We start from the raw sequence: 57,478 nt of genomic DNA, 5'->3' as shown, positions 1-57,478 counted from the left end.
GGGGCTGGGGCCGCCCGCACCGGCGCCCGTGGGGGCCGGGTCAGCGGCCGACGGGGGTGAAGTCGCGCGAGGCGAGGAACTCCGGGCGCCGGGCCGGGGCGCTGAACGGCTCCACGCAGGCGTTCTCGACGCTGTTGAACACGATGAACACGTTCGAGCGCGGGAACGGCGTGATGTTGCCGCCCGAGCCGTGCATGCAGTTGGAGTCGAAGACCGTCACGCCTCCGGCCCCGCCGGTGAGCACGTCGATGCCGTGCCGTTCGGCCAGGCGGGACAGGGAGCCCTCGTCCGGGGTGCCGATGTGCTGGCTCTTCAGCGAGGCCCGGTAGTGGTCCGCAGGGGTCTCGCCCACGCACGACACGAACGTCCTGTGCGAGCCCGGCATGATCATCAGGGCGCCGTTGTGCGTGTAGTTGTCGGTCAGCGCGACGGAGAAGCTGCACGCCCGCATCCGGGGCATGCCGTCCTCGGCGTGCCAGGTCTCGAAGTCGGAGTGCCAGTAGAACGAGCCGCCGCCGAAGCCCGGCTTGTAGTTGACGCGGCTCTGGTGCACGTACACGTCCGAGCCGAGGATCTGACGCGCCCGGTCGACCAGGCGGGGGTCGTTGACCAGGTCGGAGAACACCGGGCTGACCTTGTGCACGTCGAACACCGAGCGCACCTCCTCGGAGGCGGGCTCGACGACCAGGCGCTCGTCGCCGCGCAGCGCGGGGTCGTTCGCGAGCCGGTCCAGTTCGGCCCGGTAGGTCGCGACCTCGGCGTCGGTGACGAACGCCTCGATCCGGGTGTAGCCGCGCCGGTCGTATCCCTGGAGCTCCTCCTGGGAGAAGGGGCCGTCACCGGGCCCCCAGACGACGGGGTCCCTGCGGTCGAGCAGCGCTGGTTCGGGGGCCTTGCGGGTGGGGTACTCGTCGGCGGTCGATGCCTGAAGATCCATCTGCAGAGTCATGGCCGAATCCCCTGGCGGGGTCTCATCCTCTCCGGAGTCGGTGGTTTCTCCTGCCGAAACGGGAACTTAACAAAGACCCGGACGCCCCTTATCCGCCGTTCGCGGGGCGATGTGTTTCATGTTCCGGCCGCTCGGGTAGGGCTCCCTTACTATATGGGCGGAAATTCTCCGGAGCCGGATTTCTCCCGCCCTTCTTCCCCCGTTCGTCCTGGTCGTCGTCCTGCTCACCTGCATAGAGGTACACGGGGTGCGGAAGTGGACACCGGTGGTCATCACCCCAGTTCGTCGCCCTATGGGCCCCTGTGGGAGAGGTCCTCGCATTGATGCACACTTGTGCTATGCGCTAGTTCACACGAATTTGATGCAATGCTCGGTGCAGATCACTGGTCGCCGCCCGAGTTTCGCCAGGGGCCTTTGTGGTTCGCTCGCACCCGGGCGGCGGATGGAAAATCCGGGCGTGTTCCCCCCGGTCGGTCGAAAGCGTGTCCTCGATGGCGGTTCCCGGGCTGCGCGCCTTTCACGGGACGCGACCGGTCCCCTTTCCGGCGTTCTCCGGGAAAGCGGAGCGTGCGATCCGGCGCCCGGCCAGGCCCCGCCGGGGCCCGGCCCTTTCTCCGGCACCGTCGTCGGCGGTGTCGGTGCGGTGTGGTTGGCTCGTCCCATGGGTGTGGAGATCGAACGGTTCCTGCGGTTGACGGAGGCGCTGCCCGAGTGCGAGCCGCAGCGGGGCGAGAAGTACACGACGTTCCGGGTGCGCGGGAAGCCGTTCGGCTACCTGTGGCCCCGTACCGCCACCGTGGGGCTCAAGCAGACGCTGCTGGAGCAGGCCGCGCTGGTGGCCGAGCGCCCCGAGGTGTTCGAGGTGCAGTTCACCGGAGGCGGGTTCGGCTGGGTGGTCGTCCACCTCGACGGGATCGAGCTGGACGAGCTCAGCGAACTCCTCCTGGAGGCCTGGTTCCACACCGCGCCCGAGGAGCTGCACCCCGTCCAGCCCACCCCCGAGGAGCTGGTCGGGGCCTGACCGCCGCGGCCGCGGTCGTCACCGGGGTGCGGGCACCACGCGCAGCGCGGGGCGGCCGCGGTCCCGTCCCGGGCCGCCGCCCCGGCCGGGGCGGGAGGTGAAGGAGAGCCCGAACATGAGGGAGTTGAGCTCCGAGAGCGGGATGCTCAGCTCCTCGGCCACCCTGCCCGGCGTGGTGCCCCTGCCGCGCAGCAGGGAGAAGACCTTGGGCAGGAGCTGCGAGGTCTCGCGGGCGATCCCGTCCGGTTCGGCGGTGCGGTAGCCCATCTCGGCCAGCTGCCGGCAGGTGGACCGGTACTGCCAGTCGGTGAGCAGTTCCAGGTCGTGCAGCCGGTGGGTCAGGGCCATGGCGGAGACCCGCCAGATCGACTTGGCCTTGAGGATCTGGTCGACCTGGGCGCCCGCGGGCATGCGGCCGACGACGTCGGCCCGCGGCATGAGGAAGGCGCTGGCGAACCGGTTGGCCTCGCGTTCGGCCTCCGGGCCGCTGAGCGGCCGCTCGTCCCCGTGCATCACCAGGTGGCCGAGCTCGTGGGCGCAGTCGAAGCGCCCGCGCTCGCCGCTCTTGGCGGTGTTGAGGAAGACGTAGGGCACCGAGTCGCGCCAGAACCCGAACGCGTCCACCTCGTGGTGCTCGGTGTCCAGGGAGAACACGCGGATCCCCTGCGCCTCCAGCAGGTGCACCATGTTCGGGGCCGCGGTGTCGCCCAGCTCCCACAGCGCGCGCACCGTCTCGGCGCAGTCCTCGGGGGAGGGGCGGCCGTAGGTGGGGACGTTGGGCGCGGGCAGGGCGAAGTGCGCGGTGAGCCAGTCGTTGAACTCGATCGCCAGGGCGGCCTGGGAGCGGACGGCCTTCTGCTTGCGCATCGAGGTCTTGGTCCGGGCCCGGAACGCCACCGCCTCGGAGGCCACCTCCTCGACCTCGTCGGCGGAGAAGAACCCCACCGGGAACCCCAGGGCCTCGGCGATCCGGCCCAGGGTGGGCCCGGTGGGGGCGGAGCGGGCGTTCTCGTAGTTCGACAGGCTCTGCTGCGATATCCCCGTCAGGGCCGACAATCGCGCCAGGGTGAGCGCCCTTCGCTCCCGTGCGAGTCGGATGCGTGACGGCGTGACCATGGTGTGCGCTGCCCTGTCGGTTGTGGGCCCGGCGGGGCCGCCACCGGGCGTGTTCGTCGCTAACGGAAGTCGACCGGGACGTCGATCGGCTCCATGTCCCCGCCCTCGTCGGGGAAGACCACGCTCCCGATCGTCACTTCGGGGAACAGGATGCGGTCGTACCAGGCGGTGATGTACCCCCGCTCGTCGGGCGGGCAGGGGCGGGACAGTTCACTATGCCAGACCACGAGATCGCTTTCGGGCACCTGCTTTCGGTAGGTGAGGAAGACCCACACCTCCAGGCCGTCGAGGTCGGAGGGCTCCGCCGGGGGCGGCAGGAACTCCGTCGGCAGGCCGGGCAGGGAGAGCTGCTCGAACGCGGTCTCGTCGGTGAGGAGGTGGCGCCCGTTGGGGCCGCGCGGGTGCTGGCTGTGCGGTACGGCCGTCGGGTCGGGGTTCCCGGTGTTGGCGTCGCCGCTCAGCGTCTGGATGCCGACGGTGCGCTCGGGGTTGACGGTGAGGTCGATCTGGAAGCGGCTGACGTTCTCCCAGCCGTACCGGACCTTCTGCTCGGACCGCAGCGCGGCGAGCCGTTCGTGGTAGGCGTACTGGCCGGAGGCGGTGCGGCCGTGGCTCTCGGTCACCCGGCGCAGGCCCGCCTCGCTCATGCGCAGGGCCTTCTCCATGACCGGCCAGGAGGTGCCCAGGAGGGCGAGGCGGTCGTCCCGTCGGGGGAGTTCGTGTGCGGCGATCAGCAAGAGACACCTCTCGAGGTCTGTGCACTTGAAGGAACCCTACCGCGATCGTGGTCGGATTTCTTCAAGTCGAAGGCGGGCTGGGGGTGTCGGTGCCGTCCATGGTGCCCGGTGCCTCGGACGTTCCGGGGCGCGACCGGAAGTCCATCCCGCCACCGTCACCCCGCCGTTGCCACCGCCACCGACGCCGCGACCCCGGCCGCGCGGGTGGCGCGGCCGGGGCCGGAGCGGAGCCGGGCCGGCCCGGAGCGGGTCCGCGGCGGGGGCCGGTCACAGGTCCCAGGTGGTCCCGTACCTCGCCGTCAGCTCCTTCACGTCCTCGGGCGCGAGCGCGGAGTACTCCCGGCCGTGGAGCGAGACGGCGATCCGCGAGGCCTCCTCCAGCTCGACGGCCCCCTCCAGGGCCGCGGCCGGGTCGGCGGCGGCCGCCAGCGACCCGTGGTTGGCCAGCAGCGCCGCGGCGAACCGCCCCGGCAGGGCGGACAGGTTCTCGGCCAGCCGTGTGCTCCCCGGCGCCGCGTACGGGACCAGGGGCACCCGCCCGACCCGCATCACCAGGTAGGGGGTGATCGGGGGCAGGGCGGAGGCGGGCGACCACGGCGGCAGGCACGAGGCCGCCGTGGCGTGCGGCGAGTGCAGGTGGACCACCGCTCCGGCCTCGGGGAGCCGGTCGTACATCGACCGGTGGAGCGGCAGCTCCTTGGAGGGCGGCGGACCGGAGACCGGGGTCCCGTCGGCGGCCACCACGGACAGGCCGTCGGGCTCCAGGCGGTCCAGGGGGACCCCGGTGGGGCTCATCAGGACGAGGCCGTCCACGCGCGCGGACACGTTGCCGGAGGAGCCCGGGCTCAGCCCCAGCTCCACGGCGCGGTGTCCGGCCGCGCACAGCTCCTCGGCCGCCTCGCGTGTCGCACGGTTCACGCCCCCTCCTCCCACGCGCGGACGAACAGGTCCTCGCGGCCGAAGTTGCCGGACTTGAGCATCAGGCGCAGGTCGTCCCCGTCACCGGAGCCCCCCGTCCGGGCCAGCATCCAGGCCACCCCCGGGTCGACCTCGGGTCCCACCGCGAGCGGCCCCACCCCCAGGCGCCCCACGACGGCGCCGCTGGTCTCCCCGCCCGCCACGAGCAGGGCGCGGACGCCCGCCGCGACGAGCCGTACGGCGGTCTCGGCCAGGGCCTCCTCGATGAGCGGGGCGTCGGCGGCGTCCACGACGTGCTCGGGCGCGGCCGTGGCGTAGACGACGAACGGGGCGTCGGCGGGGGCGCCCAGGGCGGCTTCGGCGGCCCGCGCCACGGTGCCGTCGAAGTCGGTGCGCAGGTCGCCGGGGGCCAGGCGGTGCCCGGAGCCGGCGGCCAGGGCGTGGCGGACCTGGCCCTGGGTAGCCCGGGAGGCACTGCCGGAGAGCACCACCCGCGGTCCCTCGGGCGGGGTGAGCGGCAGGTGGCCGACGGGGTGCGGCCCGGGCAGCCACCGGGCGAGGGCGCTGCCCCCGGTGAGCAGTCGCAGCCCCGACGCGGCGCGGGCCAGGACGTCCAGGTCGTCGTCGGACAGGGCGTCCACGACGGCGAACCGGGCACCCCCGGCGGCGGCCCGGGCGAGGGCCGCGCGCACCGCGTCCACTCCCCGCGAGACCACCGGCCAGGGCACCAGGGCGATGTCGTCCCCGCCCCGCGACACCTGCGGTTCGAGCAGCCGCACCAGGCTGGAGTCGGTCATCGGGGTGAGCGGGTGGTGGCGCATGGGGGACTCCTCCAGGAGGTCGTCCCCGACGAAGAGGTGGCCGCGGTAGACGGTGCGCCCGTTGGCGGGGAACGCCGGGGCGATCACCGTGGCCTCCTCGCCCAGCGCCTCCAGCACCGCCTCGCAGACCGGACCGATGTTGCCCTCGGGAGTGGAGTCGAAGGTCGAGCAGTACTTGACGTAGAACCGTTCGCATCCGGCGGCGCGCAGCCGGTCCAGGGCCTCCAGGGAGGCCGCGACGGCCTCCCCGACCGGGGCGGTGCGCGACTTCAGCGCCACCACGAGGGCGTCCGCGTCGGCGGCCGCGCCCCCGAGCGGGACGCCCTCCCCCAGGACGACGGCGGTCCGGTGGCCGGCGGAGGTGAGGGCGATCGCGATGTCGGTGGCGCCGGTGAGATCGTCGGCGATCACGCCGAGGGTCGCCATGGTGTCCTCCTGTGCTGGGTTCTCTCGTTCATGCGGGCCGCTCCCGCTCCCCGCGGCACGGCGGCCGGGGGAGGCGGGGCGGCCCTTCGGTCAGGGGCGGGGGATCAGATGACGCCGAGGGTGGTCATGGCGTAGAGCACCGCGAACCCGGTGACGCCGGAGATCGCCGAGGCGACGCCGATGGAGCGGATGCCCTGGCCCACGGTCATGTTGGACAGGGTCGTGGTGACCCAGAAACCCGACGAGTTCGCGTGCTTCATGATCTGGGCGCCGGTCGCGCAGGCAAGGTAGACCGCCAGCGGTGCGAGGTCGAGTTCGGGGAGCAGGGGCTGCATGATGGCCGCCGAGGTCATCACACCGAGGATGTTCGAGCCGGTGATGGTGCACACGGCGGCGGCGACCAGGAACGGGATGATGATCGGCGACAGGCCGGCGTTCTCGATGCCCGCGGCGATGTTCTCGGCCACGCCGGTGTCGCGGATCACGGTGGCCAGGGCACCGCCGACACCGGTGAGCGCCATGGGCATCGCGGCGATGCGCAGGCCCGACTCGAACAGGTCGTTCAGGGTGGCCTTGTCGTGCCAGCGGCCGCGGAACAGCGGCAGCGCGAGCAGGCAGGCCAGGAACAGGGCGATGGTGGGCTCGCCGACGAACAGGATGACGGAGGTGACCGGGGACCCCTCGGGCAGGACCGGGGCGGCCAGGGCGGCGATCACGATGAGGAGGATGGGGGCGAGGATCGGCACCAGGGAGCCGAACAGGCCCACACCCGGGGCGCCGTCCGCGGCGGAGCCGGTCCCCGCGGAGCCCGTTCCCGGGCCGGCCGCGCCCGGGCCGGCCGCACCCGTTCCCGTACCGCCGGGGACCGTCTCGGAGCCGCTCACCAGGTGTTCGACGAACTCGGGCTTGGGCGCCACGTACGTCTTGATCCGGGACAGGTAGAGCGTGGCCGCGAAGACACCCGGCAGGCCCACCACGAGGCCGTAGAGGATGGCCTCGCCCATGGACACGTCGAGCAGCGACGCGGACGCCAGCGGCCCGGGGCCCGGGGGGACGACCGAGGTCATCACGTAGGCGCCGATGTACAGGATCGGCCCCAGCTTCATCATCGAGATGCCCGTGCGGTACGCCAGGGCGGACACGATCGGGATGAGCATGACGACGGCGGTGTCGGCGATCAGGGGGATGCCCAGGACCACCGAGGCGAGGGCGATCGCCCACGGGACGCGCTTCTCGGCGAACATCCGCAGCGCGGTCTCGGTGATCTTCAGGGCCGCGCCGCTGAGTTCGAGCATCTTGCCGAGCACGCAGCCGAAGATGACGAGCAGGCCGACGTTGGCCAGCGTGTTGCCGAAGCCCGTCGTGACCAGCTCGATGGTGCCCTCGCCGCCGATGCCCAGGACCAGGCTCAGGGTGACGACCACGATGAAGAGCGTGGCCACGGGGTGGACCTTGAAGCGGGCGATGAGGAGGACGAGGACGACGATGGCGGCGAGGAACGCCCCGAGGGTGTAGAGGTCCGACATGTCACCGGTTCCGATCGTTCACGAGGCGGGTCCGGGCGTGCCGCCAGGCGTCGACGAGGACGCCGTCGGGGTCGGCGAGGTCGTCCAGGCGCAGCAGGGCTCCGGCGGGGATGTCGCGGGCCAGGGTGGTGTGGGCCGCGAGGTAGAGCGGGGCGGTGTCGGCGGGCGCCTGCGCGGCGTCCAGCAGGACGGGCGCCACTCCGGCGACGTCGTGGTGGTGGCCGCCCATGTCGAGCCGGGTGCCGGCGGCCAGCGGGCCCCTTGCGCGCCCGGCCAGGACGGCGTGGGGGCGGGGGCGGCGCGGCCCGGCGGCGCGGTGCCGGTCGGCCGCGTCGAGGATGCTCAGCGGGGTCTCGACGCCCATGAGGTGGTAGGGCAGGTACAGGCACGCGTAGCGGCCCGAGCGGGAGACCACGTGCCCCTTCTGGGCGAGCAGCTCCCAGGTGACCGGGTCGCCGGTGCGCACGACGGCGAAGACACCGCCCGCGAAGGAGGCCTCCTCGGGCAGGCGCAGGACGCTGAAGACGTCCACCGCGCCCGGCCGGGAGAGCACGCCGCCGTCCTCGGCGAGCGCGTAGACGTCGGCGAGCTCGGCGACCCGGGCCACCGGGTAGTGCAGCGACTCCGTGTCGGGGACCAGGCCGGTGTGGTCGGCGACGACGCCCATCTCGCAGTAGTCGGCGGTGGCGGCGCGGGTGAGGCCCGAGACGGCCTCGGCGCGGGCGCGCAGGGTGGCGGGCACGTCCGGGCCGAGGGTGAGCAGGTCCGCGAGGGCGGGGGCGTCGACCTCCTGGTCGAGCTGCTTCACGCGTCCGGTCGCGGGGTCGAAGACGAGGTCGTACTCACCGGACTTGCCGACGGCCACGACGTCCAGGCCCAGGAGCCGGGTGCGCTCGTACCACTCGATGAGGTTGGCGGGCTGGTCGCCGATGCCGGGGGTGTAGACGACGCCGTGTTCGTCCGCGAGGTCGGCCAGCGCGGTCCCGGAGACGGAGGCGACCTCCTTGGAGACCATGACGACGTGGTGTCCCGTCGTGATGGCGGTGCGCGCGGCCCGGGTCCCGGCGCCGGGGCTGCCGGTGGCCTCGACGAGCACCTCGTAGTCGGCGTGCGCGAGGAGGGCGGCGTCGGCGATCACGGCGATGCCCCCGTCCTTCGCTGCGGCGAGTTCGGCGGCGTCGGCGCACACGTGCAGGTCGGCGGGGTCGTAGCCGAGCTCGGTGCACAGGGCGACGGTGCCCTCCGGGTCCAGGTCGCACAGGACCGCGGGGTGCAGGCGGTCGATGCCCCTGGTCTGGGCGAGCAGCGTGCGTGCGAATCCGCCGCGTGCTCCGGTGAGCGCGTACCGCACCGTGGAGGTCGGCGCGGTGGCGGCGTCGGTGTCTTGCATGGGTTCTCCTTCTCCCGCCGTGCGGAGGGCGCGCGTGGTGGCGTCCCGCGACGACGATGACCCAAGTCTTAACATTGCATGCACATAAGAGTCAATAATCGTCACATCTGAGATCATCTGGTAACGCTGGCCGATGATGGACGCGCAACGGGGCGGGGGCCCGGGGGCCCGGGGGTCCGCGGGCGGAACGGCGATCCGGTGCGCGGCCCGTCCGTCCGCGAGCCCCACTCGTTCCTGCTCCCGCCTGGTCCGGCGGCGCGACGGCCCCGGCGGGGCGGTCCGGGTGTCGCCGCGCTTGTGGGGGGTGGTGCGCCGGGGGTACCACCGCGAGCACGCGGAGGTACAGCGGCGTAACATCTGAGATCATCTGGGAACTCTGGATTACCCTGACGGGTGAGACCGACCCGAAGGAGGACGATGATCCCGGCGCAACGGCGTGAACTGCTACTGCGGGAGCTGCGCGGTACGGGGGTGCTGAGCGTGCGGGAACTCTGCGACATCCTCGGGGTCTCCCACATGACCGTGCGCCGCGACATCATGACCCTGGAGGGGGAGGGGCGGGTGCGCTCCGTCCCCGGCGGCGTCGAACTGGTCTCACAGGTGCGCGCCGAGCCCTCCTACCGCGACAAGTCGCGCGCGGACGTGGCGGAGAAGCGGGCGATGGCGCACGCCGCGGCGGCCCTGGTGGGCGACGGCCAGACCCTCTACCTCGACGCCGGTACCACGCTGGGGCACCTGGTCCCCCTGCTGTGGAACACCCTCGGGCTCACCGTCATCACCAACGACATCACCACGGCGGCCTCGCTCAGCGACCACCCGGACGTCACCCTGTTCCTCATCGGGGGGCGGATCGACCGCGAGAACCGCTCGTCGGTCGGCGACATCGCGGCCGCGACCGTCGCCGAGTTCAACATCGACACCGCGTTCATCTCCACCAGCTCCTGGGACCTCAACCGCGGCTCGACCACGCCCTCGCGGGAGAAGGTCGCGGTCAAGCGGGCGGCCATGGCGGCGGCCTCGACCTCGGTGCTGGTGGCGGGGGCCGACAAGTACGGGGCGTTCGGCACCTTCAAGGTCGCGGCGCTCACCCGCTTCTCGACCGTCATCACCGACGACCGCCTCCCGGAGTCGTCGGCGCGCGCCGTCCGCGACCTGGGGGTCTCCCTGGAGGTCGCGGTGCCCCGGCGCGGCGCCGAGGAGGCGGGGGAGGGCCTCGGGGACGAGGAGCCGTCCGCCTGAGCGGTGCCCGGGGGCGGTGCCCCCAGGGCCCCGTGTACCGGGAACCGGGCGCTCAGGGGAGGACGTGAATGCCGCCGCCGAAGCGGTCCAGCGCCTCGCGCACCCGGTACAGCGTGTCGGCCGCGTCGGGCAGGGACGTGGTGGCGATCGTGTGGCCCCGGTCGGATCCCAGGACGCCGTGGCGCTTCAGCCACGCCTCGTCGGGGGCCCGGCCCCGGGCGAACTCCACGGTGACGCCCACCTCGATCCCCTTCCCGGAACCGGGGCGGGCGGCCTGGGCCCGGACGGACCGCAGGCGGTCCCAGGCCAGGGTGAAGGAGCGGTCCCGCAGGCGCAGCCACCTCCTGTCGACCACGCGGATGCCCCCGCCGTCCACGATGAGGAGGTCGTGTCCGGCGGAGCCCCCGTCGAGGAGGGCGAGGACGGCCGCCGCGCTGTAGAGCACGACGAACAGGGGCGTTGTGACGATGTCCCCGGCGAACGCGAGGGCCTCGTCGAAGCCGGCGTCCGGGCCGCCGAACAGCAGGCCGAAGAGCACCGCGCCCACGAACAGGGCCGCCACCAGGGCGACCACGTAGCGCACCTCCGAGAACCGTTCGACGACCCTGGTGGCGGCCGTCGTCATCTCGAAGGCCCGCGGCACGTCCTGCGGGTCCCGTGCCTCCTCCGAGGCCCCGGCCCCCTCCGGAGCCTTGGCCCCGCTCGGTGCCGCGCGCGGCCGCGGCGGGAACGGCGCCCGGCCGCCGTTCGCGGGACCGCCCGGTGCCGTCCCGGGGTCGACGAGGGTCTCCAGGAGGGTCTCGTGCCGCCCGATGACCTCGGTGAGGTCGTCGGGGAGCCAGCCCCGCCCGGGGCTCCCCGGCTCCGGGGGCGCCGCCTCGGGGAACCGCCGCAGCAGGTCCTCCGGCCGGGGCCGGTCCCGGGGCTCCTTGGCCAGACAGGCGGCGACCAGGTCGGCCAGGGGACCCGGGATCCCCTCCAGGTCGGGGTCGGCGTGTACGACCCGGTAGGCGACGGCGTGCGCCGGACCCTCCCCGAAGGGGCTGTGCCCGGTGGCGGCGAAACCCAGCACACAGCCCAGGGAGAACACGTCGGAGGCGAAGCCGGTCTGCTTCTCCGCCCTCGCCTGCTCGGGCGACATGAAGGCGGCGGTGCCCAGCACGGTGGAGGTCCGGGTGTGGGACGTGGCGTCCAGGGCGCGGGCGATGCCGAAGTCGATGAGCCTGGGTCCCTGGGCGGACAGGATCACGTTGGCCGGCTTGAGGTCGCGGTGCACCACCCCCTGGGCGTGCACGGCGGCGAGGCCCTCGGCGAGCCCGGCGCCGAGCGCGGAGACCGAGTCCGGCGGGAGGGGGCCGCGGTCGGCGACGGCGCGGTGCAGGGAGGGGCCCGGGATGTAGGAGGTGGCCAGCCACGGCGGGTCGCCGTCGGGGTCGGCGTCCACGACCTGGGCGGTGTACAGGCTCCCCACCGTGCGGGCGGCGGTGATCTCCACCGCGAAGCGGCGGCGGAAGTCCGGGTCGTCGGCGAGCTCCGGGCGCACCGCCTTGACGGCGACGGTGTGCCCGCCCGGGGAGCTTCCCAGGTACACCAGCCCCATGCCGCCCGCGCCCAGCCGGGCGTGCAGGCGGTAGGGGCCGATCTCCCGGGGGTCGGAATCGCGCAGGGGGTCCGGCATGGCACCGCTTCCGCTCGGGGGTGGTCGGCCCCGATCATGGCAGAGGCGGCGGTCCCGTGGGGGACGCCCGTCCGGTTCCGGCCGTGCCCGGCGCGCGGGGGAGGGGCCGGGGCGCCGCGGCCTCACCGGGCGTGGAAGGCGGAGAGGTCGACGGCCGGGGCCGGGGCGAACTCCACACCGTGCTCGGGCGGGACCGGTTCGCCGGAGGCGGCGTCGGTGCAGTGGGCGTCGAACATCTGGGCCTCGTCGAGGGGGACGAGGGCGTGGTCGGCGGCCCGCCAGCCGCGGACGACCTTGACGGGGATCTCGGTCCCGTCCGGGAGGGTGTGGGAGATCCGCGGTGTGAAACTGCGCAGGATCACGGCGGCGCCGTGGCCGCCGGCCAGGACGGCGGAGAGCCGCTCCACCACCGGCGGGTGTTCGATGTCCCAGCCGCCGGTGTGCAGGACGACCGAGGTGGACGCCGTCCGGTCGGTGTGCACGGTGAGGATGTGGTGCCGGTCGGGAAGGTCCCTGAGCAGGGCGGACAACAGGATGCGGGCGCGTGAGGTCAGCATGCTCCGAGTATGTGCTCCCCGGGCCGCCCGGATCGGGTTGTCCACAGGCCGGATCCGCGCGGGGCCGCACGGGTTCCCATGGTCGGCGGGGTGCCCGGCCGGGCCCGCGGCGGGGCGCCGGCCGGTCCGGGGCCGGTCAGCCGGGCTTGCGCAGGACGGTGATGCGGTCGCGGTACTTGGCGACGGTGTACTGGCCGCGGTCGCCCCAGGAGTCGCGCTGCTCGACGACCTCCAGGCCGTGGTCGGCGGCCCAGCGGGCGAAGGCCTCGGCGGAGACGTCGGAGCGGTTGCCGTCGTCGCGCCAGCGCCGCTGGCTGATCCAGCGCTGGGCGACGCGGCCCGCGCGCCCGGCGCGGCGGGTGGCCGGGGCCAGGCGCAGCGACCAGTCGGGCTTGCCCGCGTGGTGGACGACCGCGGTCGCGCCCGGCACCATGACCCGGGACATCTCGCGGAGGTAGCCGGTGACGACGTCCGGGTCCAGGTGGACGAAGACGTCGAAGGACCACACGAACGCGATGGAGGCGTCCGGGACGGGCGCCATGCCGCAGTCGGCGGTGTGGTGGACGCGCAGGCCGGGGTGGTCGGCGAACCGCTCCCGGCAGTGGTCGAGGCAGTTCTCGTTGACGTCCACGATCCACACGTGCGGGGAGCGCTCCAGCAGGTGCTCGGTCCAGCGGCCGTGGCCTGGGCCGATCTCCAGGGAGGGGCCCCGGGAGGCGCCCGGGACGAGCAGGGTGTCGATGAGTGAGGCCTTCCACTCCTCGTAGGGCTGGCCGCAGTAGGCGGCCATGAAGGACCACTCGTCGCCGTTCTTGTCCCAGGAATGCGTTTTGCCCCACGCCTTGCGATTCCATTCGACTGTCGGCATTTTCTCTGTTCCTCCTGTTCACGTGCCCCGTGGGAGTATTGGGAATTTCCCTCCGAAGCGGAGAATGCGCGTTCCGAATCCTACTCCCGGGTTGTCGGAGGAGTGTTTTCTCTTTTCTTTTCGGAGGTGCGGAGTGCTCCGTGCGGGGAGTGTGGTGCGCCCGGGGCGGCCCCGGGGATGCTGCCGTTCAGGGCGTCCCGGAAAATGGTGAAATGTAATGATCTACGCTATAAAGGTGGCGCATGAGTCGATGTGCACACCCGTGCGTTCATTCGATCCGATAACGGGCGGATCCCGTCCTGCGCCGCGCACGGCCCGGGCACGGCCCTGAAACGCGGTCTCCGGCCGGGCCGTGCCCCGCGGGGGTCAGGGGGTGCGCAGGCGGGCGGCGGTGGCGGGGTCGAGGTCGTCCAGCGCCGCGAGGGACGCGGCGTAGGCGGCGGCGCCCTCCGGGCCCAGGGCCTCGGCGTAGGCGTCCGCGGAGACGGCGGGGACCTCCTGGCCGTTGGCCTGGGCGGTCAGCAGCCAGCGGGCGACCTCGTCCGGGGCGAGCCCGGCCCTGGCGCAGGCGGCGGCGTGCAGCGGGACCAGGGCGGCGGCCTCCGCGGCCGGGGCGGCGGGGTCCGCCAGCAGCGGCACCGTGTGGTCGATCAGGACGATGGCGCGGCGGGCCAGGGATTCGGCCGCGGCCCACTCGTCCAGCCCGGACAGCGCCTCCACCTCGCCCACCACGTCGCGGACGGCCGCCGTGTACTCCTCGGCGCGGTCGGGGACGGCTGCGGGGTCGGCCAGCAGGGCCAGGGGGTCGGGGCCGGGGAGGAGTTCGTCGGGCAGGTCGGGGGTGTCCGGGAAGGAGGCCATGGGGCCAGTGTCCCGCGTCCGGCCGCCGGACGGCGCCGACGGGAGGCGCGCCGTGCCCGCACAGCGAACCGGGGCCCGGACCGAACGATGCGGTGGGACCTCTCAGGGGGCCGCCGCCGGTTCCCCGCCCGGAGTCCGCAGACGGGCCAGGAGGAAGGCGGCCCCGGCCAGGACCGTGGCCGTCCCCGAGCACACCATGAGGGCGCGGGCCCCGTCGGCGCCCGCGGCGGCTCCCAGCAGGTGGCCGGTGAGCAGGCACGCGGTGAGCGTCCAGCGGAACGCCGCCCAGGCGCGGCCGTGTTCGGCCGGGGCGACCCGGGTCCAGATCGCTGTCGCCAGTGCCGTGTTGAACACCCCGTTGGCCAGCCCGCCGACGGCGAACGCGGCCAGGGCCGCCCAGGGCAGGGGCGCCAGCGCGGGCAGGGCGATGGCCGCGCCCATGGCCATGGCGGACACCGGCATCGCGGCCCGGCGGCGGGCCCATCCGCCCGCCAGGGCGGCGCCCGCCGCCACCCCCGCCGACCAGGCGGCCAGGGCCGGCCCGTAGCCGCCCGGGCCCATGCCGGTGAACCCGGTGAGGACGAACACGCCCGCGACCGCCTCGACGGAGGTGCCCAGCAGCACCCCGACCGTGCACAGGGCCCCGGTCGCGCCGAACACAGCCGGAGAGACCAGGCGGCGGAACCCCAGCAGGGCCGAGGCCCGGCCTGCGGGGGCCGCGCGTGCGATCACCGCGCCGCGGGCCACCGCCGCCGCGCACACCGCCAGGACCAGCAGCGCGCACCCGGCGACGACGAGCAGGGTCCCCCGGCTGCCCGCCGCGAACGACACCCCTCCCAGCGCCGTGCCGACCACCGCCGCGGCCCCGGTGGCGGCGGTGTGGGCGCGGGCCGCCCGCTCCTCGCGCCCCCGGCACAGCGCGCCCAGGAGTTTGCTCCCCACCGGGCCGAGCAGGGCGGTGATGCTCCCGTTGAGGGCGACCCCGGCGACCAGGTGCCACGGGGTGTGCAGGTGGGCCAGGGCGATGAGCACCGCCGCCTGCACGGCCAGGGCCGCGGGCCACCACCACGCGCGCAGGTGCCGGTCGGCGACCACCCCGCCGACCAGGCCCAGGAGCATCTCGGGGACGGCCGAGGCGAGCAGGATCGCGGCGAGCAGCGCGCTGGATCCGGTCTCCGCCGCGTGCAGGGCGAAGGCGATGTCGGCGAACCGGTCGCCGACGGAGGCGACGAAGAGTCCGGCGACGAGCAGGAGGGCGCGGCCTCCCATGGGGCACCGTCCGGTTCCTCGGGGGCGGGACCCGGCGACCCTAACGGCGGCGGGGCCCGCGGGGCGAGCGGATTTCCCGGCACCCGCGGGGCGCCACAATGGGAGGATGTCGCAGCGCAGAACACCCACAGGTACCCGCCGCCCCCTGGACACCGACGCCTGCCCCTGCGGGGGCGGGGAGTACGGCTCCTGCTGCGGCCCGGCCCACCGTGGGGACCGGGCGGCCGCCACCGCCGAGGCGCTCATGCGTTCGCGCTACAGCGCGTTCGCCGTCGGGGACCGCGCCTACCTGGAGCGCACCTGGCACCCCGACACCCGGCCGGCCCGGGTGGAGGCCGGTCCGGGCACCGAGTGGACCGGGCTGGAGATCCTGGAGACCGGCGGCGGCACCCCCTTCCACACCGACGGCACGGTGCGGTTCCGCGCCCGCTACCGGGAGGGCGGCCGGACCGGGGAGATGGTGGAGCACAGCCGCTTCACACGCCTGGGCGGAGCGTGGGTCTACGTGGACGCGCTGCCCGCCTGAGCGGTCATCCCGGGCGGCGCAGGGCCCGGGCCAGGAAGGCGGCGGTGCGGGACCGGGCGGCCCGCTCGGGGTCGGGGTGGAGGCGGCCCAGCGCCTCCAGGACCTGCACGGTGTCGGGGTGGTCGGTGCGGCGCAGCCGGTCGACGTCGTCCAGGATCAGGGATTCCAGCCCGCCGGTGGCCGGGGAGGCGAGGAAGTCCGCCAGGCCGTCCTCCCCGGCGGACAGCGCGGCGGCGAGCATGTCCACGACCACCCACGGGCCGCGGCCCGCCATGATCCGGTCGATCTCGTCCTGGCGCAGCATCCGCGAGCCCAGCAGCACGATCGCCGCCAGGTGTGCCAGGGCCGGGCGGTCGCAGGTCAGCAGGGCGCGCAGCTGCGGGCCCAGGTGCGAGCTGGTCAGCTCCAGGACCGCGGCGCCCTCCCAGCGGCGCGGCTCCGCGCCGGGCCGGTCGACGGCCTCGCAGATCTCCCGCAGGGCGCGCGCCGGGGTGCGCGCGGCCAGCCAGGAGTCGATCGCGATGATCCGCCCGTCGGGGGAGAAGGACTGCAGCGAGTCGAGGAACGCGCCGGCCTCCACCCGGCCGACGTCGTCGACGAGAGGTGCGGGGACCCCCACCGACAGCAGGATCTGGCGTACCCCGTAGCGGCCCAGCGGGGTGAGCCGCACCAGGCACGGGCCGCCGCCCGGGCGGCGGTGGTCGAGGTGGACGGCCCCGGTCTCGGCCAGCTGGCACAGCATGTGCAGGAGCAGGTCGGGCAGGCGGCGGCGGATCCGCGCCGTCACCGGCACCGCTCCGGGGGCGGCCAGCAGCGCGGCGATCAGGTCGGTGAGGGGGACGCGGGAGCGGTCGGGCGCCTCGTACAGGGAGCGCAGTACCGGGGGCAGCAGGTCGGGGCCGGTGGTGCCGGGCTCGGTGGTGGTCAGGTCGCCGCGGGCGCCCTCGACGGCGGCCTCGAACATGTCGGTCCACCACAGCAGGATCTGTCTGGGGTCGCGGGCCCGCTCCTCCAGGTCGGGGGCGGGGCGGGCCTGTCCCGCGGCGAGTTCGACCATGCCCAGCCGGACCGCCTCCCACCAGGGCAGGGCGAAGGCGGGGGCGGGCGGGTCGGACGCCCGGTCGCCGTCCGGCCCGGGGGGTCCGCCCGGCGGGGGGTCGGCGGGCCGCAGGGAGAGGGTGCGCACGGCCTCGCGGATCAGCGGGGTGTCGGGGAACCCGCGCGCGGTGACCGGGACGGTGGGCCCCGTCCAGCGGGCCAGGGCCAGGGCGTTGGCGTACAGGGGGCAGTGCGAGGCGGCGAAGGCCAGCTGTGTGCGGGGATGCAGGCGCACCGGGCGGGCCGAGACCCGGGGCGGGTCCGGCGGGGGCGGGCGGTGAGAGGGCGTGTCCACTCCCGGATTCTCCTTACGAGGAGGGAACCGACGTCACCTTCTCTATCGCCCCGGGGCCGGGTCTCGGGCGGTTTTCCGTGACATCGGTCCGGAAAACCCGGCCGACGGGGGCGGCGAACCGCGCGTTCGGTGGGAAAAGGGGCAGGTCGGCCGGTCCCGCCGGGGGCGGTCGGCCCGCCCCGTCCCGGCCGGGGTCAGTGGGCGGGCGGGGCCGGGGCCCAGCGGCCCGCGATCAGGTCCACGCTGCGGTCGGCCAGGTCCTGGCCCAGGGCGTCCAGTTCGTGCAGGGCGTCGCGGAACCGCGCCACCTGCCGGAACATCTCCCCGTGGCGGCGCTGCTCCTCCACCGGAAGGACCGGGAGGCGCGTGCGTGCCGGGTCCACGCGCAGGCTGCCGCGCGTACTGCTGCCGACCCGGGCGATGGTGCGGCTCTCGGCGGTGCTGGTGACGAACCCGGCCAGGAACCACGGGTCGACCGCGCCCGGGTTGGTGCGCACCACGTACAGGCCCGGCCCCGGGTAGGCGCCCGCGTCGGCCGCGGTGGCGACCCGGGCCACCGGGCGGGCGGCCACCGCGGGGATGAGCACGTCGCCCTCCTGGACCGGGGGGTTGCGCATGGGGTCGGCGTCGACCTCCTCGGTGCCCGAGGCGGGGCGGCCCCGGGCGACGTCCTCGCCGGAGATCACCCGGGCGGTGGTCCGGGCGTCCCCGGTCCGGTGGTCCCGGTCGGTGCGGCGGGCGGCGGGGCGTCGGATCGTCACGGACCCGGCCTTGGCCAGCTCCGCCAGGGTGACCACCCGGGTGGGCTCGGCGCCGGGCTCCTCCCCGGGGGGCCGGGGCACCAGCGTGCGCAGGGCGCGCAGCGCGGACTCCACGCGGCGGCGGTCGCGGGCGAACGTCTCCAGGTCGACGGCGGCGCCGCGGGGGACGGGCAGGCGCGGGCGCGGGGTGAGGTCGACGTCCTCGTCCAGCAGGTCCACCACGTCCACGCCGCGGGCGACGCCGGGTTCCGCGACCGCGTCGGGGTCGGCGAGGAAGGCCCGCCACAGCCGGTCGACGCGGTCGACGACGGAGGCCTCGTCGGCGGGGGCGCCCGGGTCGTGGGGGGAGGTGTCGGCGAGCAGGACCGGCCCGGGGGCCCGCCCGGGTTCGGGGCGGCGCAGCACCCACAGCTGCAGGGGGACGGCGTAGTGGGCGGCCAGGCCCGGAGGCAGGGAGATGACGGCCCGGAACACGCCCGCGCGCAGCAGTTCGCGGCGGATGCGGCGCCCGGAGGGGCGGGCGGCGGCGCCGGGCGGCATCACCATCACGACGGAGCCGCCTGGGCGGGCCAGGGCCAGGCAGTGCTGGGCCCAGGCCAGGTCCGATTCCAGGCGCGGCGGGATCCCGTACACCCAGCGTTCGTCCTCGACGAGGTCCTCGGTGCCCCAGTTGCGTTCGCCGAAGGGCGGCGCGCACAGGACGGTGCCGGCGCCGCCGGCGGGCGGTGCCGGGGAGCGCAGGGCGTCGCCGACCACCAGGTGCAGGCGGTGGTCCAGCAGGCCGGCGAACCCGGCGCGCAGGGCGGCCAGCCGGGCGGAGGGGGCGTCCCGGTCCTGGCCGTGCAGGGGGGAGTGCCCGGCCCGGCCCGCGGCGAGCAGGAGTTCGCCGCGTCCGCACGCGGGGTCGGCGACGGCGCCGTCGCCGGCCGCGGGTCCGGCGAGGCGGACCATGAGGTCGGCCAGGGCGGGCGGCAGGGTGTGGGAGCCGGAGGGGGCGCGCTGGTCCAGGTGGGCCAGCAGGCGTTCGAAGGCCGTGGCGGGGCTGCTGCCGCGGGCGGCGCGCACGGCGGCGTCGGCCAGGACGGGCAGCTGGGCCCGGGGCGGCGAGTCGGGCCCGACCAGGTGCTCCAGGCCCGCATCGGCCAGGGACGCGGCGAACCCGGTGCGGGCGGCGTCGAACAGGGCGTCGGGGTCGGCGGCCCCGGCGGCGGGCGTGCCGTGGCGGTGCAGGTGCAGCAGCAGGATCCCGACCCAGGCCAGGGCGGACTCGGCGGGCATGGACGAGCGCAGGGAGTCCACCGCCTGCCACAGGCGCTGGTCGGGGTCGATGCTGGGGGCGCCGCGGTGGGCGGACAGCCAGCGTTCCACGGCGGCGAGGTCGAAGCGGGGGCTGCGGTCGGTGCCGCCGACCGGGCGCGGGAAGTCGTCGTGGCGCCGCCGCCAGTTGCTGACCGCTGTGGGTTTGACCCCGGCGATCCTGGCGATGTCGGCGGAGGTCACCTCCACGTCACCGGTGTCCATGAGGTGTCCCATCCACGCTGGCGAACGAACAGGGCACGAGTGTACACATGCGGTTCCGAACACCGGTCCGGGCACAGCCGAAAAGGTGGTTGGCCGGATTCACATCCGGTGCTCCGGGCGGGGGCGGGGACGGCGGCGGAGGCGTCGGTCCCGATTCGGACGAACACCCCGCACGGCGGCCCCGCGCGGTCTAGCTTCGTTTCCATGGCCGATGACACGATCGGGGCGTCCTACCCCGCAACGGTCCCCGCAGCCCTGGCGGAGACCCTGGAGAAACTCGATCTGCGCGAGGGGCTGCTCCGGGAGCTGCAGTGCTACCCGGAGGAGGCCGGCACCATCCTGGTGGAGACCGCCGAGCACCTGCTGCACGAGGGGGAGCGGGAGCAGGGGCTGCGGTTGCTGGAGGCCCTGCGCGACCACCCGCCGGCCCCCGAGGACGCCCAGTACGCCCTCATCGAGATCGCCCGCGACCTGCGCGAGCAGGGTCGGGGGACGGAGTCGGAGCGGATGGTGGAGGACCTGCTGCGCACCGGAGGGCTGCAGCCGGGCCCGGCCGGGCTGCTGGCCGACCTGTTCGAGGGCGACGGGGACCCGGTCCGGGCGCTGCACTGCTACAACATCGCGGCCCGGGAGCTGCTGGCCCACCCGGACGAGTCCCTGGCGGGGGCGAGCGTGTACGACATCGGCCCCCTGGTGGGGCGGGCCCGGCTGCGCGGCGAGGCCGGGCTGGAGCCGGACGGCCATGACCTGGTGGCGCTGGAGGCGGCCGGAAGGTTCTGGAGCGAGCGCCAGGGGGAGGCGTGGCCGCCCCCCGGACCGGGGGCCTGACGGCGCGGCCCCGGCCGCGGCGGCCCGCCCCGGCCGGGCCGATCGTGTGCCCGGAGCGGCCGCCCGACGGACCCCGGCGCCGCCCCACGGCGCCCGCCCGTGGCCTACGATGCTGTCCCTGAGGGTGCGTGCGGGCGCCCGGAGGTTTCTCTTTGGAGGGGTCCGTGGCCGTCGCACCGGGTTCGGGTGAGGGGCTCGTCCGCGTCGTCCCCGGGTCGCCGCTGGACGCCGCGCTGCCGATGGAGGGCGGGCGGGGCCGCCTGGCGGTGCGCGACGGCGTCGAGGGCGTCCTGCACTGCGCCCTGGTGATGGAGGACGTGCGGCTCACCGCCTCCGAACGCGTCGGCCTGGGCTGGCTGCTGCGCGAGCACCAGGAGTTCACGGCCTCCTCCTTCGTGCCCGGGGACGGTGCCGGGTTCGCGGAGCTGTGCGCCGGGCTGCGCGAGGGCGGCCCCGGCTGCGGGGTGGTCCTGGGCCTGCCCGGCGAGGGCCGCACCGCCACCGCGGTGGCCGCCCTGTCCCGGGCCGGGCTGGTGGTGCGGCCGCTGATGGCCGACACCGACGAGGACGACCCCTTCCAGGGGGTGTGGCCCGAGGAGGGGCGCGGCTACCTGGTGGACGTGTCCGGGGCCGGGCCGCTGCCGGACGCGTTCCTGCGCGCGCTGGGCGGCTTCGCCGGAGTCGCCGCCCACGGCGGGGCGGCCCTGGTGGTGGTCGCAGAGCCCGGGCAGTGGGACGCCGCCCCCGTCCCGGGGGCCGTGCACCTGCGGGTCCGGCCGCCCGAACGGCGGGAGGTGCTGGCCGCGCACCTGGGGTGCCTGCTGGGCGACCGCCACCGGGCGGCGCGCTGGGCGCGCGAGCTCGACGGGCGCGGGATGCTGCGCGGCGCGACCCCGGGGGAGGCGGCCGCCCTGGCCAGGAGCGCGCACGCCGTGCTCACCGGCCGCGAGCGCGGGGCGGGCGAACAGGAGCAGATCGCCCTGATCCGCGAACGGCACCGGGGCAGCGGCGAGGTCGCCGCCTGGTTCGCCGGCGCCACCGGCCCCGACGGGGTGTGGAGCCGGGTGGTGGTCGCGGCGCTGGCCGTCCTGGAGGGGGAGCCGGTCGAGGCCGCCCTGGCGGGCGCCCGTGGCCTGGCCGGGGAACTGGGGGTGGAGCCCCGGGAGACCGACGGCATCGCCGGGGCCGGCGTCGGGCCGACCCTGGAGCGCGTGGGGGCCCGGCGCACCGCCGCCGGAGAGGTGCTCTTCGAGCGGGAGGACCGCGCCGACGGGGTGCTGGAGCACCTGTGGGCCGAGCACCCGGGCGTGCGGTCGGCCCTGGTGCGGTGGGCGGCCGCCGAGGCGGTGCGCCGCGGCGGGGAGACCGCGCACCGGATCGGGGCCCGGCTGTTCTCGCTGTTCGACCGGTGCGACGCCCCGGCCGCGCTGGTGGGCCTGTTCGACGCCTGGGTGGGCGAGCCGGACCTGGTGGACGCGGTGGTGGCGCTGTCCTCGGCGGCCCTGGTGCACCCCCGGTTCGCGCGGGCGCTGCGCGAGCGCCTGTACGAGGAGGCCCGGGCGCCCGCATCGGTGGTCACGGCCCGCGTGGTGGCGCGGGTGTGCGCCGAGTACGGCAAGGCCGACCCGGTGGGCGCGCTGACCCGGCTGAAGTGGCTGGTGGAGGTGGACGAGGACGCCGAGGCCGCGCTGGGGGAGCTGGCCCGCCACGAGGGCCTGCACCCGGCTCTGGTGCGGGCGGCGCTGGAGTGGATCGGCGGCGCGCTGCCCTGGAACACCCAGGCGACCTCGCCGGTGCGGGCCGACGCCGGGGTGCGCCTGCTGGAGGGCCTGATGGCGGCCGAGGCCGATGGTGTGCCGGTGCTGCTGGCCCGGCACCTGCGCGAACCCGGCGAGGAGGGGGAGCGGCTGCTGGGCCCGGCCTGGTACGCGCTGCTGGAGTTCGGGGCGCACGAGCGGGTGCGCGGCGCCCTGAGGCCGTGGCTGCGGGCGGCGCTGGCCGACGCCGCCGGGTTCGACGAGGTGGTGTACACGCTGGGGTGCGCGGTGGCCGGGCTGGCCGGCGCGGAACCGGACGCGGTGGCGCGCCGGTCGGCACGCCTGGACCGGGCGCTGTCCGAGGCGTGCGCACGGGAGGGGCTGGAGCCGACCGAGGGCGAGCGGCTGCGGGAGGCCCTGGGGCTGGCCCCGGCCCGGGACCGTACCGCCTGACCCCCGTTCTGGCGCGGGGTCGCGGCACCTGCCCTCCGCCCCGGGCCAGGGCCGTGCGGCCTGACCCCTGCCCCCAGCTGGAGCCGCGGCGCCTGACTCCCGACCAGAACTGGAACCGCGGCGCCTGGCTCCCGCCCCGGGCCGGGACCGCAGCGCCTGGCTCCCGCCCTGGCCCGGGACCACGCCGCCTGACTCCTGCCCTGGCGCGGGGCCGTACCGTCTGATCTCCTCCCCGGCGCGGAGCCGAGGCGGGACCGGGCCCAAGGGCGGGGCGGTGCCCGGCGCGGCCGCCGACGGCGTTCCGGCTCGGGGCCGTGCCTTCTGCGGCCCGTACGGCGGCCCCCGGTCGCCGCGCCCGGGCGGCACGGGGCGTGGCGAGGCCCTGCGCCCGGGGGCGCGGCCGGCCCGTACGGGTCAGTCGGGCAGCAGGGCCCCGGCGGCGGGCGGGGTCGGGTCGGCCCACGGCAGCGGGGCCTCGGCGGCGACCTCGCGCATGCGCCGGTAGGCCGCGTCGTCGGAGGGGCGCGGCGCCCCGTCCTCGGCCAGCAGGTGGGTCAGCGGCGGGGCCGTACCGCCGTCGTCCAGGACCACCGTCTTCTGCCGGGCGCCGTCGCGCAGGGTCAGCCGCACCTCGGTGACGTTGTCCGCGCTGCGCAGGTGGAACAGCCCGGCCAGGTCCACCCGGCGGGCCAGGATCTGCTCGGTCAGCGGGGCGGGCAGGTGGCGCTGCCCCGACGGCGGGGTCAGGACGTGCCGGAAGGTCCCCATCGGCCGGGGGTCCTCCAGGTTGAACAGGTCCGCGCCGCGGGTGACCTCCACGACCTCCACCTTCACGGCGTGGGCGCCCTCCAGGAACCTGCGGTAGGCGGCCGAGTCCGACAGCGGGGCGCAGCGCAGCGACAGGCGCCCGCCCAGCCGGGCGTCCACGCACCGCTTGAGGTGGTCCAGCAGGATGGTCCCGGCGCCGCGGCCCTGGTGGCGCTCGGTCATCGCCAGGGCGTGCGCGCCGCCCCGGGGCACCACCAGCAGGGCGCGCAGGTGGGTGGTGGCGGCCTCCTGCGCCCCGTAGTGGTAGGGGTCCCGGTCCTCGGCGACGCTGCGGATGGTGCCCGGGGTGCCGAACCTGCCGTAGTCCAGCCGGATCTCGATCTCGCGGTCGCCGGTCCGGCGGTGGTCGCCCACCGACAGGTGGGAGCGGCGCTCGGGGTCGGTCACCGGTCTCTCCTGCAGTTCGCGCACGGCGCCGTGGAGGAGGTCGAGCAGGTCGGTCCCCTCGTCGTCGAGGCGGTCCACCGGAGGGTGGTCGTCCGGGCGTCCGGGCGGGGCCGCCCACAGCCGGTAAGCAGCGAAACCGTGAGTGGCCACGCATGTCCTTCACGTCGTCGGTCCGGGTGCGCGGCCCGGGCGGGCGGCGCGGAACACCAGGGTAATGGGGGTGCGGCGGTGGTGCGCCGAGTGCCGCGGCCGGGGACGCGGCCGGAGGCCGGCCGGGGCGTCCGTGTCACCGTGCGCCCCCGTGGACGCGGCACGGCGGGCCCGCCTCCCGGACGAACGCGGTGCGCGGGGCGGGGACGCGTGCCCGGGGTGCTCGGTGGACCGTTGCGCCGGTGTCGAAGGGGAACGGGCGGAGTGCCGAGGGCGGGGCGGGGCACAACACCGACCATGGGTGTATTGGTACTGGTCAGGCACGGACAGACCGAGTGGAGCAAGGGGCATCGGCACACCGGCCTCACGGATGTTCCACTGACGCGGGAGGGGGAGCGGCAGGCCGAGGCGCTGCGGCCGCTGCTGGCGGACCGCGGGATCGGGCGGGTGATCACCAGCCCGCTGAGCCGGGCGGCGCGCACCGCCGAACTCGCCGGTCTGACCGTGACGCGGACCGATCCCGACCTGCGGGAGTGGGACTACGGCGGATACGAGGGGGTGACCACCGAGGAGATCCGCCGGGAACGGCCCGGCTGGTACCTGTGGCGTGACGGGGTGGTCCCGGGCGATACCGGGCACCCCGGCGAGCAGGTGGAGGAGGTGGCGGCGCGGGTCGACCGGGTGCTGGCCCCGCTGGCCGCGGAGGTGGGGGACCCGGGGGTGGCGGACACGGCACTGGTGGCGCACGGCCACGTACTGCGGGTGCTCACGGCGCGGTGGCTGGGGCTGGAGGGCCGGGAGGGGGCGCTGTTCCGGCTGGGGACCGGGGCGGTGTGCACGCTGGACCGGGAACACGGTCGGCCGGTGATCTCCTCCTGGAACCTGGTGCCGTGACGGCCCGGGGCCGGGGATCGGGGACGTGCGGAGGGGCGCGCCCGGGGACCGGAGCGGGGGAGGGACGGATCTCCCACCGACGGTCAGGACCGGACGGACTGGGCGCCGGGGGTGGCCGTTGGCCTGGCGCCGCGTTCCCCGGTGAAGGGGTGGTCCTGTCAGGGGTGAGCAGGGGAAACTCGGGGCTCGACGGACCGGAATCGACGCCCGCCTCGTGGCGGGGTCGGTCGTTTCTTTTGACGTGAGGTCTATGCCACCGGTTCCTCAGGGGCCACATGAGGCCACTCTGGAACCTTTTGCCTCAACCCGTGCGAGACGGGGACGGCCGGGCCTCCTCATGAACAGGGGACATGGAGGAGACCCGACCGCCGAAGCCCCTTCTCCAGATGAGAGGGGCGGTATCCGCCGGTGGTTCCCCGGGGGCCGGGGGAGGCCGGGAACACGCGGCGAAGGCATGCGGACACGCAGGGTGCACCGCCGGTGGCAGGGTCTTCCATGAACGGAGGTCACGGAGGACCCCGCCACCTCGGCCCGCCGTCCGCGCGGGGGCTGCCGGAGGGCGGGCCGACGGTGGCGGCGGCACCGGAGGTGCGGGGTGCCGCCGCTAGGGGAAGGGTCTAGGCGGCGTTCTCGCGGTCGAGCGCCGCGCCCGGTCTGAGGCCGAAGGGCACGCCGAAGCCGGTGAGCCGGCCCGTGCGCTCCAGGCGGTCGAAGATCTCCTGGGTGACGTCGTGGTCGGGGGCCGACCGGGGCGGCCACCCGAAGTGCTCGGCCACGGTGGACCAGCTCGGTCCGTGCCCGTGGTCGGAGCGGTACCGGGCCACCCAGTCGACCACCTCGGCCGCGCGCCCGCCCAGCAGCGCGTCGGCGCGCTCGGACACCGGGGTGTCCAGCGGCGTCGTCGCCGGGGAGGTCCGCGGCGGGGTCGGCGGCGGCGGGGCCAGGGGTGCCAGCCAGGCGGTGGTCTCGCCCAGCTCCGCCTCGATGACCGCGCCGTCGTCGCGGACCGACACGATCCACTCGATGCGCTCCAGCCACTCCAGCAGCTCGGTGAGCTCGTCGGGGCCCGACAGCGCGCACGCCACGGTGACCTCCACCCGGGGGACCCGGATGCGGCCGCCGGGCAGGGCGCGCGACGCCAGGTAGGCGCCGGTCAGACGGAGCCGGTTGGGCTTCTTGCGCATCTTCTTGTGCCCCATCGCCCGGCCCACCCAGCCCGAGGCGCGCGAACGCACGCCCTGGCCGATGTTCCAGGGATTGCCCTGGAGGTCGGGCAGGTCGCACAGCGCCGGGTCGGAGGGGTGGGACTCGATCACCCGCTCGGGGGTGGTGACCAGCCAGCCCGAGGCGATCAGGTCGCCGAGCGAGGCGCGCGGGTCCTCCAGGCGCAGGATCCGCATGTCCTGTCCGAGCAGGTAGACCGCTCCGCGGATCGCCCCCCGCAGGGCGCAGACCAGGGCGAGGTAGCGGCTGTCGGGGTCGCCGCCCACCTGCTTGGCGGCGACGTAGGCCCATACCTCCCGCAGGAACTCCATCTTGTGCAGGGTGATGGGCAGGTCCCGGTTGGGGTGCGGGGTCGGCGGGGGCGGCCCCTCCCGGCGCCTGGGCGGCTTGGGCGGCCAACCCGGAGGGTTGACCACACCCTGCTCGTGGCAGCGGACGCACTCCATCGCCGCGGCCAGGTCCGGATTGGGCCTGTGGAACCGTGGTCGCCGGACCTGACCGGCGGGGGCCGTCCCCGGGGTCCCGTTGTGCTGCGTCATGGCAAGGAGACTAGCGGTACCGGTCCCGCGGGGAGCGGTTGTCGGAGGGAATCCCGGGGGCGACCCGTAATCCGAATAACCCTCCCGCGGAGCCGCGGGATCCGGTATAGGGCGCCGCGGGGGCGCCGGTCGCGGTGGTGGCGCGCGGGGCCGGGTCACGGGGAGGCGCCCTCCCCCTGCGGACACCACCCCCGGTAGGGGCAGGTCCGGCAGGCCGGTCCGGGCACGGGGGCGTAAACCCGGTCGCGGTGCCAGGGGGCGACCAGCGCGCGGACGGTGCGCTCGGCGGCCGCCAGGACCTGCGGCGAGGCCGGGTCCATGGTGTCGACGCGGGCGCCGTCGGGGCCGAGGACCTCCACCTCCACCGCCGGTTCGGGGCCGGCGGCGATCACCCCGGAGGCGAAGAACAGCACCCCCAGGGCGGCGCGCGGGTCCTGCGCGAAGAGCGCGGGGCCGGTCGCCCCGGGCGGTCCCTCCTCGGAGATCAGGACGCTGCGGTGGACCCAGGAGCCGCGCCGGTGGTGCAGGACGTCGGTGCGGTACACCACCAGCACGTCGGCCTCGGTGTCGTCGGCGGTCAGGGTGGGCCCGGAACGCACGTGGTCGCCCGCGGGCAGGTCGCGCAGCGGGCACACGGGGATGTGCGCGGCGAGCAGGGCGGCGGCCCGCCGGGCCCGCGCGCCGAACAGCCGCCGTCCGGCGCACGCCCACCGCGCGGGGTCCACCGGCAGGTCGGCGGGCTCGCAGGCCCGTCGCGGCAGCCGTTCGTGCGCCCGCTCCAACCAGGCCCGCACCGCCCCCGCCACCACCCCGTCCCCGGGCCCGCCCGGCGGCGGGCCGCCGCCGGACCCACCGCCCGCGCCTGGACGCTCGGCCCCCGCGGCCCGAGAGGGAACGCGCTCCCCGGGCTCCCCGCCACCGGCCCGCCCCGGGACCGCCGGCGCCACGTCCTCGCCATGCGGGGCGGGCACACCGTGCGGGAGGTCCTCGGCGCGCAGGGCGGAAACGTTGCGCGGAACGGCCTCATCGCGCTGGCCGGGTACGCCGCATGGGGCGGGTATGCCGCGCGGTGCGACCTTCTCGTGTGGGGCGGGCGTGCCGCGCTGGATGTCCTCGTCGTGCGGGGCGGGGGCTCCGTATGGGACGGGTGTACCGCGGGGTGCGTCCTCGCTGCGTGGGGTGGTCTCGCTGTGCGGGGCGGGCACCCCGCGTGGGGCGGGTTCGCTGTGAGGGACGGCTATGCCGCGAAGGGCGGGAACCGCACCCTCGGGCACGGGGCCGGCTTCCCGCGCGCCCGGGCGGTGGGCGGGGCTTCCGGACGGGCCGGTTGCTCCGGGCATGCCGGACGCGGCGGCGGCACGGGGGGCGGGCCCGGCGCCTCCTGGTGCGGGCGGCGGCGCCGGTGGCCGGAGGCCGGTGGGGGCTGAGGGAAGGCCCAGGGCGCGGAAGTGGGCGCGGGCCGGGCAGAGGGCGTGCTCGCGGGTGGTGGCCGGGGACCAGGAGCGGCGTTCGCCGCCCGGTCCCAGGCCCAGCAGCCCCGGGGCGCGGGGCAGGCGGCCGCAGCCGCTGCGGACGGCGCAGGCCAGGCAGTCCGCCCCCGGGGCGCGGGCCCCGCCGACCAGGGCGGAGCGCAGCCCCTCGCGGCCCCGGGCGACGAACAGCGCCTCGGAGTCGGCGGCGGTGCCGTCGAACCGGACCTCCGTGGCGCCGTCCAGGCACGACACGCGGATCACCCGCACCCGCTCCGGCGGGTCGTCGCGGCGGCGCATCGGGTACGGGGCGCCGCCGTGGAAGCGCTCCGGGGCCGCGGCGTAGGCCTCCCGGTCGACCGGTGCCCCCGTGGCCAGCACGTACGCGGCGACCGCGAGCCCCGCGTCGGCGGGCGCCCGGCGCAGTCGGCCCGGCACCGGCACCCACAGTTCGCGGACCGCGCCGAGGGTGTAGCAGCGGCCGGTGGCGCGCACCTCGTACGGGCGGCGGTGCCGGGCCCCGCGTTCGGGCATGTACTGGCGCACCCGGAAGTCGGGGACGGGGGTGCGCCCCGCGGTCGCCGCCAGGTGGGTGCGGGCGGCGTGGCGCACCCACCGGCGCACCCCCTCGTGCACGGGCGGCACCCGCTCGCCCAGCACGGTGACCGGCGGACGCCCCGGCGGCGGCGGATGGGCGCAGGCCCGCTCCAGCGACCAGCCCCGGTGCTCGACCAGGTCCAGGACGGCGTGCAGGACGGCCGCGGGCACCTCCCGCGGCCGGTGGCGGGCTGGGCCCAGGGAGAGGTCCGCCCGCACCCGGCGGTGCGCCGGGCAGCCGCCGAGGGGGAGGACGGCGGTGTCGCTGAGGAGGCGGACGACGGGAGGGTGACCGGTGTCGGTGGTCATGTGCGGCACCTTCCGGAGGGCTTCTCCCCAAAGGGTGGCACGGACGGCGGGATCGTGCCGGGGGCCTGTGGACAACCCTTCCGGCCGCTGCGGCCGGGGGTTCCGCGCGGCCCGTCCCCGAACGCGCTCCGTGACGGCCGCGGCCCGGCGCCGGGCTCGGATCCGCTGTTCGGAGGGGGCGGCACGGCCGATCCGAGGAGGGGATGAACCCACGTAAAAAGTCACTCACGGTGACGTTTTCGACGCCTTGGGAGGCGCGGCGAACCCACACGCCGCCCCCTCCGATCATGTTGAATGTCGACCATGATCGTGCGTCGAGTACTTCCCGATGAGATGAGCGCCGTCAGCGAGCTGCGGGTGATCGCCTATACGGCCGACGGACTGTTGGATGTCAACCCGGTCTACGTCGAGACGCTGCGGCTGCTGGGCACCGACGGTGAGGGCGAGGTCCTGGTCGCCGAGGACGGCGGTCGCCTGCTGGGGACGATCATGTTCGAGCCCTGGTCCCCGCGCAGCGAGATCGCCCGGGGCGCGGACGAGGCGGAGGTGCGCGCGTTCGCGGTCGCGCCCCAGGCCCGGGGCCGCGGGGTGGGCCGCGCCCTGGTCAACGCGCTGGTGGAGCGGGCCCGCGAGGAGGGCGTCTCCCGGCTGCTGCTGTCCACCCAGCCGCAGATGCTCTCGGCCCAGTACGTCTACCGGGCGCGCGGGTTCGTCCGGGTGCCCGAGCGCGACTGGTCCCCGCTGCCCGACGTCACGCTGCTCACCTACGAGCTGGTGATCAAGGACTGAGGTCGGGGCCGGGCCGCCCGCCCGCGGCCCGGCGGTCAGCCCGCGCGGACCCGGCGGGCCGCCCGGGCCAGGTCCAGCCCCAGCTCCCCGTCGGCCAGGCGGTCCAGGACGCCGTCGGCGGCCGGATGCCCGGACGCGCGCACCGAGCGGACGAACCGGGTGGCGTGCGGGGCCAGCCGCTCCCGATCGCCGGCGGGCAGCGGGAGCCCCGCCTCGGCGAGCGCGGCGTAGTCGTCCAGCAGGGCCCACGCGGTGACCGGCGAGGTCGGCGGTTCGGGGGTGCCCGGCCGCAGCCGCCGCACCCACCCGCCGAGCACCGGGTGGTTCAGGTGGGCGCGCAGGGCGACCTCCGGGTCCGCGCCGCGCTCGGCCAGCAGCGCGAAGACCTTCCTGCGCCGGTGCCAGGCCCGGGGCTCGGTGCAGGCCTGGAGCAGTTCCCCGGCGACGGCGCCGATGTCGCGGTCCCGGGCCCACCGGTCCAACAGCCCGTCGGTGTCCACCGGGCGGCCCTCCTCCAGCAGGGCCAGCACCTCGCGGACGCCCATGTCGGAGATGGCGCGGGTCACCCGCACGGCGGCGCCCGCGCGCTGCAGCTGGCGCACCATGAAGTGGTCGCCCAGCCGCGCGATGCGGAACCGCCCGCCGGCGCGGTGCACCGCGTCCAGCTCGGCCAGTACCTCCAGGGCCGCGCGCACCCGCTCGGGACCGGCCCCGCCCCGCCCGCGGTAGGCGGCGGCCACCTCGGCGGCGGTGCGCTCGCGGCCCGACAGGAACAGGTCGGTGAGCGCCAGCAGAGCGGCGGTGCCGTGCTCGGCGGCCATCGCGGGCAGTGCGTCGGCCCAGGCGTCGGCGACCGCCCCGGGCACCCCCGAGGACCAGGCGTAGGCGGCGCGCCCGGTGAGCACCCGGGTGTAGGTGGTGCGCAGCAGCCGGGCGGCGCGGGCCACGCAGAACAGGTGGTCGACGTCGGCCGGCGTCGTCTCCAGGTGGGCGGCGGCCGCCAGTACGTCCTCGGCGCACAGGGCGTCGCGGCCCCCGGGGTCGGGGCGCAGCACCCTGCCCCGGTCGACCCACACGGTCAGGCGGGCGGCGTCGGCCAGGGTGCGGCAGCGGCGGGCGGCGTCGTCCAGGTCCCCGGGCTCCGCGGGGGTGACCGGGCGCGGCGGCGCCTCCTCGAACCGGTCCGCCAGCACCGGTGCGGCCGCCGGGACGGCGGCGGGGGCGGTGTCGGAGCACGGGTCCAGGTCGGCCTCCTCGACGGCGGCCCGCAGCCGCCGCGGGCTCTCGTCGGAGAGCAGGCCGCCCTGGTCGACCAGGTGGTCGCACCAGGTCAGCCAGGTCGAGCGCAGCACCTCGGCGCCCCCGTCCGACCCGTCGGCGCCGCGCAGGCCGTCGAGGGGCAGGGCCCCGGCGCGCACCGCGCGCGCCACCTCCCGGACGTCGTCGACGCACCAGTCCCCGGGCTCGGGCGCCCCGAGGTCCCGGTGGGCGGTGAGCAGCAGGGCCAGGGCGCCGGGGTCCGGGGCGGGTCCGGTGTCGGCGTCCTCCGCCCAGTCGAGGCAGGCCCGCACCGCGGAGGCGACGCCCTGGGTCATCGCCCCCTCACCGAAAGTGGTGGTACTCACGGCTTCAGACTAGCCGTGCGCGGAACCCGCGGGGCCGGGAACCCCGAAAACGCACCAGGTCCGGGCACCGGTCACCCGCACAGGGCGCGTGGACCCGGGGCCCGCGCTCACCCCGCCATGGAGAAGCCCGGGTCGCCGCTCACCCCCAGGCCGTCGACGTACCCGGTGATCCGCTCCACCGCCGCCCGGTACACCTCCCGTTCGTGCCCGGGCAGGTCGGGCGAGGCCAGCTCGTCGGCCAGGTCCACCACGCGCAGCGGCTCCAGGGCGACCCAGGTCGGCCGCATCTCCAGCGCGGACGACTCCCAGACCCCGGGCTCCACCTCGGTGAACTCCACCCGGGCCAGCACGCCTTCGCGGCGCGAGTCGATGGGCGGGGACGACTGCCCGGCGACCTGGTTGCCCAGCCCGTAGACCACCCATTCGCCGCCGATCCGCTCCGCCGACTGCACCACGTGCGCGTGGTGGCCCAGGATCAGGTCGATGTCGGGGGAGGCGATCAGGTCGGACAGTCCCAGCTGGAACCCGTCGGCCTCGTGCGCGTACTCGGTGCCCCAGTGCATCGACAGCACCACGATCTGCGCGCCCAGCTCCCGGGCCAGCGCCGCCTCGGCGCGGATGGCCTCCTCGTCGATGAGGTCGGCCATCCACTCCTTGCCCTCCGGCGGCAGGAACCCGTTGAAGCCGTAGGTGTAGGACAGGTGCGCGACCGGTACCGGGTCGCCCCCGTCGGCGGGTTCGACCCGATAGATCCGCGGATCCCGCGACTCCTGCTCGGTGCGGGCGCTGCCCGCCGCGCCCAGCCCGGCCGCCTCCAGGGCGTCCAGGGTGCGGACCACTCCGGCCTCGCCGTTGTCCAGGGTGTGGTTGGAGGCGGTCGAGCAGCCGTCGTAACCGGAGTCGGCGAGCCCCTGGGCGACCTGCGGGGGCGCGCTGAACACGGGGTATCCGCTGAAGGGCCCCTCCTCCGGGGCCAGGGGCACCTCCAGGTGGCACAGGGCCAGGTCGGCGCCCTCCAGGGCGGGGAAGATGCCGGAGAAGAGCGGGGCGAAGTCGAACTCGCCGCCCCCGTCCTGCCGGGCCTGCTCCCAGACCGAGGCGTGCACCAGTACGTCGCCGCCGCCGATCACGCTCAGGGTGCGGGGGACGTGCGCGGTGGGGGAGGGGCCCGGCGGGGCCGCGCCGGCGGTGTTCTCCACCCGGGGGGCGGAGCAGGCGGTCGGGGCCAGGGTCGCCGCGGTCAGCAGGGACAGGATGCGCAGGCCGGTCCGGGTCATCGTCCCACGGTAGGAACGAAGTGGGTGATAAGGGTGGTCAGCGGTGTCATCGGTGGCAAAGGGATAAAACGCCTTTTAACGTGATGAAACCGTTCCAAGGAAGCAGAAAGGCGAACGCTCTCCTTTCATGTCCCCTCCGGTGTAGGGATGCGGGCGAGGACGGATCATCCGATGGCACCGTCCGAGAGCAAGGTTTGACCCCGCTCGCATATGAGCACATAGGAATGGGAATCGGTCCCGTTCCCCCTTTAGTGTGCTTTCGCCCCAGGAGGACACTCGTGACCGACGACCCCGTCACGACAGCCCGTCCCCACCAGGAGGAATGGCCCGCCGGGCTGGACGTGCAGGACCTGCTCGCCCAGGGATGGCGCCCCACACCCTTCCTCCAGTTCATCCTCAAGGTCCACAGCCGCTGCAACCTCGCCTGCGACTACTGCTACATGTACGAGATGGCAGACCAGGGGTGGCGCCGCCAACCCCGGCGGATGGCCCGGCCGATCGTCGACAGGGTCGCCGAACGCATCGCCGAGCACGCCCGCGCCTACGGCCGCTCCCGGGTGGACGTCATCCTCCACGGCGGCGAACCCCTGCTGGCCGGGGTGGACCACCTCCGCTACGTCGCCGACGCCCTGCACAAGACCTGCGACCCCGACGTGCACGTGTCCCTGCGCCTGCAGACCAACGGCGTCCTCATCGACGACGCCTTCCTCGACCTGTTCGAGGAGGAGGGGATCCGTGTCGGCGTCAGCATCGACGGCGCCGAGGAGGACCACGACCGCCACCGCCGACGCGCCAACGGACGCGGTACCCATGCCGAGGTCAGGGCAGGGCTGGAGCGCCTCAACGGTCGCCGCCTGCTCTCCGGGCTGCTCGCCACCGTCGACCTGGAGTCCGACCCCGTCACGACCTACGAGGCACTGCTGGAGTTCGACCCGCCCGGTGTCGACTTCCTGCTGCCCCACGGCACCTGGGACGCGCCGCCCCCGGGGCTGACGGGGGAGGGCACCCCCTACGGCGACTGGCTGGTCGCCGTCTTCGACCGCTGGTACGGGGCACCCGTGCGGGAGACCGACATCCGCCTGTTCACCGAGATCATCCGACTCGTCCTGGGCTCCCACTCGCGCACGGAGACCATCGGCCTGTCCCCGGCCGCCATGGCGGTGATCGAGACCGATGGGTCGATCGAACAGGTCGACACCCTCAAGGCCGTGGCCGAGGGGGCTGCCGCCACCTCCTTCCACACCCTCACCCACAGCTTCGCCGAAGCCTTGTACTCACCGGGCATCGTCGCCCGGCAGATCGGCCTGCGCGCCCTGAGCGCCACCTGCACGGCCTGTCCCCTGGTCCGGGTGTGCGGCGGGGGCCTGTACACGCACCGCTACCGGAGCGGCAGCGGCTTCCGCAACCCGTCCGTGTACTGCGCGGACCTGGCACGCCTGATCACCCATGTCCACCGCGCCGTGGCCGCCGACGTGGCCCGCATCCGGGAAGAGGAGGCGGTCTGATCCGCCCCCTTCCCCAAGGGTGCGGCTCCCCACGGGGGTGCGGACCGGGCCGGTCGTGCGTTCCGGAACACACGACCGGCCCCGGTATCAGATCGGGATGGGGTCGAAGTCGAAGTGCAGCCGCCGTCCGTTGAGGAAGGCCTGGGTGAACTGGTGCTCGCGACCGTGGACCCGGACGAACAGCGGTTCGACCTGCTCGCGCAGCGCCTCCGCCTGCTCCGCCTCGTCCTCGGCCCGCAGATCCAGGGAGAGGTTGGCGGCGCAGTTGAGGGTCAGCGGGTGCTCCTCGCCGAGCAGCGCGCGAAGCCGTCGCAGGGTGCCTCTTCCCAGGAGGGCCGCGTTCTTGGAGTCCCCGAGTTCGGCCAGGTCGCCGGCCAGGTTCAGGGCGACGCCCAGGGAGAAGTGGTGGTCGCGGCCCAATTTGGCCTCCAGGCCCGCCAGGGACTTCTCGTTGAGCTGCCGGGCGCGTTCGGGGTCTCCCAGCATTCTGTACAGGAGGGCGACGTTGCTGGTGCAGCCGTGGTTGTAGGGGTGGGCGGCACCGTAGACGCTGTCGTAGCGCTGGTCGGTGTCCTCTGCCAGTTGCAGGGCCTCGCTCAGCGCCCCGGACATGCGCCAGGTGTTGGCCAGGCACATCGCCGCGGCCAGCGTGTGCGGATGGTCCAGGTTGTACAGCCGCAGGTGCCGGGAATGGCCGTCCTGGGCCAGGTCCAGGGCATGGTCCACGTCCCCCTGCAATCGAAGGGAGGTGGCCAGGTCGATCTGGACCCGGAGCGTACGCGGATGATCGGCGCCGAGCTGTTCGCGCCCGTAGGCCAGAGCGTCCTCTCCCAGGTCGCAGGCCTCGGTGTAGTTCCCCAGGAGCCGCATGACGATGGACAGGCCCGTGAGGTAGGCCAGCAGGATCGGTGACCCGGGCGTCCGGGTCTGCCGGTTGTGCAGCAGGTAGACGCGCTCACTGAGCTCCCTGGCCTTCTCGAACTCACTGGTGAGCGTGTAATCGATGGACAGGTTGTGCATGGCGCGCAGAGTCGCGGGATCCGTGGGTCCCAGGGCCTCCTTGTGGAGTTCCAGGGTCTGTTCGGCATGGGTCCGCGCTTGGTGGAAGTCCCCCGCCGCCTGCATGTCGGCGCCCAGACCCGAGAGTGCCATCAGGGTCAGGGGGTGGCTGCGTCCCAGGTGCTCCTCCGCCCGCTCCAACAGCGACCGGTTCAGGTCGTAGGCCTCCTGGTAGCGGCCCGACTCGCGCAGCCGGTTGCCGTACTTGATCTGAGCCTCCAGCACCTCCGGGATGTTCGGGCCGGAGTCCGCCGTCCAGCGGTCGATGAAGCCGCTCGCGTAGCGTTCGACCATCGAGTAGTTCCCCGAGGCGTACAGGAAGTCCAGGATGCCCAGAGCGAACTGGCGGACGTCGGCGAAGGTGCTCTCGGCGACGTTCGAAGGGTTCAGGTGCGGGATGAGCTCGAGGTAACGCGCACGGGAGGTCTGGTCGACCAGGTTGGGAGGGGCCGCAGCCGCCAGGAGGACCCAGACCTCCTCGCGGATGGGACGCCGCTGCTCCTCGCTCAGCTCCGCTCGCACCAGGGCCTGGATCAGCCGGTGCACCTGGATGGTGCGGTTGGCGTTGTCCAGCCGGATCAGGGCGTAGCGGGCCAGGTGGCCGATGGCGCGGCTCAGCCGGATGGGATTGTTCAGCAGCTCCGTCATCACCGGGCGGATCCGCTCGTCCTCCATCGGGAAGAAGATGTCCCGGGGAATGGGGTCGGGACCGAAGAACGAGCAGCATCGGAGCAGTTCCGTGGCCTCGGGCAGGTTCTCCTGGAGCTTGCTCACCGACAGCTGCCAGGCGGCGGTCATGGGCGCCGGGTACTCGGACGGCTTGCCCTCGCGCAGCAGGGAGGCCGGCTGGTCGGCGAGCAGCCTCAGGTACTCGGCGTTGGACATGCCCGTTTCCGCACGCAGGGCGCCGGCCTGTTCCAGGGCCAGTGGGAGGTGCCCCAGCGCCTCCGAGAGCTCCTCGGCCTCCTTGCGGCTGATGCCGCGCGGGATGCGCTTCTTGAGGAACTCCACACTCTCGGACTCGGGGAAGACGTCGACGGAAACGGTCTCGGCGATCGCCTCCCAGCGATGGTTGCGGGAGGTGATGAGCACATGCCCGTTTTCCCCGCCCTCGGGGATGACGTTGTGCAGGTCCTCGGGCTCATCCGCGTTGTCGTAGATCAGGAGCCACCTGCTGTGCGGTTCCCCTCGGCGGAGTGCGTCCAGGACGTTCTCTGAAGCCTCCTCGATGCCGGAGGAGTTCGCTCCGGGCAGGCCCAGGTAGGGGGCCAGGTGCGCGAGGGATGAGCGCACCAGGCCCGGCTGGTCGGCGTTGATCCACCACACCACGTCGTATTCGTGCCGGTAGAGATGGGCGTACTCCACCGCCATGAGGGTCTTGCCGACACCGCCGTAGCCGTGGAGCGCGTGCGGAACGACGGCGGTGATCTGGTTCATCAGCCCCGACCTGAGCTGTTCGAGCTGCCGGGTTCGTCCGGTGAAGTTCTTGCTGCGTGATGGCACCCCGCCCCAGACCTCGGGAAGGCGTTCGGAGGTCCGGTTGCTCTTCGGCTTGTGCACATCGGTCACTCGGTTATCCTCCGGATTCACATATGTCACACCGGAAACTTCTCTTCTGATTCCGGTTCGGGGGCAGATTGCGGTTCGGGGCTTCCGATTCCCGGTGTATTAATGAAGACAGGTGGACTTCAGGGTAGGACATCGACCAGTGGAAGGACAGTGGGGAGAGGGCTGGAAAGTTCACGGGAGGCGCGCGACAATGGTCTGTGAAAGTCGTCGAACATCGCACTTGCCCAGGTGCGGGGAAGAGTGGACGGTGAGAATCCAGGAACCGGTCGGGTGTCTTCCCGAGCTCCCCATCTCGGGATGGACCTTGCACGACGTGGACGCCTTCGGCGAGACCGCCATCGCAGCCGCGCTGCGGACGATCCTCGATCCTGAAGGAGCGGACGGCGAAGCCGTGGCCGCCTTCGAGAACGACAAGTAGGAGAGGGGGACCGCGCTCCGGCGCGGTGCCGGGGCGGCGGTGTCCACGAGGCTTCCGGGACCGGCGCCTCTGCTCAGGGGCGGCGGATTCCGTGCGGGAACCGTTCCGGTTCGCGAGGGCGGCCGGGCGGGATTCGCCCCCACTTCTCGCACGGTTGCTTCCGACGTTCTGTTGTCGCTGGTCAGGTGCTATTCCATGAAACAAGACGACATCGATCGTGAGAAGCCCCCGGGGCCGTTCATCGGTTCGCGGCCTTTCCGTGCCCTGGATCGCCTTTTCTTTCACGGACGCGAGAAAGAGACCGCGGAACTCGTCTCCGCGTGGCGGAACCACCGCCTCACCGTTCTGCACGGCGACACGGGGGTCGGGAAGACCTCCCTGCTGCACGCGGGCGCCGTCCCCGCGATCACCGACCGGGCCGGAGAAGTGCTGGCCGACGGCGGCCGGCGGTGGTCGGACGCGGGGCTGCCCGCCGCCGTCCTGCCCGACCAGAACCCCTACACCCGCGCGCTGGTCTCCTCCTGGGACCCCGACGGCCCTCCCGGCCGCTCCGTCGCGGACCTGGTCCGTGCCCGCGCCCGCGCCGACCGTTACGGTCTGCCGGTCCCGGTGTTCGCGGCCGTGGACCGGCTGGAGTTCCTCCTGCGCCCCGGCGGAGCGGACGAACAGAGCCGGCGCGACCTGCTGGAGGAGCTGTTCTCCTGCCTGGAGGAACCGGGGGAGCTGCGCCTGCTGCTCTGCGTGCGGGCCGACCACTGGGACGAACTGCGCGGCCTGCTCGACAAGCACGCCCTGCGGTTCGCCGAGGTCTCCCTGGGCCCGCTGTCGGTCCGGGCCGCGGCCGACGCCGTCGACCGCTCCCTGGAACGCGTGGGGCACGGACTGGACCCGGGACAGGGACGGCTGCTCGCCCGGGCGCTGGCCGCCGCGGCCCCGGGAGGGGACGGCGACGGGACCGTGGACCCGGGGCTGCTCCAGCTCGCCGGCCGGGCGATGTGGGAGGAACGCGCCGACCGGGACCGGTCCCTCAGCGGGGATCCGGACACCGACACCGACCGGGCCCTGCGCGCCCATACGGCCCGCGTCCTGGCGGAGACGGCGGCCGAGTGCCTCCTGTCCCCCCGCGCGCTGCGGGGCTGGCTCGACCGCGTCCTGGTGTCGGGGGACCAGGGGATGCGGCCCTTCCGCGGCGGCGAGAACGCCGCCCGCGCGCTCCAGGACGGGCACCTGCTGACCCGGCACCACGCCGACGGCGCCTATGTGGTGCGGCACCCCCGCCTGGCCGGGCCCCTGGCCTCCCCGGGCCGGCTTCCCGAGATCCCCCGCGACGCCGGCGCCCACTTCTCCTTCGCGTGCCGCAACAGGGAGCAGGGCGATCTCCCGGTGGCCCGCGAGCACGCGCGCAGGGCCCTGGCCGCCCGGCCGGTGCCCCGGTCCGGGGGGCGCGCCCGGATCGTCTCCCTGCTCGGCGACCTGGCCTTCCAGGAGGGCGACCTCCCCTCCGCGGCCCGTCTGTACCAGGAGGCGGCCGGCCTGTGGGCCTCGGCGGGGGAGGGCACGGCCGTGGGGTACGTCCTGGTCGCACAGGCCCGCTGCCTGCTGCTGGCCCGCGACCGGCCCGCCGCGCTGAACGTCCTCGGGGCCTCGGCCGGCCGGGCCGGCACCGACCCCGGGCTGCAGACGGGCCTGGGCCAGGCCCTGTGGCACGCGGGCCAGGCCGAGTCGGCCCTGGACGTCCTGGACAGGGTGCTGGCCCGCGACGCGACCAGCACCGAGGCCCGCCGGACCCGGGGCGAGATCCTCGCCGACCAGGGGGAGGCCGCCTCCGCGCTGCGCGACCTGGAACGTCTGCGGACCCCGGACAGCCCGTCCACCCGGACCGCCCGGGCCCTGGCCCAGGCCACCCTGTCCGGTGTCGGCACCTGGTCGGAGGAGCTGGACGAGGCCCTGGCCCAGGCCCCCGACAGCGGCCCTGTCCTGCTGCGCGCGGCCCGGGTGCGACGCCTGCGCGGGGACCGCGACCTCGCCGCCCGGCTGGCGGTACGCGCGGTCAGGGCGCACCATCCGCCCCTGCCACCGCACCAGGTGTCCACCGCCGCGCGGCTGTCGGAGGAGGGGTGACGGGAGTCCTGGCCCAGCTGTCCGATCCGACCGTGCTCGTCGCGCTCATCACGGGGGTGACCACCGCGACGGCCACCATCACCGCCTCGGCCGTCACCGGCGGGCGGGCGGTCAGGGCCGAGGGCGAACGGGCCCGCCACGCCCTGGAGGCCGAGCGCGTCCGCTGGGAGCGGGAGGACCGGGACCGTGGGGCGGAGTCCTTCGAGCAGCGGGTCGACGACGTCCGCAGCACGGTGCTGCGCTTCAACGTCACCGCCCGGTGGATCCTGCACGTGCGCAGGACGGGTCCCTCGGGACAGGGAGGGGACGACCTGGCCGGGCTGCTGGAGCGGCTGCCCGACGAGGTGTTCGCCGCGCTCACCGCCGTCGAGCGGCTGCGGACGGCCCTGCCCGAGCGGGAGCGCGGCCTGGCCGCGGAGCTGGCGGGGGCGGTGGAGGAGGTCTCGACCCGGGTGATCTCGCGGGAGCACATCACCCCCGACGAGATCAGGGAAGGGCCGGACGCGGCGCTGCGGCGCCTGCTGGACGCGGTCTCCCCGCCGCCGACCGTTCCAGAACAGGGAGCAGGAGCGTGACGGCCAGCGCGACCACCCCGACCCCGGCCAGCAGCAGCACGGAGGCCGTCCTCGGGGACAGATACTCCAGCAGGTAGCCGCCGCACACCATGCCCAGGGGCAGGGCGCCGCTGGTGAAGACCCGGTCGGTGCCGACGACCCGGCCCAGGAGCCGCGGGGGGACGTGCAGGGCGCGGTAGGTGCCGCGCGTGACGTTGATGTGGGCGCCGACGAACCCGATGGTCCCCCAGGTCAGGGGCAGCCCCACCATGAGCCAGTGCGGGTCCAGGCTCAGGGCCAGCACCAGCACGCCCAGGGACAGCACCCAGGTCCACACGCACAGGGCCACCATGCGCGGGACCGAGACCCTGCTCACCAGGTGCGGCGCCAGGGCCGAGCCGAGCAGCCCCCCGACCCCGGTGGCCGCCAGGATCGCGCCGATGAGGTGGGGCGGCAGCCCCCGGTCGGTGGCCACCAGCATGATGACCAGCCACACCACCTGGAACACGGCGTTGGTGACGGCGCACACCACGAGCGTCAGCGTCAGCAGGCGGTCGCGGAGCAGCAGGACCAGTCCGGCGGAGAACTCGCGGACCAGGGAAGGGCGCCGATCGGGCGCGGGCCCGTCCTCCGGGCGCATCCCGCGCGGAAGGAAGACGGTCCCCGCCAGCACGCACAGCGACACGACGGCGTTGGACAGCACGGGCGCCCACGCCGCCAGCCCGAACAGGAACCCGCCCAGGGGCCGACCGATCATCTGGGTGCCGTGGACGTGGGCCTCGTTCTTGGCGGAGGCGGCGGCGAGCTCGCTCCTGGGCACCAGGCAGGGGACGGCGATGGTCGCCGCCGCCTCGAACAGCGTCGAGCAGACGGCGTGCAGAGCCGTCGCCGCGGCGAGCAGGTGGACCGGCGCCGACCACAGGACCACCGGGGCCACCAGCAGGACGATGACCATGAGCCGCCCCGTCTGGGCGGCCAGCATCACCCGGCGCGGGTCCCCGCGGTCGGCCAGGACCCCCAGGGGCAGGTGCAGCACGAGGTTGGGGACCAGCCCGGCCGCGGCGATCCAGGCCGCCGTCACGGGCGAACCCGACTGCGCCAGGGCGAGCAGCGGCACCATCAGGGTGAAGGTCATGGTGCCCAGGCCGTTGAGCGCCCCGCCGCTCCACAGCAGGGCGAAGTGGCGCCGCCACGGGGGGCGGGCGCCGGTGTTCTCGGGAACGGGGGGCGGTGCCGCGGCGCGGGTCCGGGCGGTCACCCCGTCCATGCGGAGGTCTCGGGCATGGCCTCGGAAGGAAGTCGACGTCGTTGTCCGACGGCGGCCGGGGACCCGGTGGCATCCCCGTGGTGCCGTCTTCTCCTACCTGCCTCGGTGGCCGGATGGGCCGTGAGGCGGCGCCGCGACCGTGTGTCGTCCGTGCGGCGCCGCAGTGGGACGGCGACAGCTTAATGCGCTGCGGGAGCGCATGCGCCCGCAACACGTCAACAGCGGGTGAAGTCGATCAGGGCCCGGTGCCGACGAGGGTGAGGCGGTGGGCCTCGGTCGGGTCCGGGTGCTCCCAGCGGCCGACGAGGCGGTCGACGACCGCCGCCGGGACGGGGGCGGGGCGGCGGTCCAGGCGGGCGCGCAGCACCCCGGGCGGGGCCTCCACGGCGGTGATCTCCACGCGGGCGCCGTAGGCGGCGGCCAGTCCGGTGCAGCGGTCGCGCAGCGAGCGGGAGATGTTGGTGGCGTTCCAGACGAAGGACCGCCGTGCCCGCAGGTGCTCGCGGGCGCGCTCGTGGGCGGCGGCCGCCACGGGCCGCTGGTCGTCGGTGGGCCTCACGCCCAGCTCCGCGCGGATCGCGTCCAGGCCCACCACCGGCAGGCCGGGGCGTTCGCGGGCGATCCAGGTGTCCTTGCCGGCGCCGGGCAGGCCGGACATGACGGTGACGGTCATGCGGGTGTCGTCGTAGGCGTCGTGGTCGGGGTCGCGGTCGGGGCGGCGGAAGAACCAGAACCGGGCGTGGTCGGAGGGGAAGGCGCGCGGGCGGTCCAGGCAGGCCTGCTCGGCGCAGTACTCGCGGTACAGGCCGATGTTCTCCAGCACCTCGGCGGTGTCCCGGCAGTGGCGGCCCAGGATGTCGGCGGTGGCGAGCAGAGCCAGGTCGTCGTTGCGGGCGGTCAGGCTCACCCGGAACGCGATGCTGCGCAGGTCGGGGCGTTCCAGTGCCCAGAACGGCACCTGGTGGTGGCGTACCAGCGCCGCCACGTGCTCGCGTTCGGCGACGGGGGCGCCCAGCCGCCACAGGAGGGCGCGCACCATGAGGTCGCCGCGGCGGGAGTGGCCGTGGGCGGTGACGCGGCCGTCGTCCTCGCGGCGGGTGCACAGGGGTTTGGCGACGTCGTGCAGCAGTACGGCGACGAACAGCCGCGCCCGCTCGTCGGCGGGCCGGGCCCGCCATTCGGGCAGGGAGGCCAGCGCCTCGCAGGCCATGCGGGTGTGCACGGCCACGTCCCCCTCGGCGTGGTGGACCGGGTCCTGTTCGACGCCCTCCAGGGCGCGGACCTCGGGCAGGGCGTCGCGCACCCGGTCCCAGTCCAGGTCCCAGGAGGGCGGGGCGGGGCACAGCCCGGCCAGGTCGGCGTACTCAGTGGGCGTCCGCATAGAGCACCTCCGGGTCGGCCAGGCCGTTGGCGATGAGGGGGCGGTCCATCCAGTGCGTCCCCGAGTCCAGGACGGCGGTGGTGAAGTCGGCGCGCACCCACTTGTAGCGGTCGACGGTGCGCCCGCCCTCCTCGACCTTGATGTACAGGCCCTCCATGAGATCGGAGCCGTCGCTCTCGGCCAGGGCGCGGTCGGGGTCGGCGCCGCCGGCGCGGGCGGCCTCGGCCAGGGCCTCGCGCCAGCGCGGGGTGCGGCATGTGGAGGGGCCCACCAGGGCGGTGAGGTCGGCCAGACGGTCCAGGGGGCCGGTGTGCAGCACGGGCACCGACGCGACGGGCAGCCCGGCCAGCATCTCCCGCCGCGCGGGGGTGTCCAGGAAGGCGCCGTCGCGGGTGTCGAGGATGTCGAACTCGCAGAACAGGTGGGGCAGCGCGTCGTAGTACACGGTGTGCTTGGCGTACATCCACTCGCCGTACAGCACGTACCGGTCACCCAGGCGCTCGCGCAGGCGCGGGGCGAGGGTGGCGGCCCAGGCCTTGAACGGCGCGAACTGCCGCTCGCGCGGGCCGCCGGTCAGGTAGTGCCCGCGGCTCTGCAGGAGCAGCTCGCCGCCGGGGCCGAAGCCGATCCCGGCGTTGGCGCCGTCGAGCTTCTCCTCCACGACCAGGTGCCGTCCGGCGATGGCGGAGAAGGGGACCGCGGACAGGTCCCGGTCACCGGGCTGCAGGCGCGATCCGTGGATGTGCCGGGTCCGCGGGTACTTGTGCATGGGGACCGTTCTAGCGCGGCACGGGGACCGGCGGCCAGGGATTTTCCGGCCCCCGCCGGTGCCCGCCGGACCCCGCCGGGCGGCCCCGGCCGGGCTCAGCGGCCGGTGACGGGGCGGCGCGAGCCCAGGGAGGCGGCGTCGGCGGCGGCCCGCCCGGCGTTCCACCCGTCCTCGCTGTAGGGCCCGCGCATCCGCGAGTAGGTGAGCTCGCCGAACGCCTGCTCCACGGCCTTCTCCACCTCGCGCTCGCGGGCGGCGAACAGCGGCACCAGGTCGCGTCCGGCCTCGGCCTGGGCCGCGTCGCGGACGCTGCGGGCCGCCTCGGCGAGGCGTTCGCCCACGCGCACCGCGAACGCCGACATGAACGAGGACCGGAAGTCCCTGCCCGCCCGGCGCCCGGACCGGTCGCGCACCGAGCTGCCCGCCCGCATCGCCGCCTCGGCCTGCACCAGCAGCGAGGTGAACAGCAGGTCCACGGCGTCGACGTCGTCGGGGAAGCCCATGACGGTGCACGTCTCCAGCTCGCGGTGCCACACCGCCCGGCAGTGGTTGGCCTCGGCGACCTCGTGCAGCAGCACGGCCTTGGAGTCGTCGTAGGGGGCGTCCACGGGCACCCGCCGGGCGTACCCGGCCTCGGAGGACTCCTCCTCGTCGGCCTCCAGCAGCGCCCGGTCGATGCTGTGCCGGGCCATGAGCTCCTGGGCGCGGGCACTGAGCGCTTCGGCCTCCTCGGGGAACTCGGTGGACTCGGCCTTGGCCAGCAGGGCCCGGACCCGGGCGAGCTTGCCCCGGTCGACCTCGGTGCGCGCGCGGGAGGGGCGTACCCGGCCGGGGCGGTGGGAGCCGGGCACGTCCATGAGGCGCTGCAGCGGCGGCAGCGCGCGCAGCGCGGCCAGGGTCCGCAGCACCAGCTCGACGGCCTCGAAGCGCAGCAGGCCGTGGGCCCGGCCCAGGTGCTCCAACGGGTCGGCGACGGTCTCCAGGGCGCGCACCTGCGCGGTCCAGGCGGGGTCGACGGTGGCGGGGGAGTGGCGCTCCAGGTCGGCGGCGGCCGCGTGGGCTCCCACCGCCGCGGCGGCCGGACCCAGCAGGCGGTCCAGGCGGCGCACGGCCTCGGCGGGCTGCCAGCCGCGCGCCCACACCGACCCGGCCGCGTCGCGCAGGGCCGCGGTCAGGGCCTCTTCGGCGGCGCGCGCCCGGGCCGGGTCCTCGGTGTCGGCGAGCAGCGCCGCCGCCAGGTCGACGCCACCGCCGCCGCGACCCGTGACCAGGGCGTCGACGGCCTCGGTGACGATGTCGGCCGCGGGGGACGCGGGCGCGGGGCCGTCCCAGTCGGGCACGGCCCGCTCGCGCGGCGCGCGCCGCTGCTTCCTGCTCCCCACCCGTGGCCCCCGTGTCCCGTCGTTCGTGGTCGGTGGACGATCCTACCGAGCGGCGCAGGCCCGCCCCGCACGTGAGAGAACGGAAATACCCGTGAAAAACGTCCGGTCCGGAGTATCCGCGGCTTCGCCGGGGAAAGGGGTCCGTGCCGCGCATTCGCCCGACAACCGCCCCCGCCGGCCGTACGGATCGCGCTTCCGGCGCCCGATCCGCCCGGTCGGCGGCGGTTCCGTGCGCCTCGGTCCGCAACGGCCGGAACGTCACCGTCGGTCCGCCGGAACGCCGAACACGTGCCATATCCCTCAATCCGGTCTCGCCCCCGACCGGGATCGAGTGTCGGTCGCGGAAAGGTGGACCTTTCCTCGCGGAAGCATTCCGGAAACATCCCGGTCCTAGCGTCTCCTGCATCCGCCGCCACCGAGGAGTCTCCATGAACCAGGGAACCGGCCCCGCCGACCATGAGGGCCCCTCGGCCGCGGGCCCGGCCCGCTGCCCCTACAGTGCGAACGGGGCCCTGGCACTGCACCGAGGAGGCGAGCTGCCCTGGCGGCAGCTGCGCGAACGCCACGGCGGACTGGTCCCGGTGGAGCTGGACCCGGGCGTCCCGGGCTGGCTCCTGCTGGGCTACAAGGAGAATCTCCAGGCCCTGCGGGACCAGACCCACTTCTCCGCGGACCCGCGCCCCTGGCGCGCGGGCGGGGGACCGGCGCGCACCGAGGCGCTGGGACACGACGGGGCCGAGCACCAGCGCCTGCGGATCCCCATCGTGGACGCGCTGGCCAGGGTCGGCACCTCGCAGCTGGTCCCCGTCGTGGAGCGCGCCGCGGTGCACCTGCTGGGCCGGGTCGCCGCCGAGGGCGCCGCCGACCTCATCGGCCGGTACGCCGCCCCGCTGCCCGCGATGGTCCTCAACGAACTGTTCGGCCTGCCCGACGAGTACGGGCGGATGCTCGCCGACCTCGCCGAGCGGTCCTGGAGCGGGGACCCCGAGGAGACGGCGCTCGCCGCGCGGGCGGTGCGCGGCTACTTCCAGGGGCTGGTGGAGCGCAAGCGCCGCGAACCCGGCGAGGACCTGGCCGGCCACCTGCTGGCCCACCCCAACGCGCTCACCGACGAGGAGGCGGTCGAGGCGCTGACCCTGCTGTGGCGGTCCGGGCACGAGCCCACCACCCACCTGATCGGCAACGCCCTGCTCAAGCTGCTGGAGGACCCCGGCGTGTGGACCGCCTACCTGGGCGGCACCCTCACTCCGGAGGACTTCATCGACTACGTCATGTGGACGGACTCTCCCCTCCAGGTGCTGGCGGGGCGCTACTCCACCATGGACATCCGGTTCTCGGGCGCGCACATCCGCCGGGGCGAGCCCCTGCTGTTCGGGCTGGCCTCGGCGCACACCGACCCGTCGGTGTCGCGGCACGGCGAGGACGCGATGGTCCTGGCCGGGAACCGGTCCCACCTGTCGTGGGGCGCGGGCGCCCACCGCTGCCCGGCCACCGCGTTCTCCCGGGAGCTGGTGCGCACCGCCGTCGACCTCGCCGTGGACCGGCTGCGCGGCATGGTGCTGGCGGTGGAGCCGGCCGACCTGCGGTGGCGGCACTCGCTGTCGGTGCACGGGCTGGAGGAGCTGCCGGTGTGGTTCACCGCCACCGGCGAGCGGGTGGAGCAGGGACAGGGAGATGAGCCCCGGGAGAGGAGGCCGGCCCGCACCTGGATCCGGCGCAGGCGCCGCCCCGCGGCCCAGGGCGCCCGGTACCAGGCGCCGCTGGCCCGGTCGGGCGGGGAGGACGGGAGCGACGGGGAGCGGACCGAGGCGGTGGCCGTCGCGCCCCGGCCCCGCAGGCACCGGTCCCCGCAGGGCGCGGGCGCCCGGTACCAGGCGCCCTTCGCGGAGAAGGAGGCGGCCCCCGACCCGCTGGACCGGCTCCTGGCGCACTGGCGGCCCCGCGGCTGAACGCCCGCCGCACCGGCCCGGGGTCCTCCCGGGCCGGCGCGGCGGAGGGCTTCAGGGGCCGGTCTCGACCAGCAGGACCTCCAGGGTGCGGGGGCCGTGCACCCCCTCCACCCGGTTCAGCTCGATGTCGCTGGTGGCCGACGGCCCGCTGATCCAGGTCAGCGGGCGGGCCGGGTCGAGCAGGCGCACCGCCTGGGGCACCCCGTCCACGACCTGGTCGGCGCGCACGACGCACAGGTGGTAGTCGGGGACCAGGGAGATGGCGCGCCGGCCCTGGTCGGGGCCGCCGTCCAGCACGATCGTCCCGGTCTCGGCGATCGCGACCGCGCACGCGGTGACCACCCCGTCGGCGGCGTCCAGCTCGTGCACCCCCAGGGGCGCCTCCCGCGAGTCGGCCAGGGTCTCGACGCCGGCCTGTTCCGTCCACTCGCCGGGCAGCCCCTGGGGCACCACCACACGGCGGGCGCCGCGCCGGGCCAGGGCCGCGGCCACCTCCGCGCCGACCCGGTCGGCGGGCACCCGGTGCACCAGCGCCTTGTAGTCGACCAGCCGGTCCTCGAACACCTCCAGGGTGGGGCCGACCGCGTGGGAGTCCAGGTAGGTCCGTTCGCGCGGACGGTGCACCGGCTCGTCGGCGGGGACGTCGGCCAGGGCGGCCCGCACCCGGGCCAGGATCGCCTCCTTGGCGCTCATCGGTCCTCCTCCCGCGCACTGTCGCGCTCGTTCCACCAGCGTCGGAACGACTCCGCCGGGACGTCGGGGACGTCGCGTGTGTCGGTCCAGGCCCCGGCGAGCCCGGGCAGGTGCCGGGGGACCAGGCCGCGGCCCAGCCCGGCGGCGCGCTGGACCGCGCCCAGGGCCCGGGAGGACGAGAACACCGTCTCCGCCCCCGCCATCAGGGCCTTCTCGCCCGCGTGGCCGCGGCGCCCGGCGACCTCCTCGCGCAGGTGCACCAGCACCTCGGGGATGTCGATGGCGACGGGGCACACCTCGTAGCAGGCGCCGCACAGCGAGGACGCGTACGGCAGGGCCTCGTCGACCTCCGAGCCCATCCCGCGCAGCTGCGGGGTGAGGATCGCGCCGATCGGGCCCGGGTAGACGGAGCCGTAGGAGTGGCCGCCGGTGCGCTCGTAGACCGGGCAGGTGTTCAGGCAGGCCGAGCAGCGGATGCAGCGCAGCGCCTGGCGGCCCACCGTGTCGGCCAGCACGTCGGTGCGGCCGTTGTCCAGCAGCACCAGGTGGAACTCCTGCGGGCCGTCGCCCGGGGTCACCCCGGTCCAGGTGGAGGTGTAGGGGTTCATCCGCTCGCCCGTGGAGGAGCGCGGCAGCAGCTGCATGAACACCTCCAGGTCGTTCCAGGTCGGGACGATCTTCTCGATGCCCACCACCGAGATGAGGGTCTGCGGCAGGGTCAGGCACATGCGCCCGTTGCCCTCCGACTCCAGCACCACGAGCGTTCCCGAGTCGGCCACCGCGAAGTTGGCGCCCGAGACGGCCGTGCGGGTGCGCAGGAACCGCTCGCGCAGGTGCGTCCGGGCGGCCTCGGCCAGCGCCCGCGGATCGTCGGTCAGCCCGGGCGGGGCGGGCGTGCCCCACTCGGCCATCTGCTCCAGGAAGATCTCGCGGATCTGGGAGCGCCCCAGGTGGATGGCGGGCACCAGGATGTGCGAGGGCAGGTCCTCGCCCAGCTGGACGATCAGTTCGGCCAGGTCGGTCTCGTAGGCGGTGATGCCCGCGGCCTCCAGGGCGTTGTTGAGCTCGATCTCCTGGGTGGCCATGGACTTGACCTTGACCACGTCGGTCTCGCCGGTGGCCCGCACCAGACCGGTGACGATCCGGTTGGCCTCGGCGGCGTCGCGGGCCCAGTGGACGTGCCCGCCCGCGCGGGTCACCGACTCCTCCAGCTGCTCCAGGTAGTGGTCGAGGTGGCGCAGGGTGCGGTTCTTGATCTCGGCGCCCTCGGCGCGCAGCCGCGCCCAGTCCTCGCCCAGCTCGTCCACCACCAGGCCGCGCTTGTCGCGGATGGTGTGGGTGGCCTTGCGCAGGTTGTAGCGCAGCCGCGAGTCCCGCACGGCGGTGCGGGCCGCCTCGGGGAAGGGCGGCATGCCCAGGAACGTGGCGCTGCTCATCGGGTCGCGCCCTCCTTCTCGGTCCGGCCCCGGCCGGTCTGTTCGGTCCCGGCGCCCTCGAAGTCCTTCTCGGTGCTCGCCAGGATCTCGGCGATGTGGGCGACCCTCATCCCGGCGCGCTGGCGCGAGAGGATGCCGCCGATGTGCATCAGGCAGGAGTTGTCCACGGCGCACAGCACCTCGGCGCCGGTCTCCAGGGCGTGGCGGGCCTTGTCGGCGCCCATGGCCGAGGAGACGTCGCCGTTCTTGACCGCGAACGTGCCGCCGAACCCGCAGCACTCGGTGGCCCCGGGCAGCTCGACCAGCTCCAGGCCGCGCACCGCGCGCAGCAGCTCGTAGGGGCGGTCGCCCAGGCCGAGCATGCGCAGCCCGTGGCAGGTGGGGTGGTAGACGACCCGGTGCGGGTAGTAGGCGCCCACGTCGGTGACGCCCAGGACGTCCACGAGGAACTCGGTGAGGTCGTACACGCGCGGGGCCAGGGCGGCGACCTTGCGGGACAGGCGGCTGCCGCTGCCGCCCAGGCGCGGGTAGTTGTCGCGGACCATCGCCGCGCAGGAGGCGGAGGGCACCACGACCGCGTCGGCGTCCTCGAAGGTGCGCACGAACCGCACGGCGAGCCTGCTCGCGGGGCGGCGGTAGCCGGTGTTGTAGTGCATCTGCCCGCAGCAGGTCTGGTCCGGGGGGAAGACGACCTCGTGGCCGAGCCGCTCCAGGAGGCGCACCACGGCCCGGCCGGTATCGGGGAAGAGCGTGTCGTTGACACAGGTGATGAAGAGCGCGATCCGCATGGGCCTCCTTCGTGCCGCGCCGGACCGGCGGCGGCCTGCTCGCCACGAGCCTCTGAGTGGTCAGACCACTTTGTCACACGCGAACAGAAAAGAGCAAGAACCAGCCCCTTGATTCAGATATGGAGGTGTCGTCGGATCGAATTGGTATGATCACTTGCCCGGGGAGGTGATCAGAAGGCGTCCCCGGCGCAACGACCACAGGGAGCGGAGGGGTGCTGCATGGACGACCGGACCCCGGTCACCCAGCGGGCCGTCGAGCGCATCAAGGAGATGATCGCCTCCGGCGAGGTCGGCCCCGGCCAGCGCCTGCCCACCGAACGCGACCTCGCCGCCCGTCTGGACATCTCCCGCAGCTCCATGCGCGAGGCCATCCGCTCCCTCACCACCCTGGGCGTCCTGGAGGCCCGCCACGGAGCCGGCGTCTACGTCACCGCCTTGCGCCCCGCCGACCTGTTGGAGACCTTCTCCGTACTGGCCGAGGTCTCCCGCGGCGACACCCTCCTGGAGGTCCTCCAGGTCCGCCGGATGATCGAGCCCGCCGCCACCGCCCTGGCCGCCGCCCGCGCCACCGACGACGACCTGAGGCGCATCGGCACGCTCCTGGACCGCATCGACGGCGCCCCCGCGACCGAGGCCGAGACGGTCGCCGCCGACCTGGGCTTCCACCAGGCCATCGTCGCCAGCACCGGCAACGCCACCCTGGCCGCCGTCAGCCAGGGCCTGTCGTCGCGGACCTTCAACGCCCGGGTGTGGGCCGGGCACCGCGAGGCCGGGTTCACCGACGAACTGCGCGAGGACCACCGGCGCATCCACGAGGCCCTGCTGGCCCGCGACCCCGACGCGGCCCGCGCCGCCGCCACCGTCCACGTCATGCGGGTGGAGCGCTGGCTCGCCGCCGACCTGGCCGACCGCGACGGGGCCCCGGGGGCCTGAACCGCGGCCGCCCCTCACACACCGCGTTCGCGCAGCCGCTCGGCGAACTCCTCGGCCCGCAGCACCCGGGCCAGGTCCTCGCGCCGCGGCGCGGGCGCCCGCCCGTCCTGCGGCCCCTCCTGCGGATCGGGCGCCTGCTCGGCGACCTCCCTGCGCAGCTCGTCGCCGATCCCCAGGGAGCCGCGGTCCTCGATCTCGTCGATCCGCAGGCCGTGCGGGTGGTCGAGCAGGTACTCGGCCACCGCGCTGTCCTGGTCCGGGGCGCCCACGTCCATGTCGGCGTCCACGTCGTCGATGTCCTCGGACCGCTCCCAGCGCTCCCCGTCCGACCCCTCGCTTGCTCCGGCCACGGGCGTCCCCCTCACCCTCGGTCATCCCTACTTTCCGATCATGCCTGGTCGAGGCGGGGTATTCCAGTGTCGGAGCGGACAGAGCAGGGCAAGGGGGAAAGCGGTGTCGGTTACGGACGGTAGGCTTTTCCGGCCGAACCCCGACCCTCCCCCAGGAACGGAGCCCCCTGTCCCGTGACACTGCGCCAACGGGTCCGCACGATCGTCGACGCCTCCTGGTTCCAGGGCACCGTCGTCACCCTCATCCTCGTCAACGGCGTCATCCTCGGTGTGGAGACCTCGCCCCGGATCATGGAGGAGCACGGAACGCTCCTGCACGGCATCGACCTGTGCATCCTCGCGCTGTTCGTGGTCGAACTGCTGCTGCGGATCTACGCCCACCGGGCGGAGTTCTTCCGCGACCCGTGGAGCTGGTTCGACCTGGTGATCGTGGGCATCGCCCTGCTGCCCACCTCCGGGCCGTTCTCGGTCCTGCGGGTGCTGCGCGTGCTGCGGGTCCTGCGGCTGCTCTCGGTCATCCCCAGCCTGCGCCACGTGGTCGCCGGGCTGTTCCGGGCGCTGCCCGGCATGCTGTCGATCCTGTTCCTGGTCATCCTGCTGCTGTACGTGGCGGCGGTGATGGCCACCCGGCTGTTCGCCGACGTGTCCCCGCAGTACTTCGCCGACCTGCCCACCTCGCTGTTCACGCTGTTCCAGATCGCCACCGCCGACGGGTGGGGCACCATCGCCAAGGACGTCATGGAGCACATGCCGATGGCGTGGATCTTCTTCGTCGTCTTCGTGCTGGTGTCGACACTGGTCGCCCTGAACCTGTTCATCGCCGTGGCCGTGGAGGCGCTGGAGAAGGACGACGACCGGCCCGGGGGCGGCGGTGAGGGCCCGGTCGGCGGCGGCCGCGCCGGCCCCGACGGAGAGGGGCCCGACGGGCAGCGCCTCATCCTCGCCGAGCTGCGCGCCCTGCGCGCCGAGGTGGCGCAGCTGCGCCGCGAGCGCGAGGAGGTCGGCCGGGGCTGACCCGCCCCGTCCGGCGGGAGCGGAACAAGGCCGCCGGGGCCGGGGTTGTGGAAAACGCCGCGCGGGCCCGCGGACGTGGCAAGGTGGTCTTCACAGCCGCGGCGCGGACGTGCGGGCACGGTCCGAGCCCCGTGCCGCCCGCCGCGCACCTGGACCTTACGGACGACGAGGAGCGACCGGATGTCTGCCACACCCCTCCCCCGCACAGAGGACACCGGAGAACGGGCCGGGACGGCCCCGGCCCTGGACCGCAGGGACGAGTGGGCGGCCCTGGGCGCGCACCGCGAACGGCTGGCCGGCACCCACCTGCGCGACCTGTTCGAGGCCGACCCCGCCCGCGCCGACCGGTTCACCCTCGACGTCGGCGGCCTGCACGCCGACTACTCCAAGAACCTCGTCACCGACGAGACCCTGCGCCTGCTGGCCGACCTGGCCGGGGCGACCCGGGTCGCCGGGCTGCGCGACGCCATGCTGCGCGGCGACCACGTCAACCTCACCGAGGACCGGGCCGCGCTGCACACCGCGCTGCGCGCGCCCCGCTCGGCGGTGATCGAGGTGGACGGCCGGAACGTGGTCCCCGAGGTGCACGAGGTCCTGGACCGGATGGCGGAGTTCGCCGACCGGGTGCGGTCCCGGCGCTGGCTCGGCCACACCGGGCAGCCGGTGCGGAGGATCGTCAACATCGGCATCGGCGGCTCCGACCTGGGCCCGGCCATGGCCTACGAGGCGCTGCGGCCCTACAGCGACCGGGGCCTGGAGTTCCGGTTCGTGTCCAACGTCGACGGTGCCGACCTGCACGAGGCGCTGGTGGACGCCGACCCCGCCACCACCCTGTTCGTCATCTCCTCCAAGACCTTCACCACGATCGAGACCATCACCAACGCCACCGCGGCCCGCCGGTGGCTGGTGGAGGGCCTGGGCGCGGAGGAGGCCGTCTCCCGGCACTTCGTGGCGGTCTCCACCAACGCCGAGGAGGTGGCCCGGTTCGGGATCGACACCGGGCACATGTTCGGCTTCTGGGACTGGGTGGGCGGCCGCTACTCCTACGACTCGGCCATCGGCCTGTCGCTGATGGTCGCCATCGGTCCGGAGCGGTTCCGGGAGATGCTCGCCGGGTTCCACCTGATGGACACCCACTTCGCGACGGCGCCGGTCGAGCGCAACCTGCCGTTCCTGCTGGGGCTGCTCGGCGTCTGGTACGGCGGGTTCTGGGAGGCCGAGAGCCACGCGGTGCTGCCCTACAGCCACCACATGTCCCGCTTCGCCGCCTACCTCCAGCAGCTGGACATGGAGTCCAACGGCAAGTCGGTGCAGCGCGACGGGCGGCCGGTCGGGTGGGCGACCGGGCCGATCGTGTGGGGCACCCCGGGCACCAACGGCCAGCACGCGTACTTCCAGCTGCTGCACCAGGGCACCCGGTTCGTGCCCGCCGACCTCATCGGGTTCGCCGAGCCGGCGCCCGACCTGCCCGAGGCGCTGGTGCCCCAGCACGACCTGCTGATGGCCAACATGTTCGCCCAGGGACAGGCGCTGGCCTTCGGCAAGACCGCGGAGGAGGTCGCCGGGGAGGGGGTCCCGGCCGGGCTGGTCCCGCACCGCACCTTCGCCGGGAACCGCCCCACCACCACCATCCTGGCCGAGCGGCTCAGCCCATCGGTGCTGGGGCAGCTGGTGGCCCTGTACGAGCACAAGGTGTTCGTCCAGGGGGCGGTGTGGAACATCAACTCCTTCGACCAGTGGGGTGTGCAGCTGGGCAAGGTGCTGGCCAAGCGGGTCGAGCCGGCGCTGACCGAGGGGGCGCGGGTGGAGGGGCTGGACGCCTCCACGGCCGGGCTGGTGGCCCGGTACCGCACGCTGCGCGGACGCTGACCGGCGGCGGCCCCCGCCGCCGCGGGCGGGGGCCGGGCCCGCTGCGGGTCCCTCCCTGGGAAGGTACGGCCGGTGCCCCGGCGGACGCACCCCGGGCCGCGCCCGCCCCCGGATGGCGCGCCGGGGCACCGCCCTCCCAGGCTGTCGACCTCCCGGGCCGGTGCCCCTCGGGGCCGTCGGTCCCGCGGGCCGCGGAACCTCCAGACCGGCGGGCTCACGCACCGCACCGCCCCGCCCCGGACCGGTGCCCTTCGGGGCCGCCGGCCCCGCGGACCCAGGAGTCCCCAGGCCGCCGATCTTCCGGTCCGCCGAACCCCGAACCGTTGTTTTCCCGGGCGCCGAGCTTCTAGGCCGCCGGCCTTCGGGACCCGGTGCCCTGCCGGTCCGCCGAGCCCCGGACCGGGGTCGACGAGCCTCCGGGCCGGCGGCCGGTGGGGGCGGTGACGGCCGGGGCGCCGCACGCCCCGGACCGGCGGGAACGGGGGAACGCGGGGCCGGGATCGGGCCGCGGCGGTACGGCGGGTTCCGGGGCGTCCTGCGCGTTCCGGGCGCAGGCCGGGGTTCCGGCGCGGATGTTGGAAATCGGCACGCCACTCGTGCAAGCTCTACGTAGTCGATCTACTACGTAAAGCGACCTACGGGGGGCAGGGCCACACATGACCGCGCCGATGGACGTGCCCGAGTCGTCCCAGCACGCCGAGCCCGAAGCCGTGGCCGCGGGGGCGAAGAACGCCGCCGGCCGCTCGCTGCGCCAGATCGCCTGGCAGAGGTTCCGCAAGGACAAGGTCGGCATGGCCGGCGGCATCGTCGTCATCCTGCTCATCCTCGTCGCGGTCTTCGCCCCGCTGCTGACCGCCTGGTTCGGCTACCCGCCCAACCAGTTCAACCAGCAGCTCGTCGACCCCCTCACCGGCGGGGTCCTGCGCGACCCCGCGAACCCCGCCCTGGGCCTGGACCCGTGGGGCGGGATCAGCGCCGACCACCTCCTGGGCGTCGAGCCCGTCAACGGCCGCGACCTGTTCAGCCGCATCGTCTACGGCGCCCGCACCTCGCTGCTGGTCGCCACCGTCGCCACCCTCGTGTGCGTCGTCATCGGGACCGTCCTGGGCGTCGTGGCGGGGTACTTCGGCGGCTGGGTCGACACCGTCATCAGCCGGGCCATGGACATCTTCCTGGCCTTCCCGCTGCTGCTCTTCGCCATCGCCCTGGTGGGCGTCATCCCCGACGGGGCCTTCGGCCTCACCGGCAACGGGCTGCGCATCGGCGTGCTGATCTTCATCATCGGGTTCTTCAACTGGCCCTACATCGGGCGCATCGTGCGCGGGCAGACCCTCACCCTCAAGGAACGCGAGTTCGTCGAGGCCGCCCGCAGCCTGGGCGCGGGCAGCGCGCACATCGTGTTCAAAGAGATCCTGCCCAACCTCGTCACTCCGATCCTCGTCTACTCCACCCTGCTCATCCCCACCAACATCCTGTTCGAGGCGGCCCTGAGCTTCCTGGGCGTGGGCATCAACCCGCCCACGGCCACCTGGGGCGGCATGCTGGAGAACGCGCTGCGCTTCTACACGACGTCGCCGCACTTCGTGATCATCCCGGGTCTGGCCATCTTCGTCACCGTGCTCGCGTTCAACCTGTTCGGCGACGGCCTTCGGGACGCCTTCGACCCGCGCTCCTCCGACTGACCTCCCCGGCCGCCGCCCGCCCAGGGCGGGCCGGCCTCGGGCCGTGCACCGCTCACGGCCCCGGCGGGACCGATCCCGGTTCCGCAGCAACCCGATCCTGGAGGCAAGGTGAACACCCACCACCACGGCACACCCCCGGCGCCCCGCAGGCGCCGGTTCGCGGCCCCCGCGGCCGCCGGCACGGCCCTGGCCCTGATGCTGACCGCGTGCGGCGGCGGGGGCGGAGGCGGCGGAGGAGGGGAGGTCGACGCGGAGTTCAACCAGGCCGAGACGGAGATGGTCAACCCGTCCGACCAGACCGGCGGCACCCTCCGGTACGCCATCTCCTCGGACTTCGACTCCCCGGACCCGGGCAACACCTACTACGCGTTCAGCTGGAACTTCACCCGCTACTACGCGCGCACCCTGCTCACCTACACCGAGGCTCCGGGGGAGGAGGGCACCCAGCTCCAGCCCGACCTGGCCGAGGCCATGCCCGAGGCCAACGAGGACTCCACCGAGTGGACCGTCCGCCTCAAGCCGGGGCTCAAGTACGAGGACGGGACGGAGATCACCGCCCAGGACGTCAAGTACGCGATCGCCCGCAGCAACTTCGGCGACCAGGCCCTGCCCAACGGTCCCAAGTACTTCCAGCAGCTGCTGGCGGACAGCGAGGACTACGAGGGGCCCTACGCCACCGACGGGGACCCGCTGGAGGGCTTCGACGGCATCGAGACGCCGGACGACCACACCCTGGTCTTCCACCTCAACGAGAGCTTCTCGGAGTTCCCCTACATCCTCATCCAGCCGCAGACCGCGCCGGTGCCGCCCGACGCCGACCGCGGCGAGCAGTACCAGAGCCGGGTGGTCTCCTCCGGGCCGTACAAGTTCGACGGGGAGTACCGGCCGGGCGTGTCCCTGAACCTGGTCCGCAACGACCAGTGGGACGCCTCGACCGACCCCACCCGCCGGGCGCTGCCCGACCGTATCGAGGTGCAGCTGGGCGTCGACCAGAACGAGATCGACCAGCGCCTGGTCAACGGCGAGCTGGACGTGGACCTGGGCGGTGTCGGCGTGGGTCCGGCGATGCGCGGCACCCTCATCACCGACGAGGCCCGGCGCGCCAGCGTCGACAACCCGCAGACCAACACCCTGCGCTACGTCAACATCAACACCGTGGTCGAGCCGCTGAACAACCTGGCCTGCCGCGAAGCGGTCATGTTCGCCGCCGACCGGGACGCCCTGCACCGGGCCTGGGGCGGTGAGACCGGTGGGGACATCGCCACCCAGATCATGCCCTCGGCGCTGCCCGGCGCCGACCCGAGCATCGACCCGTACCCGTCCGACGACAACAAGGGCGACCTGGACAGGGCCCGGGAGAAGCTGGAGGAGTGCGGGCACCCGGACGGGTTCTCCACCTCCATCGGCGCCCGCGCCGACCGGCCCTCGGACGTGAGCACCGCCGAGGCCGTCCAGCAGGCGCTGGCCCGGGTGGGCATCGAGGTCGAGATCAAGCAGTACCCGTCCGACACCTACACCAACACCCAGGCCGGGTCCCCGGACTTCGTCCACGAGAACGACCTGGGGCTCACGGTGTACGGCTGGGCCCCGGACTGGGCCACCGGCTACGGGTTCATGAGCAAGATCCTGGACGGCGACGCCATCCAGGACGCGGGCAACGCGAACATCTCCGAGCTCGACGACGACCAGGTCAACGGCTGGTTCGACGAGGTCGTCACGGTCGAGGACCCCGAGGAGCGCTCCTCGATCTACACGCAGATCGACCAGCGGGCCATGGAGCAGGCGGTCATCCTGCCCGCGGTGTTCGAGCGCACCGTGATGTACCGGCCGCCGAACCTGACCAACGTGTACTACCACGCCGGCTACAGCATGTACGACTACATGTCCTTGGGCACCACCAACAGCTGACGGTGACCCGCCAGGGGCGGCGGCCCGCCGCGACGCGGGCCGCCCCCCCCCCCCCGGTGCCGGGGGCCCCGGGGCCACCCCCGCCCCACCCCGCGGCGGCGGGGCCCTGGGCGGGGGGTGCACCACCC

44 protein-coding genes are annotated in these 57,478 nt (G+C 74.7%); 16 read left to right on the top strand and 28 right to left on the bottom strand.

Annotated features, from left to right (window positions below):
* Positions 1–40: 40 nt before the first annotated feature.
* Positions 41–949: an ectoine hydroxylase gene (gene thpD, locus ACFVNO_RS27335; RefSeq protein ID WP_355265117.1), complete on the bottom strand. Its 909-nt coding sequence runs from the start codon at positions 947–949 to the stop codon at positions 41–43.
* Positions 950–1,610: 661 nt separating this feature from the next.
* On the opposite strand from thpD, the gene ACFVNO_RS27330 reads away from it, so the two are divergent.
* Positions 1,611–1,970, top strand: coding sequence for an MmcQ/YjbR family DNA-binding protein (locus tag ACFVNO_RS27330; RefSeq protein ID WP_378896794.1), 360 nt, complete (start codon positions 1,611–1,613; stop codon positions 1,968–1,970).
* Between the two features lie 18 nt (positions 1,971–1,988).
* Here ACFVNO_RS27330 and ACFVNO_RS27325 read toward each other — a convergent pair whose 3' ends face one another.
* The 6 genes from ACFVNO_RS27325 to ACFVNO_RS27300 all read right to left on the bottom strand — a co-directional run bounded on the left by ACFVNO_RS27325 (position 1,989) and on the right by ACFVNO_RS27300 (position 8,904).
* Positions 1,989–3,086: a helix-turn-helix domain-containing protein gene (locus ACFVNO_RS27325; RefSeq protein WP_378896791.1), complete on the bottom strand. Its 1,098-nt coding sequence runs from the start codon at positions 3,084–3,086 to the stop codon at positions 1,989–1,991.
* A gap of 59 nt (positions 3,087–3,145) precedes the next feature.
* Positions 3,146–3,823, bottom strand: coding sequence for a hypothetical protein (locus ACFVNO_RS27320; protein WP_378896788.1), 678 nt, complete (start codon positions 3,821–3,823; stop codon positions 3,146–3,148).
* Positions 3,824–4,090: 267 nt separating this feature from the next.
* Positions 4,091–4,741, bottom strand: a complete 651-nt coding sequence (locus ACFVNO_RS27315) for a class II aldolase/adducin family protein (RefSeq protein ID WP_378896785.1) — start codon at positions 4,739–4,741, stop codon at positions 4,091–4,093.
* On the bottom strand, positions 4,738–5,988 hold the full coding sequence (gene otnK, locus ACFVNO_RS27310) for a 3-oxo-tetronate kinase (RefSeq protein WP_378896782.1): 1,251 nt from the start codon (positions 5,986–5,988) through the stop codon (positions 4,738–4,740). The genes ACFVNO_RS27315 and otnK overlap by 4 nt, the downstream gene beginning before the upstream one ends.
* Before the next feature lie 104 nt (positions 5,989–6,092).
* Positions 6,093–7,514, bottom strand: coding sequence for a GntP family permease (locus ACFVNO_RS27305; protein WP_378896779.1), 1,422 nt, complete (start codon positions 7,512–7,514; stop codon positions 6,093–6,095).
* 1 nt (position 7,515) lies between these two features.
* A complete protein-coding gene (locus ACFVNO_RS27300) occupies positions 7,516–8,904 on the bottom strand; it encodes a homoserine dehydrogenase (protein ID WP_378896776.1) in 1,389 nt (462 codons plus the stop codon).
* 417 nt (positions 8,905–9,321) lie between these two features.
* Between ACFVNO_RS27300 and ACFVNO_RS27295 the strand changes: the two genes are divergently transcribed.
* Complete coding sequence (locus ACFVNO_RS27295) at positions 9,322–10,143, top strand: DeoR/GlpR family DNA-binding transcription regulator (protein WP_378896773.1); 822 nt, start codon at positions 9,322–9,324, stop codon at positions 10,141–10,143.
* A gap of 52 nt (positions 10,144–10,195) precedes the next feature.
* Here the strand turns inward: ACFVNO_RS27295 and ACFVNO_RS27290 are convergent, their stop codons facing one another.
* The 5 genes from ACFVNO_RS27290 to ACFVNO_RS27270 all read right to left on the bottom strand — a co-directional run bounded on the left by ACFVNO_RS27290 (position 10,196) and on the right by ACFVNO_RS27270 (position 15,376).
* A complete protein-coding gene (locus tag ACFVNO_RS27290) occupies positions 10,196–11,821 on the bottom strand; it encodes a protein kinase (RefSeq protein ID WP_378896770.1) in 1,626 nt (541 codons plus the stop codon).
* 122 nt (positions 11,822–11,943) lie between these two features.
* Complete coding sequence (locus ACFVNO_RS27285; RefSeq protein WP_378896767.1) at positions 11,944–12,378, bottom strand: hypothetical protein; 435 nt, start codon at positions 12,376–12,378, stop codon at positions 11,944–11,946.
* A 136-nt stretch (positions 12,379–12,514) separates the two neighbouring features.
* Positions 12,515–13,246 carry a class I SAM-dependent methyltransferase gene (locus ACFVNO_RS27280; RefSeq protein WP_378896764.1) on the bottom strand — a complete coding sequence of 244 codons (732 nt, stop codon included), beginning with the start codon at positions 13,244–13,246 and terminating at the stop codon, positions 12,515–12,517.
* 366 nt (positions 13,247–13,612) lie between these two features.
* Positions 13,613–14,107, bottom strand: coding sequence for a hypothetical protein (locus tag ACFVNO_RS27275; RefSeq protein WP_378896761.1), 495 nt, complete (start codon positions 14,105–14,107; stop codon positions 13,613–13,615).
* 102 nt (positions 14,108–14,209) lie between these two features.
* Positions 14,210–15,376: a hypothetical protein gene (locus tag ACFVNO_RS27270; RefSeq protein WP_378896758.1), complete on the bottom strand. Its 1,167-nt coding sequence runs from the start codon at positions 15,374–15,376 to the stop codon at positions 14,210–14,212.
* A gap of 106 nt (positions 15,377–15,482) precedes the next feature.
* On the opposite strand from ACFVNO_RS27270, the gene ACFVNO_RS27265 reads away from it, so the two are divergent.
* On the top strand, positions 15,483–15,902 hold the full coding sequence (locus tag ACFVNO_RS27265; RefSeq protein WP_355265079.1) for a YchJ family metal-binding protein: 420 nt from the start codon (positions 15,483–15,485) through the stop codon (positions 15,900–15,902).
* 4 nt (positions 15,903–15,906) lie between these two features.
* On the opposite strand, the gene ACFVNO_RS27260 is transcribed toward ACFVNO_RS27265, so the two are convergent.
* Positions 15,907–17,295, bottom strand: a complete 1,389-nt coding sequence (locus ACFVNO_RS27260) for a hypothetical protein (RefSeq protein ID WP_378896755.1) — start codon at positions 17,293–17,295, stop codon at positions 15,907–15,909.
* 194 nt (positions 17,296–17,489) lie between these two features.
* Complete coding sequence (locus ACFVNO_RS27255) at positions 17,490–19,577, bottom strand: N-6 DNA methylase (protein ID WP_378896753.1); 2,088 nt, start codon at positions 19,575–19,577, stop codon at positions 17,490–17,492.
* Positions 19,578–19,781: 204 nt separating this feature from the next.
* Between ACFVNO_RS27255 and ACFVNO_RS27250 the strand changes: the two genes are divergently transcribed.
* Positions 19,782–20,405 carry a hypothetical protein gene (locus ACFVNO_RS27250; protein ID WP_355265070.1) on the top strand — a complete coding sequence of 208 codons (624 nt, stop codon included), beginning with the start codon at positions 19,782–19,784 and terminating at the stop codon, positions 20,403–20,405.
* 164 nt (positions 20,406–20,569) lie between these two features.
* Positions 20,570–22,615, top strand: coding sequence for a hypothetical protein (locus ACFVNO_RS27245; protein WP_355265067.1), 2,046 nt, complete (start codon positions 20,570–20,572; stop codon positions 22,613–22,615).
* 414 nt (positions 22,616–23,029) lie between these two features.
* On the opposite strand, the gene ACFVNO_RS27240 is transcribed toward ACFVNO_RS27245, so the two are convergent.
* Positions 23,030–23,980, bottom strand: coding sequence for a hypothetical protein (locus ACFVNO_RS27240; RefSeq protein WP_355265064.1), 951 nt, complete (start codon positions 23,978–23,980; stop codon positions 23,030–23,032).
* Positions 23,981–24,277: 297 nt separating this feature from the next.
* Between ACFVNO_RS27240 and ACFVNO_RS27235 the strand changes: the two genes are divergently transcribed.
* On the top strand, positions 24,278–24,874 hold the full coding sequence (locus ACFVNO_RS27235) for a histidine phosphatase family protein (protein ID WP_355265061.1): 597 nt from the start codon (positions 24,278–24,280) through the stop codon (positions 24,872–24,874).
* Positions 24,875–25,491: 617 nt separating this feature from the next.
* Here ACFVNO_RS27235 and ACFVNO_RS27230 read toward each other — a convergent pair.
* Positions 25,492–26,637 carry a hypothetical protein gene (locus tag ACFVNO_RS27230; protein ID WP_220560400.1) on the bottom strand — a complete coding sequence of 382 codons (1,146 nt, stop codon included), beginning with the start codon at positions 26,635–26,637 and terminating at the stop codon, positions 25,492–25,494.
* Positions 26,638–26,792: 155 nt separating this feature from the next.
* Entirely contained in the window at positions 26,793–29,012 is a 2,220-nt protein-coding gene (locus tag ACFVNO_RS27225) for a PD-(D/E)XK nuclease family protein (protein WP_378896746.1), read from the bottom strand.
* A 333-nt stretch (positions 29,013–29,345) separates the two neighbouring features.
* On the opposite strand from ACFVNO_RS27225, the gene ACFVNO_RS27220 reads away from it, so the two are divergent.
* The gene (locus tag ACFVNO_RS27220; RefSeq protein WP_220565688.1) at positions 29,346–29,801 is read left to right on the top strand and encodes a GNAT family N-acetyltransferase; all 456 of its coding nucleotides are present in this window, start codon (positions 29,346–29,348) and stop codon (positions 29,799–29,801) included.
* Positions 29,802–29,836: 35 nt separating this feature from the next.
* On the opposite strand, the gene ACFVNO_RS27215 is transcribed toward ACFVNO_RS27220, so the two are convergent.
* Positions 29,837–31,426, bottom strand: a complete 1,590-nt coding sequence (locus tag ACFVNO_RS27215; protein WP_378896744.1) for a hypothetical protein — start codon at positions 31,424–31,426, stop codon at positions 29,837–29,839.
* Between the two features lie 107 nt (positions 31,427–31,533).
* Positions 31,534–32,703 (bottom strand): CapA family protein, encoded by a 1,170-nt coding sequence (locus tag ACFVNO_RS27210; protein WP_355265051.1) that lies wholly within the window; start codon positions 32,701–32,703, stop codon positions 31,534–31,536.
* Between the two features lie 278 nt (positions 32,704–32,981).
* Here ACFVNO_RS27210 and ACFVNO_RS27205 point away from each other — a divergent pair, with 278 nt between their 5' ends.
* Positions 32,982–34,208 (top strand): FxsB family cyclophane-forming radical SAM/SPASM peptide maturase, encoded by a 1,227-nt coding sequence (locus ACFVNO_RS27205; protein ID WP_355265048.1) that lies wholly within the window; start codon positions 32,982–32,984, stop codon positions 34,206–34,208.
* An 87-nt stretch (positions 34,209–34,295) separates the two neighbouring features.
* Here ACFVNO_RS27205 and fxsT read toward each other — a convergent pair whose 3' ends face one another.
* Entirely contained in the window at positions 34,296–36,836 is a 2,541-nt protein-coding gene (fxsT, locus tag ACFVNO_RS27200) for an FxSxx-COOH system tetratricopeptide repeat protein (protein ID WP_355265045.1), read from the bottom strand.
* 613 nt (positions 36,837–37,449) lie between these two features.
* Between fxsT and ACFVNO_RS27195 the strand changes: the two genes are divergently transcribed.
* Complete coding sequence (locus tag ACFVNO_RS27195) at positions 37,450–39,375, top strand: tetratricopeptide repeat protein (protein ID WP_378896738.1); 1,926 nt, start codon at positions 37,450–37,452, stop codon at positions 39,373–39,375.
* Complete coding sequence (locus ACFVNO_RS27190; protein ID WP_220560412.1) at positions 39,372–39,950, top strand: hypothetical protein; 579 nt, start codon at positions 39,372–39,374, stop codon at positions 39,948–39,950. The genes ACFVNO_RS27195 and ACFVNO_RS27190 overlap by 4 nt, the downstream gene beginning before the upstream one ends.
* On the opposite strand, the gene ACFVNO_RS27185 is transcribed toward ACFVNO_RS27190, so the two are convergent.
* From ACFVNO_RS27185 to ACFVNO_RS27170, 4 genes are all read right to left on the bottom strand, one after another.
* Positions 39,862–41,196, bottom strand: a complete 1,335-nt coding sequence (locus tag ACFVNO_RS27185) for an MFS transporter (RefSeq protein WP_378896733.1) — start codon at positions 41,194–41,196, stop codon at positions 39,862–39,864. The two genes, ACFVNO_RS27190 and ACFVNO_RS27185, sit on opposite strands and share 89 nt — an antisense overlap.
* A 235-nt stretch (positions 41,197–41,431) precedes the next feature.
* Positions 41,432–42,577, bottom strand: coding sequence for an AAA family ATPase (locus ACFVNO_RS27180; RefSeq protein WP_378896730.1), 1,146 nt, complete (start codon positions 42,575–42,577; stop codon positions 41,432–41,434).
* Positions 42,561–43,346 (bottom strand): RNA ligase family protein, encoded by a 786-nt coding sequence (locus ACFVNO_RS27175; RefSeq protein WP_355265029.1) that lies wholly within the window; start codon positions 43,344–43,346, stop codon positions 42,561–42,563. The genes ACFVNO_RS27180 and ACFVNO_RS27175 overlap by 17 nt, the downstream gene beginning before the upstream one ends.
* A 95-nt stretch (positions 43,347–43,441) precedes the next feature.
* Positions 43,442–44,728 (bottom strand): DUF2786 domain-containing protein, encoded by a 1,287-nt coding sequence (locus ACFVNO_RS27170; protein WP_378896727.1) that lies wholly within the window; start codon positions 44,726–44,728, stop codon positions 43,442–43,444.
* Positions 44,729–45,156: 428 nt separating this feature from the next.
* Between ACFVNO_RS27170 and ACFVNO_RS27165 the strand changes: the two genes are divergently transcribed.
* Entirely contained in the window at positions 45,157–46,677 is a 1,521-nt protein-coding gene (locus ACFVNO_RS27165; protein WP_355265026.1) for a cytochrome P450, read from the top strand.
* Between the two features lie 51 nt (positions 46,678–46,728).
* Here the strand turns inward: ACFVNO_RS27165 and ACFVNO_RS27160 are convergent, their stop codons facing one another.
* The 3 genes from ACFVNO_RS27160 to ACFVNO_RS27150 are packed head-to-tail and all read right to left on the bottom strand — an operon-like array spanning position 46,729 to position 49,594.
* Complete coding sequence (locus ACFVNO_RS27160) at positions 46,729–47,370, bottom strand: lactate utilization protein C (RefSeq protein ID WP_355265023.1); 642 nt, start codon at positions 47,368–47,370, stop codon at positions 46,729–46,731.
* Complete coding sequence (locus ACFVNO_RS27155) at positions 47,367–48,806, bottom strand: lactate utilization protein B (RefSeq protein ID WP_355265019.1); 1,440 nt, start codon at positions 48,804–48,806, stop codon at positions 47,367–47,369. The genes ACFVNO_RS27160 and ACFVNO_RS27155 overlap by 4 nt, the downstream gene beginning before the upstream one ends.
* A complete protein-coding gene (locus tag ACFVNO_RS27150; RefSeq protein ID WP_220560422.1) occupies positions 48,803–49,594 on the bottom strand; it encodes a (Fe-S)-binding protein in 792 nt (263 codons plus the stop codon). The genes ACFVNO_RS27155 and ACFVNO_RS27150 overlap by 4 nt, the downstream gene beginning before the upstream one ends.
* Before the next feature lie 219 nt (positions 49,595–49,813).
* Here ACFVNO_RS27150 and ACFVNO_RS27145 point away from each other — a divergent pair, with 219 nt between their 5' ends.
* Positions 49,814–50,527, top strand: a complete 714-nt coding sequence (locus ACFVNO_RS27145) for an FCD domain-containing protein (RefSeq protein ID WP_355265015.1) — start codon at positions 49,814–49,816, stop codon at positions 50,525–50,527.
* A 14-nt stretch (positions 50,528–50,541) separates the two neighbouring features.
* Here the strand turns inward: ACFVNO_RS27145 and ACFVNO_RS27140 are convergent, their stop codons facing one another.
* Positions 50,542–50,802 (bottom strand): hypothetical protein, encoded by a 261-nt coding sequence (locus ACFVNO_RS27140; RefSeq protein WP_378896809.1) that lies wholly within the window; start codon positions 50,800–50,802, stop codon positions 50,542–50,544.
* Between the two features lie 249 nt (positions 50,803–51,051).
* Between ACFVNO_RS27140 and ACFVNO_RS27135 the strand changes: the two genes are divergently transcribed.
* From ACFVNO_RS27135 to ACFVNO_RS27120, 4 genes are all read left to right on the top strand, one after another.
* Positions 51,052–51,891, top strand: a complete 840-nt coding sequence (locus ACFVNO_RS27135; RefSeq protein WP_355265009.1) for an ion transporter — start codon at positions 51,052–51,054, stop codon at positions 51,889–51,891.
* A gap of 180 nt (positions 51,892–52,071) precedes the next feature.
* Positions 52,072–53,760 carry a glucose-6-phosphate isomerase gene (gene pgi, locus ACFVNO_RS27130; protein ID WP_355265006.1) on the top strand — a complete coding sequence of 563 codons (1,689 nt, stop codon included), beginning with the start codon at positions 52,072–52,074 and terminating at the stop codon, positions 53,758–53,760.
* Between the two features lie 656 nt (positions 53,761–54,416).
* Entirely contained in the window at positions 54,417–55,442 is a 1,026-nt protein-coding gene (locus ACFVNO_RS27125; RefSeq protein ID WP_355265003.1) for an ABC transporter permease, read from the top strand.
* Positions 55,443–55,637: 195 nt separating this feature from the next.
* Positions 55,638–57,350 (top strand): ABC transporter substrate-binding protein, encoded by a 1,713-nt coding sequence (locus ACFVNO_RS27120; RefSeq protein ID WP_378896806.1) that lies wholly within the window; start codon positions 55,638–55,640, stop codon positions 57,348–57,350.
* Positions 57,351–57,478 lie beyond the last annotated feature (128 nt).

Source organism: Nocardiopsis sp. NPDC057823 (genome assembly GCF_042797335.1).
Lineage (GTDB): Bacteria > Actinomycetota > Actinomycetes > Streptosporangiales > Streptosporangiaceae > Nocardiopsis > Nocardiopsis changdeensis.
This window is presented reverse-complemented; position numbering and strand designations above follow the sequence as displayed.

Bases quoted from the DNA above. Each gene is read 5' to 3' on its own strand.
- ACFVNO_RS27150 (WP_220560422.1), bottom strand. From the start codon at position 49,594: ATGCGGATCGCGCTCTTCATCACCTGTGTCAACGACACGCTCTTCCCC.
- ACFVNO_RS27140 (WP_378896809.1), bottom strand. From the start codon at position 50,802: ATGGACGTGGGCGCCCCGGACCAGGACAGCGCGGTGGCCGAGTACCTG.
- pgi (WP_355265006.1), top strand. From the start codon at position 52,072: ATGTCTGCCACACCCCTCCCCCGCACAGAGGACACCGGAGAACGGGCC.
- ACFVNO_RS27165 (WP_355265026.1), top strand. From the start codon at position 45,157: ATGAACCAGGGAACCGGCCCCGCCGACCATGAGGGCCCCTCGGCCGCG.
- ACFVNO_RS27185 (WP_378896733.1), bottom strand. From the start codon at position 41,196: ATGGACGGGGTGACCGCCCGGACCCGCGCCGCGGCACCGCCCCCCGTT.
- ACFVNO_RS27230 (WP_220560400.1), bottom strand. From the start codon at position 26,637: ATGACGCAGCACAACGGGACCCCGGGGACGGCCCCCGCCGGTCAGGTC.
- ACFVNO_RS27195 (WP_378896738.1), top strand. From the start codon at position 37,450: ATGAAACAAGACGACATCGATCGTGAGAAGCCCCCGGGGCCGTTCATC.
- ACFVNO_RS27210 (WP_355265051.1), bottom strand. From the start codon at position 32,703: ATGACCCGGACCGGCCTGCGCATCCTGTCCCTGCTGACCGCGGCGACC.
- ACFVNO_RS27250 (WP_355265070.1), top strand. From the start codon at position 19,782: ATGGCCGATGACACGATCGGGGCGTCCTACCCCGCAACGGTCCCCGCA.
- ACFVNO_RS27295 (WP_378896773.1), top strand. From the start codon at position 9,322: ATGATCCCGGCGCAACGGCGTGAACTGCTACTGCGGGAGCTGCGCGGT.
- ACFVNO_RS27155 (WP_355265019.1), bottom strand. From the start codon at position 48,806: ATGAGCAGCGCCACGTTCCTGGGCATGCCGCCCTTCCCCGAGGCGGCC.
- ACFVNO_RS27255 (WP_378896753.1), bottom strand. From the start codon at position 19,577: ATGGACACCGGTGACGTGGAGGTGACCTCCGCCGACATCGCCAGGATC.
- ACFVNO_RS27175 (WP_355265029.1), bottom strand. From the start codon at position 43,346: ATGCACAAGTACCCGCGGACCCGGCACATCCACGGATCGCGCCTGCAG.
- ACFVNO_RS27300 (WP_378896776.1), bottom strand. From the start codon at position 8,904: ATGCAAGACACCGACGCCGCCACCGCGCCGACCTCCACGGTGCGGTAC.
- ACFVNO_RS27285 (WP_378896767.1), bottom strand. From the start codon at position 12,378: ATGCTGACCTCACGCGCCCGCATCCTGTTGTCCGCCCTGCTCAGGGAC.
- ACFVNO_RS27145 (WP_355265015.1), top strand. From the start codon at position 49,814: ATGGACGACCGGACCCCGGTCACCCAGCGGGCCGTCGAGCGCATCAAG.
- ACFVNO_RS27225 (WP_378896746.1), bottom strand. From the start codon at position 29,012: ATGACCACCGACACCGGTCACCCTCCCGTCGTCCGCCTCCTCAGCGAC.
- ACFVNO_RS27305 (WP_378896779.1), bottom strand. From the start codon at position 7,514: ATGTCGGACCTCTACACCCTCGGGGCGTTCCTCGCCGCCATCGTCGTC.
- ACFVNO_RS27160 (WP_355265023.1), bottom strand. From the start codon at position 47,370: ATGAGCGCCAAGGAGGCGATCCTGGCCCGGGTGCGGGCCGCCCTGGCC.
- ACFVNO_RS27270 (WP_378896758.1), bottom strand. From the start codon at position 15,376: ATGGGAGGCCGCGCCCTCCTGCTCGTCGCCGGACTCTTCGTCGCCTCC.
- ACFVNO_RS27280 (WP_378896764.1), bottom strand. From the start codon at position 13,246: ATGCCGACAGTCGAATGGAATCGCAAGGCGTGGGGCAAAACGCATTCC.
- ACFVNO_RS27330 (WP_378896794.1), top strand. From the start codon at position 1,611: ATGGGTGTGGAGATCGAACGGTTCCTGCGGTTGACGGAGGCGCTGCCC.
- ACFVNO_RS27220 (WP_220565688.1), top strand. From the start codon at position 29,346: ATGAGCGCCGTCAGCGAGCTGCGGGTGATCGCCTATACGGCCGACGGA.
- ACFVNO_RS27235 (WP_355265061.1), top strand. From the start codon at position 24,278: ATGGGTGTATTGGTACTGGTCAGGCACGGACAGACCGAGTGGAGCAAG.
- ACFVNO_RS27265 (WP_355265079.1), top strand. From the start codon at position 15,483: ATGTCGCAGCGCAGAACACCCACAGGTACCCGCCGCCCCCTGGACACC.
- ACFVNO_RS27125 (WP_355265003.1), top strand. From the start codon at position 54,417: ATGACCGCGCCGATGGACGTGCCCGAGTCGTCCCAGCACGCCGAGCCC.
- ACFVNO_RS27325 (WP_378896791.1), bottom strand. From the start codon at position 3,086: ATGGTCACGCCGTCACGCATCCGACTCGCACGGGAGCGAAGGGCGCTC.
- ACFVNO_RS27275 (WP_378896761.1), bottom strand. From the start codon at position 14,107: ATGGCCTCCTTCCCGGACACCCCCGACCTGCCCGACGAACTCCTCCCC.
- ACFVNO_RS27180 (WP_378896730.1), bottom strand. From the start codon at position 42,577: ATGCGGACGCCCACTGAGTACGCCGACCTGGCCGGGCTGTGCCCCGCC.
- thpD (WP_355265117.1), bottom strand. From the start codon at position 949: ATGACTCTGCAGATGGATCTTCAGGCATCGACCGCCGACGAGTACCCC.
- ACFVNO_RS27290 (WP_378896770.1), bottom strand. From the start codon at position 11,821: ATGCCGGACCCCCTGCGCGATTCCGACCCCCGGGAGATCGGCCCCTAC.
- ACFVNO_RS27120 (WP_378896806.1), top strand. From the start codon at position 55,638: ATGCTGACCGCGTGCGGCGGCGGGGGCGGAGGCGGCGGAGGAGGGGAG.
- otnK (WP_378896782.1), bottom strand. From the start codon at position 5,988: ATGGCGACCCTCGGCGTGATCGCCGACGATCTCACCGGCGCCACCGAC.